General features: G+C 64.1%; 55 protein-coding genes and 2 tRNA genes (1 of these 57 cut by a window edge). 17 read left to right on the forward strand and 40 right to left on the reverse strand.

Translation table 11 applies throughout. The features are described from left to right. The first annotated feature begins 40 nt into the window (after positions 1–40). The 3 genes from FPV16_RS14785 to FPV16_RS14795 all read left to right on the forward strand — a co-directional run bounded on the left by FPV16_RS14785 (position 41) and on the right by FPV16_RS14795 (position 2,100). Complete coding sequence (locus FPV16_RS14785) at positions 41–538, forward strand: hypothetical protein (protein WP_227439158.1); 498 nt, start codon at positions 41–43, stop codon at positions 536–538. 77 nt (positions 539–615) lie between these two features. Next, on the forward strand, positions 616–1,119 hold the full coding sequence (locus tag FPV16_RS14790) for a hypothetical protein (RefSeq protein WP_227439159.1): 504 nt from the start codon (positions 616–618) through the stop codon (positions 1,117–1,119). Positions 1,120–1,458: 339 nt separating this feature from the next. Beyond that, positions 1,459–2,100, forward strand: a complete 642-nt coding sequence (locus tag FPV16_RS14795) for a hypothetical protein (RefSeq protein WP_227439160.1) — start codon at positions 1,459–1,461, stop codon at positions 2,098–2,100. Between the two features lie 208 nt (positions 2,101–2,308). On the opposite strand, the gene FPV16_RS14800 is transcribed toward FPV16_RS14795, so the two are convergent. Further along, positions 2,309–3,448, reverse strand: a complete 1,140-nt coding sequence (locus FPV16_RS14800) for an HPP family protein (RefSeq protein WP_227439161.1) — start codon at positions 3,446–3,448, stop codon at positions 2,309–2,311. 341 nt (positions 3,449–3,789) lie between these two features. Here FPV16_RS14800 and FPV16_RS14805 point away from each other — a divergent pair, with 341 nt between their 5' ends. From FPV16_RS14805 to FPV16_RS14830, 6 genes are all read left to right on the forward strand, one after another. After that, positions 3,790–4,365, forward strand: coding sequence for a hypothetical protein (locus tag FPV16_RS14805; protein WP_227439162.1), 576 nt, complete (start codon positions 3,790–3,792; stop codon positions 4,363–4,365). Beyond that, positions 4,329–5,483 (forward strand): XRE family transcriptional regulator, encoded by a 1,155-nt coding sequence (locus tag FPV16_RS14810; protein WP_227439163.1) that lies wholly within the window; start codon positions 4,329–4,331, stop codon positions 5,481–5,483. Before FPV16_RS14805 ends, FPV16_RS14810 begins: the two co-directional genes overlap by 37 nt. 181 nt (positions 5,484–5,664) lie before the next feature. Continuing rightward, entirely contained in the window at positions 5,665–5,973 is a 309-nt protein-coding gene (locus FPV16_RS26425) for a hypothetical protein (protein ID WP_227439164.1), read from the forward strand. Between the two features lie 260 nt (positions 5,974–6,233). Beyond that, complete coding sequence (locus FPV16_RS14820; protein ID WP_227439165.1) at positions 6,234–6,911, forward strand: HNH endonuclease; 678 nt, start codon at positions 6,234–6,236, stop codon at positions 6,909–6,911. Between the two features lie 239 nt (positions 6,912–7,150). Then, on the forward strand, positions 7,151–8,773 hold the full coding sequence (locus tag FPV16_RS14825) for a Na+/H+ antiporter (RefSeq protein ID WP_227439166.1): 1,623 nt from the start codon (positions 7,151–7,153) through the stop codon (positions 8,771–8,773). A gap of 153 nt (positions 8,774–8,926) precedes the next feature. Continuing rightward, the gene (locus FPV16_RS14830; RefSeq protein ID WP_227439167.1) at positions 8,927–9,193 is read left to right on the forward strand and encodes a hypothetical protein; all 267 of its coding nucleotides are present in this window, start codon (positions 8,927–8,929) and stop codon (positions 9,191–9,193) included. Positions 9,194–9,412: 219 nt separating this feature from the next. Here FPV16_RS14830 and FPV16_RS14835 read toward each other — a convergent pair whose 3' ends face one another. The 3 genes from FPV16_RS14835 to FPV16_RS14845 all read right to left on the reverse strand — a co-directional run bounded on the left by FPV16_RS14835 (position 9,413) and on the right by FPV16_RS14845 (position 12,454). Next, positions 9,413–11,434, reverse strand: a complete 2,022-nt coding sequence (locus tag FPV16_RS14835; RefSeq protein ID WP_227439239.1) for a PAS domain-containing sensor histidine kinase — start codon at positions 11,432–11,434, stop codon at positions 9,413–9,415. A 387-nt stretch (positions 11,435–11,821) separates the two neighbouring features. Next, entirely contained in the window at positions 11,822–12,232 is a 411-nt protein-coding gene (locus FPV16_RS14840) for a DUF1236 domain-containing protein (protein ID WP_056259030.1), read from the reverse strand. Positions 12,233–12,379: 147 nt separating this feature from the next. Next, positions 12,380–12,454, reverse strand: a tRNA-Thr gene (locus tag FPV16_RS14845). A 402-nt stretch (positions 12,455–12,856) separates the two neighbouring features. Between FPV16_RS14845 and FPV16_RS14850 the strand changes: the two genes are divergently transcribed. Next, the gene (locus tag FPV16_RS14850) at positions 12,857–13,504 is read left to right on the forward strand and encodes a hypothetical protein (RefSeq protein WP_227439168.1); all 648 of its coding nucleotides are present in this window, start codon (positions 12,857–12,859) and stop codon (positions 13,502–13,504) included. A gap of 45 nt (positions 13,505–13,549) precedes the next feature. Here the strand turns inward: FPV16_RS14850 and FPV16_RS14855 are convergent, their stop codons facing one another. The 10 genes from FPV16_RS14855 to FPV16_RS14900 all read right to left on the reverse strand — a co-directional run bounded on the left by FPV16_RS14855 (position 13,550) and on the right by FPV16_RS14900 (position 23,455). Next, entirely contained in the window at positions 13,550–13,909 is a 360-nt protein-coding gene (locus tag FPV16_RS14855; RefSeq protein ID WP_227439169.1) for a hypothetical protein, read from the reverse strand. Positions 13,910–13,998: 89 nt separating this feature from the next. Beyond that, positions 13,999–14,415 (reverse strand): 3TM-type holin, encoded by a 417-nt coding sequence (locus FPV16_RS14860; protein WP_227439170.1) that lies wholly within the window; start codon positions 14,413–14,415, stop codon positions 13,999–14,001. Between the two features lie 3 nt (positions 14,416–14,418). Continuing rightward, positions 14,419–15,291, reverse strand: a complete 873-nt coding sequence (locus FPV16_RS14865) for a glycoside hydrolase family 19 protein (RefSeq protein ID WP_227439171.1) — start codon at positions 15,289–15,291, stop codon at positions 14,419–14,421. A gap of 73 nt (positions 15,292–15,364) precedes the next feature. Next, positions 15,365–15,562: a hypothetical protein gene (locus FPV16_RS14870; protein WP_227439172.1), complete on the reverse strand. Its 198-nt coding sequence runs from the start codon at positions 15,560–15,562 to the stop codon at positions 15,365–15,367. 21 nt (positions 15,563–15,583) lie between these two features. Then, positions 15,584–16,051, reverse strand: a complete 468-nt coding sequence (locus FPV16_RS14875) for a hypothetical protein (protein ID WP_227439173.1) — start codon at positions 16,049–16,051, stop codon at positions 15,584–15,586. A gap of 113 nt (positions 16,052–16,164) precedes the next feature. Beyond that, a complete protein-coding gene (locus tag FPV16_RS14880; protein WP_227439174.1) occupies positions 16,165–17,754 on the reverse strand; it encodes an FAD-dependent oxidoreductase in 1,590 nt (529 codons plus the stop codon). Between the two features lie 3 nt (positions 17,755–17,757). Then, entirely contained in the window at positions 17,758–19,869 is a 2,112-nt protein-coding gene (locus tag FPV16_RS14885; RefSeq protein WP_227439175.1) for a hypothetical protein, read from the reverse strand. 72 nt (positions 19,870–19,941) lie between these two features. Then, positions 19,942–20,346: a hypothetical protein gene (locus tag FPV16_RS14890; protein WP_227439176.1), complete on the reverse strand. Its 405-nt coding sequence runs from the start codon at positions 20,344–20,346 to the stop codon at positions 19,942–19,944. A 10-nt stretch (positions 20,347–20,356) separates the two neighbouring features. Further along, positions 20,357–21,508 (reverse strand): hypothetical protein, encoded by a 1,152-nt coding sequence (locus tag FPV16_RS14895; protein WP_227439177.1) that lies wholly within the window; start codon positions 21,506–21,508, stop codon positions 20,357–20,359. Positions 21,509–21,766: 258 nt separating this feature from the next. Then, positions 21,767–23,455, reverse strand: coding sequence for a methyl-accepting chemotaxis protein (locus FPV16_RS14900; protein WP_227439178.1), 1,689 nt, complete (start codon positions 23,453–23,455; stop codon positions 21,767–21,769). A 370-nt stretch (positions 23,456–23,825) separates the two neighbouring features. Here FPV16_RS14900 and FPV16_RS14905 point away from each other — a divergent pair, with 370 nt between their 5' ends. The 3 genes from FPV16_RS14905 to FPV16_RS14915 all read left to right on the forward strand — a co-directional run bounded on the left by FPV16_RS14905 (position 23,826) and on the right by FPV16_RS14915 (position 25,388). After that, positions 23,826–24,083 (forward strand): hypothetical protein, encoded by a 258-nt coding sequence (locus FPV16_RS14905; RefSeq protein ID WP_413629306.1) that lies wholly within the window; start codon positions 23,826–23,828, stop codon positions 24,081–24,083. 163 nt (positions 24,084–24,246) lie between these two features. Next, the gene (locus FPV16_RS14910) at positions 24,247–25,041 is read left to right on the forward strand and encodes a hypothetical protein (protein ID WP_227439180.1); all 795 of its coding nucleotides are present in this window, start codon (positions 24,247–24,249) and stop codon (positions 25,039–25,041) included. Between the two features lie 2 nt (positions 25,042–25,043). Further along, a complete protein-coding gene (locus tag FPV16_RS14915; protein ID WP_227439181.1) occupies positions 25,044–25,388 on the forward strand; it encodes a hypothetical protein in 345 nt (114 codons plus the stop codon). A gap of 189 nt (positions 25,389–25,577) precedes the next feature. Here the strand turns inward: FPV16_RS14915 and FPV16_RS14920 are convergent, their stop codons facing one another. The 9 genes from FPV16_RS14920 to FPV16_RS14955 form a co-directional block, all read right to left on the reverse strand. Then, complete coding sequence (locus tag FPV16_RS14920) at positions 25,578–28,784, reverse strand: hypothetical protein (protein WP_227439182.1); 3,207 nt, start codon at positions 28,782–28,784, stop codon at positions 25,578–25,580. Next, the gene (locus FPV16_RS14925) at positions 28,784–31,045 is read right to left on the reverse strand and encodes a hypothetical protein (RefSeq protein WP_227439183.1); all 2,262 of its coding nucleotides are present in this window, start codon (positions 31,043–31,045) and stop codon (positions 28,784–28,786) included. Before FPV16_RS14925 ends, FPV16_RS14920 begins: the two co-directional genes overlap by 1 nt. A 1-nt stretch (position 31,046) precedes the next feature. Next, entirely contained in the window at positions 31,047–31,724 is a 678-nt protein-coding gene (locus tag FPV16_RS14930; protein ID WP_227439184.1) for a hypothetical protein, read from the reverse strand. 9 nt (positions 31,725–31,733) lie between these two features. Next, complete coding sequence (locus FPV16_RS26105; protein ID WP_264483868.1) at positions 31,734–31,862, reverse strand: hypothetical protein; 129 nt, start codon at positions 31,860–31,862, stop codon at positions 31,734–31,736. Next, complete coding sequence (locus FPV16_RS14935) at positions 31,859–33,280, reverse strand: hypothetical protein (protein WP_227439185.1); 1,422 nt, start codon at positions 33,278–33,280, stop codon at positions 31,859–31,861. Before FPV16_RS14935 ends, FPV16_RS26105 begins: the two co-directional genes overlap by 4 nt. Further along, complete coding sequence (locus FPV16_RS14940) at positions 33,280–35,961, reverse strand: hypothetical protein (protein WP_227439186.1); 2,682 nt, start codon at positions 35,959–35,961, stop codon at positions 33,280–33,282. The genes FPV16_RS14935 and FPV16_RS14940 overlap by 1 nt, the downstream gene beginning before the upstream one ends. 3 nt (positions 35,962–35,964) lie before the next feature. After that, entirely contained in the window at positions 35,965–36,495 is a 531-nt protein-coding gene (locus FPV16_RS14945) for a hypothetical protein (RefSeq protein ID WP_227439187.1), read from the reverse strand. 98 nt (positions 36,496–36,593) lie between these two features. Next, positions 36,594–37,838, reverse strand: coding sequence for a P22 phage major capsid protein family protein (locus tag FPV16_RS14950; RefSeq protein ID WP_227439188.1), 1,245 nt, complete (start codon positions 37,836–37,838; stop codon positions 36,594–36,596). A 14-nt stretch (positions 37,839–37,852) separates the two neighbouring features. After that, positions 37,853–38,713 (reverse strand): hypothetical protein, encoded by an 861-nt coding sequence (locus FPV16_RS14955; RefSeq protein WP_227439189.1) that lies wholly within the window; start codon positions 38,711–38,713, stop codon positions 37,853–37,855. A 905-nt stretch (positions 38,714–39,618) separates the two neighbouring features. On the opposite strand from FPV16_RS14955, the gene FPV16_RS14960 reads away from it, so the two are divergent. Continuing rightward, complete coding sequence (locus tag FPV16_RS14960) at positions 39,619–40,980, forward strand: radical SAM protein (protein WP_227439190.1); 1,362 nt, start codon at positions 39,619–39,621, stop codon at positions 40,978–40,980. A 282-nt stretch (positions 40,981–41,262) separates the two neighbouring features. On the opposite strand, the gene FPV16_RS14965 is transcribed toward FPV16_RS14960, so the two are convergent. The 11 genes from FPV16_RS14965 to FPV16_RS15010 all read right to left on the reverse strand — a co-directional run bounded on the left by FPV16_RS14965 (position 41,263) and on the right by FPV16_RS15010 (position 48,042). Further along, the gene (locus FPV16_RS14965) at positions 41,263–41,709 is read right to left on the reverse strand and encodes a hypothetical protein (protein WP_227439191.1); all 447 of its coding nucleotides are present in this window, start codon (positions 41,707–41,709) and stop codon (positions 41,263–41,265) included. Position 41,710: 1 nt separating this feature from the next. Then, positions 41,711–42,040 (reverse strand): hypothetical protein, encoded by a 330-nt coding sequence (locus tag FPV16_RS14970; protein ID WP_227439192.1) that lies wholly within the window; start codon positions 42,038–42,040, stop codon positions 41,711–41,713. After that, positions 42,040–44,364, reverse strand: a complete 2,325-nt coding sequence (locus FPV16_RS14975; protein WP_227439193.1) for a portal protein — start codon at positions 44,362–44,364, stop codon at positions 42,040–42,042. The genes FPV16_RS14970 and FPV16_RS14975 overlap by 1 nt, the downstream gene beginning before the upstream one ends. Further along, complete coding sequence (locus FPV16_RS14980) at positions 44,364–45,620, reverse strand: PBSX family phage terminase large subunit (protein ID WP_227439194.1); 1,257 nt, start codon at positions 45,618–45,620, stop codon at positions 44,364–44,366. Before FPV16_RS14980 ends, FPV16_RS14975 begins: the two co-directional genes overlap by 1 nt. After that, on the reverse strand, positions 45,613–45,891 hold the full coding sequence (locus FPV16_RS14985; RefSeq protein WP_227439195.1) for a DUF5681 domain-containing protein: 279 nt from the start codon (positions 45,889–45,891) through the stop codon (positions 45,613–45,615). The genes FPV16_RS14980 and FPV16_RS14985 overlap by 8 nt, the downstream gene beginning before the upstream one ends. 27 nt (positions 45,892–45,918) lie before the next feature. Then, positions 45,919–46,239 carry a hypothetical protein gene (locus FPV16_RS14990; RefSeq protein ID WP_227439196.1) on the reverse strand — a complete coding sequence of 107 codons (321 nt, stop codon included), beginning with the start codon at positions 46,237–46,239 and terminating at the stop codon, positions 45,919–45,921. 112 nt (positions 46,240–46,351) lie between these two features. Next, the gene (locus FPV16_RS26110) at positions 46,352–46,480 is read right to left on the reverse strand and encodes a hypothetical protein (RefSeq protein WP_264483869.1); all 129 of its coding nucleotides are present in this window, start codon (positions 46,478–46,480) and stop codon (positions 46,352–46,354) included. Next, positions 46,477–46,707, reverse strand: coding sequence for a hypothetical protein (locus FPV16_RS14995; protein ID WP_227439197.1), 231 nt, complete (start codon positions 46,705–46,707; stop codon positions 46,477–46,479). Before FPV16_RS14995 ends, FPV16_RS26110 begins: the two co-directional genes overlap by 4 nt. Beyond that, positions 46,704–46,904 (reverse strand): hypothetical protein, encoded by a 201-nt coding sequence (locus tag FPV16_RS15000; protein WP_227439198.1) that lies wholly within the window; start codon positions 46,902–46,904, stop codon positions 46,704–46,706. The genes FPV16_RS14995 and FPV16_RS15000 overlap by 4 nt, the downstream gene beginning before the upstream one ends. Next, positions 46,904–47,080, reverse strand: a complete 177-nt coding sequence (locus FPV16_RS15005; RefSeq protein WP_227439199.1) for a hypothetical protein — start codon at positions 47,078–47,080, stop codon at positions 46,904–46,906. Before FPV16_RS15005 ends, FPV16_RS15000 begins: the two co-directional genes overlap by 1 nt. After that, on the reverse strand, positions 47,080–48,042 hold the full coding sequence (locus FPV16_RS15010) for a site-specific integrase (RefSeq protein WP_227439200.1): 963 nt from the start codon (positions 48,040–48,042) through the stop codon (positions 47,080–47,082). The genes FPV16_RS15005 and FPV16_RS15010 overlap by 1 nt, the downstream gene beginning before the upstream one ends. A gap of 173 nt (positions 48,043–48,215) precedes the next feature. On the opposite strand from FPV16_RS15010, the gene FPV16_RS15015 reads away from it, so the two are divergent. Beyond that, positions 48,216–48,476: a hypothetical protein gene (locus tag FPV16_RS15015; protein WP_227439201.1), complete on the forward strand. Its 261-nt coding sequence runs from the start codon at positions 48,216–48,218 to the stop codon at positions 48,474–48,476. Here the strand turns inward: FPV16_RS15015 and FPV16_RS15020 are convergent, their stop codons facing one another. Both FPV16_RS15020 and FPV16_RS15025 read right to left on the reverse strand, forming a co-directional pair. Continuing rightward, complete coding sequence (locus FPV16_RS15020) at positions 48,477–48,764, reverse strand: hypothetical protein (RefSeq protein ID WP_227439202.1); 288 nt, start codon at positions 48,762–48,764, stop codon at positions 48,477–48,479. Between the two features lie 86 nt (positions 48,765–48,850). After that, positions 48,851–48,927 (reverse strand) — tRNA-Arg (locus FPV16_RS15025). Positions 48,928–49,089: 162 nt separating this feature from the next. Here FPV16_RS15025 and FPV16_RS15030 point away from each other — a divergent pair. Next, on the forward strand, positions 49,090–49,953 hold the full coding sequence (locus tag FPV16_RS15030) for a hypothetical protein (protein ID WP_227439203.1): 864 nt from the start codon (positions 49,090–49,092) through the stop codon (positions 49,951–49,953). 113 nt (positions 49,954–50,066) lie between these two features. Here the strand turns inward: FPV16_RS15030 and FPV16_RS15035 are convergent, their stop codons facing one another. Then, entirely contained in the window at positions 50,067–50,762 is a 696-nt protein-coding gene (locus FPV16_RS15035) for a hypothetical protein (RefSeq protein ID WP_227439204.1), read from the reverse strand. A 340-nt stretch (positions 50,763–51,102) separates the two neighbouring features. Between FPV16_RS15035 and FPV16_RS15040 the strand changes: the two genes are divergently transcribed. Then, entirely contained in the window at positions 51,103–52,224 is a 1,122-nt protein-coding gene (locus FPV16_RS15040) for a DUF262 domain-containing protein (RefSeq protein WP_227439205.1), read from the forward strand. Between the two features lie 605 nt (positions 52,225–52,829). Here FPV16_RS15040 and FPV16_RS15045 read toward each other — a convergent pair. The 3 genes in view from FPV16_RS15045 to FPV16_RS15055 are tightly spaced (at most 7 nt apart) and all read right to left on the reverse strand, a layout consistent with a single transcriptional unit that may run on beyond the window. Then, complete coding sequence (locus FPV16_RS15045; protein WP_227439206.1) at positions 52,830–53,156, reverse strand: hypothetical protein; 327 nt, start codon at positions 53,154–53,156, stop codon at positions 52,830–52,832. Between the two features lie 7 nt (positions 53,157–53,163). Beyond that, a complete protein-coding gene (locus FPV16_RS15050) occupies positions 53,164–54,186 on the reverse strand; it encodes a hypothetical protein (RefSeq protein WP_227439207.1) in 1,023 nt (340 codons plus the stop codon). 3 nt (positions 54,187–54,189) lie between these two features. Then, on the reverse strand, positions 54,190–55,195 hold the 3' portion of the coding sequence (locus FPV16_RS15055; RefSeq protein ID WP_227439208.1) for a replicative DNA helicase. It continues 500 nt past the right edge of the window; the window shows 1,006 of its 1,506 coding nt (coding positions 501–1,506); the start codon falls outside the window, past its right edge — the gene reads right to left on this strand; its stop codon occupies positions 54,190–54,192.

Here is a 55,195-nt window from a genome sequence, read left to right on the forward strand (position 1 = left end):
GTCCCACCCCCGACGCCAGAGCCACGTGAGGCCCGCACCCATGACCGCTCCCGCGAACAGCCCGGAACCCTTGCGCCTTCCTCCTCCCCGCCAGGGTTGGGGCAACATCCTCTGGACGCTGTTCGGCCTCGCGGCGCTCGCCGGCCTCCTGGGCGCCTGCCTCGTCTACACGGCGCCGCCGCTGCTCTCGGACTGGCAGGTCCGCGACACGGCCCATCCCGTCGCCGACGCGCGGGTGACCGACGGCAAGTGCAGCGCCAAGATCGTGATCCACATCTGCGACGCGACACTGAACCTGCGCACACCCACGGGCACCGTGGCGCGCCGGGTGAACTACGTGTTCACCGGCCTGCATGTGGGCGATTACAGCATCCGGGTGATGGCCGATGCGGGCCGTCCCGACCTCGTCACCACCGATCTCGGCCTCGACCGGTTGTGGAACCGCACCCTCACCTTCCTGGCGATCAACGGGGCGATGGCCGCCGTTATCGTGCTCGGCATCGCCGGGATGATCCGCAACCGGCAGGCGGCCTCCTGAAGGCTCCCCGCTCCGGCCATAGAACCGTTACCCCAGGCCCGTGATCCGGGGCCGCCGCACCACGAAGGAACCGCCGCATGATGTCACGCCGCCACCTTCTCGAAGCCACCGCCCTCGTCCTGCTCTCCGCATCGGCGGCCTGGGCCGAGCCGACCGTGGGCCTCGCCGAGCGCCGGGCGATCGCCGCCTACCGCCAGGACCGCTACCCCGCCTACGAGAAGGCAATCCAGGACGCGGCGGGCGTGCCCGTGCCGGTGGAGGTCGCCTGGGACCAGCTGACGATCCCCGGCGATGCCAAATATTATGCGGACGAGGGCTATTTCGGGAAGACGATTTTCGAACCCATTGCCGCCGGGCTGAAGGAGGTCGGCAAGGACAAGATGGGCCGGGACGCCCTCGCTCAGAAGCTCAAGGCGATCCGCATCCGGTTCGACGAGAAGACCGCGCCGGCCTCGAACTACCCCAACGGGCTGACTTTCGAGGGCGGCACCCTCGACGTGAACTGGCGGCCCTTCTCCAACGTCGCCGACTACAAGGACCGGGTCGATGCCGTGGTGAAGGTTCTCGAAAAGAACCTTTGACAACGGCAGGGACTGGTCGCGCGCGCCGGCATTTCGCTCGGACGCGACCCCGCTTCCCAGCGCCATGCGGCGGGCTTTCGGCGTGTGTCGTCGTGGCGACGGATGGCGCCACGCGCAAGGGTCGGCAGCGACCCGATCGCGTGGAAAAAGCGTGATCGGGCAAGCTCTTGAGCTATCTCGAGCGTGACGCGACCATGGCGGATCGGCGCGGCGTTGCGCCGATCACGGCAAACCGCGCCGCGTTCCGGTCACACAGGTGGGCGAGGCCCGGTCGAAAGCGGGCTGTGGGCAACGGACCTCACGCCCCCATCGCCCCCGCTTTCCGAACCGAGGTTCCGCATGGACCAAACCCTGCGCCGACGGTTCGACGGAGTCTGGACACGGGCGGTGGGAGGGTCCGGCGCGGAGGCGGCATGGCGGGCGCTCGATGCCGGCTACGGCGAGGCGGCGCGGCATTACCATGGCTGGCCCCATGTCAGGGCTCTGCTCGCGGGGCACGATGCCGTGCGCGGGCTGCCGGACATCTCGGGGCTCGACGGCGACGCCATCGATCTCGCCATCTCTTTCCACGACGCCGTCTACGATCCGGCCCGCTCCGACAACGAGGCGCGGAGCGCCGACCTGCTCGTCACCTGCTCGGGGTCCGGCCTCGGCCGGGATTGCATTCGCTCGGCCGTCGCGATGATCCGGGCGACCGCCGCTCACGGACCCGGCGAGGCCCCGGAAACGCGGTTGATGCTCGATCTCGACCTCGCGGTGCTCGGCGCTCCGCGAGCGACCTACGACGCCTATGCGGCGGCGATCCGGCGGGAATATGCGATGGTTCCCGACGCGGCATGGAGGATCGGTCGCGCGGGCGTGCTCGATCGGTTTCTCGATCGGCCCCGTCTCTACCAGACCGGGCATTTCCACGACCGCCTGGAGAGTGCCGCCCGTGCCAACCTCGCCGACGAGGCGGCGGCGCTTCAGGCCGGAGGGTGAGGGTTCGACCCCGTGCCGCCGACGCTCTCAGGCGCGGCCGAGGAGCCGGTGGACCTGCCACGTGATCATCATGCTCGACGCCATCAGGATCGCGTAGAGGAGGTGGAGAAGAATCGGCGTGTCGTGCATCGGCCCGAACCCGTGCTGGTACGGTGGGAGGAAACACCCTCTCCACGCAACAACCGGGCCATGCCTTCCGACAAGCCGCTCACGGCATCTGCGGGCCGGTGGGGTCCTGGGCCTTGGTGGAGACCAGGCGCATCAGGACCGCCAGCAGGTCGGTCTGGGTGACGATGCCGAGGATGCTGCGGTCCTCGGCCGTGACCACCACCGCATGCGTGCGCCCGTTGCTCAGCGGCTCCACCAGCGAGAGCACCGGCTCGTCCGCCATGGCGGTCCTGGCCGCGGACATGACCTGGGCGATGGCCCCGTCGCCGCGCAAAGCCAGTTCGCGCAGGCCCAGCGTGCCGGCGAGCCGCCCCGCGCCGTCGACCACGGGCAGGGTCCGGATGTTGTGCTTGAGCAGCAGATCGCGCGCCTTCGCGACGGACTCGTTCAGGCCGATCGTGACCACGTCCCGCGACATGACCGCGCCGCAGTCGAGCTCCCCATGGGCGCGGGCCATGGCCTGGCTCTCGACCTCACGGAGCAACCGATCCAGGTCGGTCCGGTCGATGTCGAGGGTTTCGTTCAAGGACTGGAGCGCCGCGTCCACGTCCCTGGCATTGAAGCCGACGCGGAGCGGAGGGGGCAGGTCGGCCGTCCCGTGGGGGTTGGCGGGAGAAGCGGCCGGGACGTGAGGATATGTGCGCCCGGACAGGCGATGGAAGGCGATGCCGAGGCCGACCAGGATGAGGGAGTTCAGGCAGACGGGGACGAAGGGAAACAGGAAGCCGGACGACGCGATGGCCGGCCCGCCGATGAGGGCCGTCAGGGCGGCGGCACCGCCCGGCGGATGCAGGCAACGCGTGAACGACATCGCCGCGATGGCGAGCGAGACGCCGACACCGATGGCCAGCACGGGGTTGGGGATGAAATAGGCCGCCGTTACCCCGATCAGAGCCGAGATCGTGTTGCCGCCGATGATCGGCCAGGGCTGGGCGAGCGGGCTCGCCGGCACGGCGAAGAGGAGCACCGCGGTCGCTCCCATCGGGGCGACGATCAGGGGAATGTGCGGCCCCTCTCCGACGATCCAGCCGCTGACGAGGCCGGTGAGCGCGATGCCGAGGAGAGCACCGAGGCAGGCGATGAGACGCTCGCGCAGGGTCGCACCCGCCAGGATCGGCCGAAACAGCCGAGATCCGAGCAGGTCGCCGAGACGACGTCCAGGACCGGCGATGTTGGACATCCTCTCGTTCTCCCCCGTGCGACCACCCGCCCAGCCGATCCCCGCCGCCATTACAGGCCTGCGGATCTGGTATACCAGATTGAGTTTTACAGGCCGGGTCGAGATTTGCAATCTCGATAGGCATTCTGCCTGCTGGTGAGGCAGATTGGGAGGCCGATGCGGAGCGCGGGCCGCTTTCTCCCTGGGGGTTCACGATTTCGAGTAGTGAACATAACGCCGGACCGACAGGCGAGATTGCGCTTGGTGTTGCCAAATAGCGTTGAGAGCACCACAACTAAAACGCACCGGAATATTTTTCGGAATATTTTTCTTGGTTTTTGTCGTGGTCGGGCGTAGGATCCATGGATGACCTTCATCCGCGGAGCACGATCTTGGAAACCGACATAGATACGATCATGGGTGCCCTGACGCCCTACCTCCCCCTGTTCGATGACATCCTCCGCCACGGGCACACTACCTACGAGACGTATCCGGCAAACCTCGTGGTCGATCACGATGCGAGCGCTCAGGCGCATTGCACGAACCGCCACGTTCTCGCCGAGGCGCACCGGTTGCTGGACGATCTGCCGGGCGTCAATCACAGGGAGGTCCGGGGGCAGAACCTCTGGCAGATCGACCCAGTCAACGTGATCGTGCGCTTCAAAAAGACTGACGAGGACGGCGTATCCTCGAATTACCAAACGCGCCAAGCGCGAGCGTTTGATCGCGGCGCTCAGATCCCCGGCATACCGGCCGAACCCACGAGGCTGACGGCTGGGTATCTGCTCGACGCTACCGGCATGGGCTATATGCGGTCGCAGATCTCCCTACCGACGAAACGCGGCGTTATCTGGTGCGCTGCCATCATACCAGAAGCGAACCGGGAAGCAGGCGAGACCGCGTGGCACGAAGTGCAGCGGCAGCGTCGGCTCTTTTGAAAATGAAGCAAGTCGAACAGTTCAACCGTTACATGATGATGCTTGCGCGAGACTCGCGCGGGCTGACACAGTCGGCGCTTGCCGACCAAATGAATGTTGCGCAAGGTACTATCTCGAAAGCCGAAGCCGGCATGAGCGAGCCACCTAGCGAGTTCGTCAGCGAACTTGCTAGCGTTCTCAAGTACACACCCGAGTTTTTCTATGAAACGGGTCGCCCGTATGGCATGCCACCGTTCCATTATCGGCGCAGGAAAAAGCTCGGTCAAAAGCCGTTAGACCGGATGATCGCGGAGATGAATATCAGACGCATTCACTTGCGTATACTGCTCCGCTCCTACGACGCACGAGCGAATGGGTTTATTCCAGAGATAGATAGGAATGAGTATCAGGGCTTTGTTGCCCGTCCTTTTAGTGTTGAGGACGCCGCCCGGCATCTGCGTGAACAATGGATGCTGCCGGATGGCCCGATCGATAACGTGACTGATCTACTTGAGGAGAATGGCGGCGTCGTTATTCCTTGCAACTTCGATAATGATCTCATTGATGCTGTGAGTCAGCGGATAGACGGAACGCCGGTTTTATTCTTCGTCAACATGAACGCGCCCGCAGATCGTATTAGACATACGCTTTGTCATGAACTAGCCCATATGGTGTTGCATACAACAACTTTACTCGAAGATGAAGTTATGGAAGACGAGGCAGATATATTTGCGGGATCCTTCTTGCTTCCAGCCAGAAATATCAGAGCTCAACTATCAAAATTTGATATTAGGCAGATAGCTAATTTAAAGAGACATTGGAAAGTTTCGATGTCATCAATAGCAATGAGGGCAGACCGACTGAATATGATCACACCGTATCAGAAAAAATCATTCTTTATAGAGATGAGTAAGCTTGGATATAGAAAGTCTGAGCCATATGAGCCCAAGAAAGAGTACCCAAAGAAGCTCTCCCGCTTAATCGATTATCATACAAACGTACTTGGCTACTCAAACGTCGAGCTTGCCAAGGCGCTGTTTATATCAACTTCCGAATTTGACCGGATGTACGGGAACGACATGCTTGGGCCGAAGGAGGAACGGGGGCAGAAGCGACCGACACTGCGGCTTATTCAATGAGCCTTTTGCTTGAAGCCAAGTATAAAAGTTCAGATAAGAGAGGCAAGAACAAGCTGCCTCTCGCAAAGCGCGTCCAAATCCTGAGCATGCTCTGCGAGGGCTCCTCCATGCGGTCGATCAGCAGCGTGGTGTACGTGTCGATCAACACGGCGCGGAAGCTGCTTGAGGATGCCGGTAAGGCGTGTGCGGCTTCCACGATCAGAGCGTACGTGGCGTCGCTGCCGAGCGCGTCCCGTGCGACGAGATTTGGTCCTACTGCTACGCTAAGGCGAAGAACGTCGCCACCGCCAAGGCCGCTCCTGAGGGCGCAGGCGACGTGTGGACATGGACGGCCCTCGACGCCGATTCCAAGCTAATCGTGTACTGCCTCGTCGGCGGACGTGACGTCGAGTACGCCGACGCCTTCATGAGCGATCTGGCGGGCCATCTGATGAAGCGCACATCTCCACGTCATGCGTGGAGCGTCAAAACCTCACGATGCGGATGCTAAGGAAATGTGGTTCACCCGCGTCTCAAACGATTCCTCCAAGAAATTCGCGAACTACGCTCACATGGCGGCGATCTACACGATCTGGCACAACTTCGTGAAGATGCACGAGAAGCACCTGATGAGCCCGGCTATAGTCGCTGGCGTGTCGGATCGGTTTGGAGCATGGAAGACTTGGCGGAGCTGGTCGAGGCCGCAGCGCCCTCGCCGCGGAACAAGCCTCGCTCTAACAATTCGCCAGATACCGCTGGCTTGGAGGAATGATGGCAAGCAAAAAGCCTCCTGCGGAAGCTAACGCTGAAATTGATGCCGTTATAGCTGGATTTGGAAGCGTCCCATTCTCATCAAAGGAATTCATTAAGGCATTCAGTGAAGAATACCCAGCCAAATGGGCCGAAATTGTTAAGCAGTATAAGATCGGCGGAAAGGGGTCTGGTAACAGATTTTCTGCTGCAGGCTTCATGGGAAGGCAGCTTGATTTTCGTTCGGACAAACAGAAAGTTCTGAAGCTACCTCGTCGGAAGGCTCCCGCTGGTTGGGGCAACAGATGGATATCTGTATGGCAGTCACCAAACTTACGAATGAAAGCGAATATATACCCGGATGAGCTTGATGGAGAGGCGGAAATTCACGAGGGGGCAAAGAAAAAGGTTCTTGTAAACAAATATGAGAGAGACAAATCGGCAAGATTAAAATGCATAAAACATTATGGCTGCAAATGTTTTGCCTGTAATTTCGAATTTACTAATAAATACGGAGAATATGGCGCCAACTTTATCCATGTTCATCACTTAAGGCCTTTGCACAAAATCGCGAAAGACTACATAGTTGATCCCATCGCCGACCTACGGCCGGTTTGTCCGAACTGTCATGCCATGATTCATTACCGCGGCGGCCTTCTTTCGATCGAGGAGCTACGAGCGATTATACGGCCCGACTAGTTGAAAAATTCAGACTGAGACCCCGCCCGATTTCGGCTTCTTTCCTCCCGGCGGACGTCGAAGACCGTCACATCGATCACTGTCATGCGATCGCCGATGCGGGTAATCCGAGGAGGTTGGCGCCGCTCCGCCCTACGGTGCCTCGCAGGTGATGATCGCCACGACGCGCCATCGCGCCCCTATGGCGCCACACCGCCGAGGCATCGACACCGCCGCCGACTCCACCATGAAAGAGGCGAATGGAAAGCGTTACCGTCGTACTGGCCCTGCTGCTGTCCGTCCTCGTCAGCGGCGCCCTCGGCCGCCTGCTTCCGTTGCCGTTGCCGCTGATCCAGATCGCCATCGGGGTGGCCCTCGCTCTCGGACCGCTGCCGAGCACGGCCCTCGACCCCGAGATCTTCTTCCTCGTCTTCCTGCCGCCGCTTCTGTTCCTCGATGGCTGGCGCATCCCGAAGCGCGACCTGTTCCGTGACGGCAAGACCGTGCTGGCCCTCGCGCTGGGCCTCGTGGTCCTGACGGTGCTCGGCATCGGCGCGCTGATCCACGGCATGATCCCGGGGATGCCGCTGGCGGTGGCCTTCGCCCTCGCGGCCGTCCTCTCACCCACGGACCCGATCGCGGTCTCGTCGGTAGCGGCGCAGGCCCCGGTCCCGCGGCGCCTCATGCACATCCTCGAAGGCGAAGCCCTCCTCAACGACGCCACCGGCCTCGTCTGCCTGCGCTTTGCCATCGCCGCCGCCCTCACGGGCACCTTCTCGCTGCCCCAGGCGGCGACCACCTTCGTGTGGCTCGCGCTCGGCGGAATCGGCATCGGCGCCGCGACGACCTTCCTCCTCATGGGCGCCCAGGATCTGCTGCGGCGGCGCACGGGCGAGGATCCCGGCCTGCAGATCCTGTTCAGCCTGCTCACGCCCTTCGGCGCCTATCTCGCCGCCGAGCACGTCCATGCCTCCGGCATCCTGGCCGCCGTCGCGGCCGGCATCGCCATGACCTATGTGGAGATCCAGGGGCGCAGCCTCGGGGCCACCCGCGTCCGGCGCACCGCCGTCTGGGACACGGTGGCCCTGGCCGCCAACGGCTCGATCTTCGTCCTGCTGGGCGAGCAGCTGCCGGAGGTGCTCGGACAGGCCGTCAAGCAGGCCGACGTCCAGGGGGCCGGCTGGCTCGTCGCCTGGATCCTCGCCATCACCGCCGGCTTGATGGCGATCCGCTTCGTCTGGGTCTGGATCTCGCTCCAGTTCGTTCTGATGAAGGCGCGCCGGAGTGGCGATCGGCGGGAGACGCCGACCCTGCGCCTCGTGGCCGCGACGACCCTGGCGGGCGTCAAGGGCGCCATCACCCTCGCGGGCATCCTGACCCTGCCGCTCGCCCTGAAGGACGGCACGCCGTTTCCCGCGCGCGACCTCTCGATCCTCCTCGCCATGGGGGTGATCCTGACCTCGCTCCTCCTCGCGAGCACGGTCTTGCCGCCGCTGCTGCGGGGCCTGCGGCTTCCCCCCGAGCCCAGCCACGATGCCGAGGAGGACGCCGCTCGCGCCGCCGCGCGCGACGACGCCGTGAAGGCCATCGAGGCCCTGCAGCATCGGCTCGTGGAGGAGCAGGAGGATGCCTCCATCGCGGTGGAAGCCAGCGCCCGCGCCATGGACCGCTACGAGGGCCTGGAAGCGGCGACCGCGGAGCCGCGAAAGGATGTCAGCCGCATCAAGCAGCTCGCCCTCACCGAGAAGCGCCTGCGCCTCGCCGGCATCGAGGCCGAGCGCCAGGCCCTCTATCGCCTGCGCCGCTCGGAGGCGATCGACGACGTGGTGCTGCGGCGGCTCGTCCGGGAGATCGATCTGGTGGAGGCGCGCCTCGTCGTCTGAGCGGGTCGGCCGGGATCTGGGCGCGCGTTATAATCCGCGACAGCGCGTGCGCGCGAGCACGCCAAGAATGGAGATGGCGCCCCATATTCATTTCCAACAGCAACAAGCAGACCTCATTCCGGATCTGCAGCTTATAGGAGCCACGTCACCCCCATGAAGACCCGTATTGCCGCCATCGCCACTGCCCTTGTTCTTGGTGTTTCTTCGATTTCTTCGGCGATGGCCTACGATCGTCCCTCCCGCTACACGGCGTTCTCGCCTTACGATGTCGAGACGACGGGTTCGTTCCAGTCTCGTGGTGATGTCTTCTCGCGCAACCCGGCCACCTGCCCGATGAGTTCGGCCGCCGAAGGCAACGCCAATCAGCAGAACTTCCCGGTCCAGCAATATGGCCAGACTTCCGGCGGGAACCGCTGCTGATCGGTCGACGAGGGTTCGCCGATGAAGCTGAAACCGTTCAATTACGCGATGATCGGCGTCTTCGCCGTCGGCCTCATCGCGACGATCGTCGGCTCGTTGAAAGTCGCCCTGGGGTTCTGAGAACCCCGTCGATCCGAGACGTCATGCCAGGCCTCGATGAGTTCGCCTCATCGGGGCCTTTTCGCGCGAGGTCACGACGATTGCGGCTTTCTCGTCCGATCAGCCGAGATAGGAGCCGGCCACGGCCGTCATCGCGCCGGGGGAGCCGCTGGCGTCGTCCGCCACCGGCCGGAACGCCAGGATCCGGCGTTCGGCCTGCAATCTCGTCCGGATGGCGCGGGACAGCTCCTCCTGCCCGAACGGCTTGGTCAGGCGCACGTCATCGGCGTGCTCGCCCTCCGTCGGGTCGGCGTAGCCGGTCGCGAGGATGGCCGGCAGTCCGGGATAGTCCCGGCCGATCGCCGCGATGAGCTGCGTGCCGTTCATGCCCGGCATCAACTGGTCCGTGATCACGAGATCGAACGGTTCGGCGCAGCGGAGGACGTGCAGGGCCTGCGAGCCCGACGCCGCCTCCTTCACCACGTGACCGAGATCTTCCAGCATGGCCGCCGTGTTCATGAGGACCAGCGGGTCGTCATCGACCACCAGCACCCTCAGCGGCCTCGTCGCGGACGGGGAAAGGACCGCTTCCGGCGTCGCCTTTGCCGCGTCCCCGGCCTCGGCCTCGGGCAGCCACAGCTCAGCCGTCGTGCCCTGGCCCGGAACGCTCCTGAGAAGCAGCCGGCCGCCCGACTGCTCGGCGAAGCCGTGGATCATGGAGAGGCCCAGCCCGGTGCCCTTGCCGACACCTTTGGTCGTGAAGAACGGCTCGGTCGCGCGGGCGAGGGTCTGCTCGTCCATGCCGTCCCCCGTATCGGTGACCGACAGGCAGACGTAGCGACCCGGGCCGAGACCGGGGACCTCGTCGGGGGCGACCACCGCGTCGCGCGCGGCGATGGTGATCCTGCCGCCCTCCGGCATGGCATCGCGGGCGTTGACGGCAAGATTGAGCAGGGCCAGTTCGAGCTGGTTGGCATCGACGTTGGCGAACGGCAGCTCCGGGGGGAACCGCGTGTCGACCGGGATGCCCGATCCGATGGAGCCCTTCAGCAGCTCGGCCATGCCCCGCACGAGGTCCGGCACGTCCACGGGGCCGGTCTCCAGCTTCTGCTGGCGTGCGAAGGCGAGCATGCGCTTGGTCAGCGTGGCGCCCCGCTCGGCCGCCTGAATCGAGTTCTCCACCAGCTGCAGCAGCTTGCGATCCGGCGGGAGGCGCTTGCGGGCGAGATGCAGATTGCCGAGCACGACGGCGAGGAGGTTGTTGAAATCATGGGCGACACCGCCGGTGAGCTGACCGATCGCTTCCATCTTCTGCGACTGGACGAAGCGCGCGCGGGTGTCTTCGAGGGCCCGTTCGGCGTTTCGCCGCTCCGTGACGTCCCGCGTGATCTTGGCGAAACCGATCAGCTCGCCATGCTCGCCCCGGATCGGATCGATGACGACATGGGCCCAGAAACAGGTCCTGTCCTTGCGGACGCGCCAGCCTTCGGCCTCGAAACGGCCTTCGGTGGCCGCGGTCCGGAGCGCCCGGGCGGGCAGGCCCGAGGCGCGATCCTCGTCGGTATAGAAGCGCGAAAAATGCTCGCCGATGATCTCGTCGTCCGTGTAACCCTTGAAGCGCTGGGCGCCGCGATTCCAGCTCGTGACCCTTCCCAGAGGGTCGAGCATGTAGATGGCGTAGTCCCGCACGCCCTGGACGAGCAGGCGGAAATGCTGCTCGCTCCGTTCGAGGGCGGCCAGGGCGGCCCGTCGCTCGGTGAGGTCGCGGGTGACCTTGGCGTAGCCGACGAGGGTACCGTCGTCGCGGCGGATCGGATCGATGAGCACGTGGGCCCACATCAGGCTGCCGTCCTTGCGGACGCGCCAGCCCTCCTGCTCGAACCGCCCCTCGGTCTCGGCGATCCGCAAAGCCCGGCCGGGCAGGCCGATGGCCCGGTCGTCGTCGGTGTAGAAGCGCGAGAAATGCTCGCCGATGATCTCCGCGTCGGTATAGCCCTTGAAGCGCTGGGCGCCGCGGTTCCAGCTCGCCACCCGTCCCTGCGGATCGAGCATGTAGATGGCGTAATCGACGATGCTGTCCACCAGCAGGCGGTACCGCTCGTCATCGACGACCAGGGCTTCGATCGCATCCGCCGCCGTCATGGCGTGACCGATGGTGGGTTCTCGGTTGGAGACGTCGTCAGCCATGGGTCCACCCTACTCGATACCGAACACGATGTCGGTTGCGTCGCCTTTCGGACGCTTCGCCGCTCACCCGGTGACTGGTGCCGCAACGGTCCATGACCACACCTCGACCAGAAGTCGGAGACAGTCTCACGCCTGCCGCAACAGCAGGACTGGATTTCTATTCCCGCTTCAATGCGGCGCGACTGTCAATTGATAATGTCCGCCGCATAAACGCCGTCGCACGGGGCCTCGGAGCCGGTCACCGGAGGCCCTGCGCCGCGACGGCGTTCGCCATCGGCGGCGATGGCGAAGCCGGTCGTCCTGGGAACGGAGGCGAAGGGCCGTGGCGGGCGCGCTCCGTCCTCAGTCGATCACCTCGACGATCCGGCGGGTGCCCGGCTCGACCAGCACCGGGATATCGTTCACGACGGTGTAATTGTAGCCTTTCAGGGCGAATTCGGGCGGCACGTCGTAATAGACGACACCACCCTCGGGCAGGACGGCGCCGACATGCACCTTGCCGCGGTAGGCGAAGGACGGGCGCCGCTCGCCGCGCGTGTAGATCCTGAACCGCTCCCGGCGATCGATCCCGAGGATCTCGTTGGCGGTCCCGACCGCCCCGCCGATCACGCTGCCGACGGCCGCGCCCAGGGGGCCGGCGATGTTGCCGCCGCGCTCGGCACCGTCCTCGGTGCCCCGGGCGTAACCTTGTGCATGAGCCGCCATCCCGACGCTCAACGCCGCGAGCACACCCGCCGCAACACCTATCCGCATGGGTTTTTGCCCTCGTTCCCGACGTGCCGACATGGCCGGACGACCTAAATCTTCCGACCGCCTCTTCATGGCGCGTTATCGTTAAGGAAATCCGCCTTCGGTCCGGCCCCGGGGATGCGCATCCGACAGGCTTCAGCGACGGGGGAATGGTGCCGGATGAGGGGATTGAACCCCCGACCTTCGGTTTACAAAACCGCTGCTCTACCGCTGAGCTAATCCGGCATTCGCTCTGAAACCATTGAAGAAATTCATGGTTTAGTCGCGTCAGGGGCGACTTTAAAGACGTTTGCTGGCGCTTCGTCAAGGCACAAGACTCGGCACATTCCGTTCCCCGCCCGTTCTCGATCCCCTTCGTAGGGGCTCGATCCGCCGATCCCCGCCGAAACCGGGGGTCGGCACATCAGGTCGGCACAGGAAGGAACACGGGAATGAGCCGCACGAACATCGCCCTGATCGCCCTCGGCCCTATCGCCTCCGCGGCTATCATCGTCGTGCCGTGGAACGCGGTCCGAGCCTCAAACGCGAAAAAGCCCGGCGCGCCCTGACGGCGGCCGGGCTGGACGGGATCCCCTGTAGCGTGCGCATCATGAGCTTTAACGCTGCGGACGCAGGGAGGGCAGACGGTTGGATTGGCTTCAGTTTATTTCGAGCTTGATAAGCTCTCTCACGACGATGGTCGGCTCACTGGCGTGGCCTGCGGTCGTTGCATTTCTAATTTACCAGCTCCGCGCGCAACTCGCTTCGTTGGCAAGGCGGATAAGCGAGTTCAGTTTCCCCGGGGGAGGGAAAGCTGTTTTCAGCGCGGAAGTTAACGATGCCGTATCTACAGCAGAAAATGTTGCGAACGCTGTCTCAACAACGCCACCTCTAGGAAGCGCTGAGCATCTCGAACTGATTACCGAAAAGCCTGAGATACCGACAAAGCCCTTAGCAGAAAGTCCAAAAGACATCATCGAACATGAATATTTGAGCATCGATGATTATATTAAAAACAAGATCGCCATCGTGCCACTAGAGAGACGAAAAAACCCATCGGATTTCATATATTATGAGTTAATGAAGATCGACCATGAAGAGGTATATAGGTTGTATAGAAAAATTGGCGATTTGTACATAATTGCTCGGAACTCAAATTCTGGCGACATAACGCAATACGACGCCGACCAATACAAGTATTTATGCGGAATTTTTCGTAATATATTTGAGACCGAGTTTAGCAGGTGGTTAGAGCAAGATTTTGCAGGAAAGACACACGTCGAAAGGCAGAGGTGACAAGTCCGCTGGTGTACACGTTGAGTGATGTGAACAACGGGCAAACTATCTTGGTGACCGTCCGTGGAGGACCGCTTCGAGCAGCTCGGAGCGCGTCGCGCGCATCTCCTCCCGAACCGAAGACACCATGCCGTCGATCCGCCCCTCGAGCCGGGTGATGACGTCGCCGGTTACGTATTTCTGCGCGACCTCAACCTTGAAGGCGTTCAGAGCGTCGCCCTGACGTTCAACGTTGAGCTTCACCGAGGCGAGGTCGAGCACCAGAGGGCTGACAGCCTCCTTCTCTCGCGTCTTGAGCTTACCGGCGATCCAGTCGACCGCCTTCAGCACCGCCACCAGGAACAGCGCGAACGCGATGAACCCGGCCCAGGTCATCGGCCCGGGCGAGAGGAATGAGGTGTCCATGATGCAAGCCCCCACGGGCGCGGTGGCACGCCGGTATTCCGGTCGCGCTGGAGCGACCCTCCCCCCTCATGAGGGGAGGGGTAGGGGAGCTACCGGGCGGGTTTCGGGGTAATCGCGGAGAGGCCTTTCTCGACGGTCCGGGCGAGCATGAAGCCGCCGATGCCGATCGAGATCAGGTTCCAGAGGTTGTCCGGCGTGGCGGCCAGCGCGGCGATGACCTCTTTCTGTAGGCCGAACATCGGCGAGATCACGCCGACGTAGGTCACCATGAACAGGCCCCAGACCACGACCATCGGCCGGGCGTTGCGCGAGAGCCAGCCCTCCGAGGCGGCGTCGGCCGTCATGACGCTGGCCATGGCTTGGTTCAGCGCGGTTTGGTTGTCGAGCACCGCTTTCTGAAACTCGGCCTGGACCTCGGCGCGCTTGCCGGCGTCGGGGATGACCTTTTCTAGGGCGGGGCCAAGGAACTGGAGCAGCATCGGGATGATCGTGATCAGGGCGCCCATGGGTCAGGCTCCTTTTGCCATGTTGGTGCGGAGGGATGCGAGGAGCCGGGCCCAGAAGCCGAGCGGGACGGGCTGGCCTACATTTGACGGGGAATTGATCGGCTGGGCCACGGGCGCAGCCGGGGCTTTATCCGGCAATGACTTAGCGGGCGCCGGAACCGGACTAGAACTTGATCCGGTTTTGATCGGGGCGCCAAGAGCGCCCGGCAGGCGGGCGGCGGCCAGCGGCATCCCGCCGGCGACGAGACCGGCCTCGAAGCGCACGGCATAGCCTGCAATCGTTGAGGCCTTGTCCATGCCGTTCACGGTGCGGCGGGCGCCGACGTAATCGCAGCGATCACCGGCGATGCAGTCTTCGAGCGCCTTGCCGGTGAAGTCGCCCTTGATCGACACACCGCGCGTCACGCCCTCGATGAGGATCCAGGCCGAGGTAGCGGGATCGAGGGCGAGGTCTGGATTCCCGGCAAGGTCGATCCCGAGCAGCTTGCCCATCGCAGCATAGTTCGCCTCGAAGGTGAGCTGCACGTCGCCGCGGCCGTAGAACGACAGGCCGCGCGAGTTCGGCAGGGCATAGTTTCGGCTGATCTTCCCCTTGGCATAGAGGCTCGCCACCGCCTTCCGAGCCGCAGCATCCGAGGACGCGAAGCCCTCGCGCACCGGCATCATGCGCTTGCCGGTCTCATGGAAGCTTGTCGCCAGGATATAGGCGAGGTGCCGGCGGTCGAGCAGCACGGCGTGCAGCAGGAACGCGTCGATCAGGCGGTTCAGCCCGTCGACCTGATCCTGCGTAAACGAGCCGAAGATGGACCGGATCGACGCGAAGAAGCGGTCGCGATCCAGGCGCGCGAAAGCGCCCGCGTCGATGGACGAGGTCATGCAGAGCTCCAGGATCAGGGCACAAAAAAGCCGCCCGGAGGCGGCGGAGGAGAGACGAAGCGGGAGGCCGGCCTCAGGGGGCCTTCAGCCCGTCGTTCTCGCTCCAGGTCCAACCGACGTCGCCGATGTCCGACGCTACGACGTGGAACCCGTCCGTCGCGCACAGCCGCTCGTAATTCGGAGACTCCGGGTCGGTCTCGAAGGTGATCTTGTCGACGACCACGTTCGGCGTCTTCGACGTGTCGATGATGAGATGACGGGTCTGGGCCATGGGTTGGGATCCTCGACGGAGCTAGAACACTTCGCTCTGGCGGAGCAGCCGCCGATAGACTGCGATGTTGATCCGCATATTCTCGACAACAGACGGCTTCCAGAGCAGGCGGGCGTACCGAGCAGCCAATTTCGGCTGACCGGGGGGGACGGTCGGGACGTCAAGGCAGAGATCCGGCGCAGTGAGTGCCGAGAAGTCCACGGTGGTCGGCACAAGCGTGACGCCACCCCGGTTCGTCATCGAGCACACGCTACCGCGCAGGACGGTCGGCGGCTTCGTCGCGCCCCAGAACGTCACCGTGTCGATGATGTAGGTATCCTGGCCCTCTTGCGTGGCCATACCGAGCTCGATGTCGTTCGTGGTCGAGCAGTCGACACCCTCGGCGGTCATCAGCACGCCGTCGGGCATGTTCCAGATGGTGAGCGGGCCATCGATGCCGTCGTTGTTCTCGATGCGAATGCCGCCGCGTCCGTGGATCGGCATGCCCATGAGCTGCGCTAGATCCTTGGCGCCGCCGACGTTGAAGACGACGCCTCGGCCAACGACCGAGACCGCAACAGAGCCGCCGGAGACGGCCCCTCCAAATCCAGGAAATGGACCGCTCATACCTTCAACCCCAGGCTATCGGTGAGTGCTTTGATCTTCGCGTAAGGCACCTCGGACACTGGGATGCCGTCGCGGACGGCGACGAAGAGGGCGACGGCCCCGGCCTCGCCGGTCGACATGTACGTCGGCTCCATCCGGAAGGAGCAGTTGACGATCTCGCTCACCGCCGTGCAGTGCAGCTCCAGCATGTTGCGAATGATGCCCGGCGGCGGCTTCAGCGCATCGAAGGGGATCGAGTAGTACGAGCGCCCATCCTGGACGTCGTCGTGCATGTCGCCGTCTTGGGTGTAGCCGCCCCCCGGCAGGGTCGAATGGCACTTGGCGTGGCTGTCGGCGTGATAGCCGCCCTGGCCCATTCGCTCGATGACCTTGCCGCGCGCGCTGCGTCCGATGTTCTCGAACGAGATCTTGCCCGAGCACAGCATGCGGCGATCGGTGCGGATGTAGAGGTGCGAGGGCCAGCCGCGCTGTCCGTAGAACTCGGTGACGTTATGGTTATGCGGCAGGCCCCACAGGGCCATGTTCGCCTTCAGTGCCGGGTTCACCCGGTCGGAGTTCTGAGCCAGCCAGAACCATCCGGCGGTGAAATAGTAGTGCCACGCCCAGTATAGCTGGCGCTCTGCCTTCGTCTTGCAGCGCAGATATTCCATCGGCGAGCCCCACTGGGAGCCGCCGTTGGTGGTCATGTGGTTCGCATCGACCCACTGCCCCGACGTGATATTCTCGATGTTGGTATATTTCGAGCCGCGCTCCCTGATCCAATCCTCGAAGTCGGCCTCGCGGAATGGCTGGCCATCCGGCCGGGTCGGCTTTTGGAACGGCAGTCGCTGGGGATGCTGCGACAGGCACATGCGCCAGTTGAAGGCCATATTGCGCAGGTCGCCCTTGCCCTCGGCGACAATCGTGTAGCCCTGGTTGCCCCGGACAATATTGCCCTTCGCGTCCAGCAAGGCCGCCGGCAGCGTGTTCCGGTTGTTGCTGTAGGCTCCGGCCAGATCCTCGTTGAAGGTCGCCCGGTTCTCGGAGCGACCGTAGGTGTAAGCTACACCAGCGGCTCGGCCGAGCTGTGCCTCGTAAGAAGCTGACGCGAACTGCTTGGCGCGGATCTGGCGGCCGTCGGTGAAGGTGACGACGCTGCCGAGCTTCGTGGTGGGATCGATCGCGATACCAGCGATTTCGATGTCCCAGAACTTTTCCACCCCGGCCAGCATGCGGTCTCGGGCGTAGCGGCCCCATTCCGGCAAGAAGCGGCGCGGGAGGTCCGAATACTGCCGGCCGTAGCCCCGCACCTCGGGCGTCGGAGGAGTGGTGGTGTTGTCCGCCGGCGATCCGACAACCGCACCATCGGCAATGCCGGCCGTTTCGCAATCAATAAAGAACTGCCGGCCGACGCCAGTCAGCGTGTCCGTAGTGGCGCCAACGCCGACATAGTCGGGCAGGCCGAGATGGATGAGCATGCCGCCCGGCGATGCCACTTCGTCGGCGGACGCGACGGTGAGGCCGAACTTGCGCAGCCGGGTGGCACAGGCGAGCCCCGCGCCACCCGTGCCCATGATGAAGACGTCGACGTCTGCAACGATCGCCATGGCTCAGCCCCCCACAGCGGTGCGGAAGGTCGCCAGGAGCGACGTGAGCTTGTCGACCATCGCGTCGGTCGGCACGGCGTCGTAGGTCTGCGCCTGGAACTCGAGCGTGCCGGTGTAGCCGAAGGTCAGGCCGCTCAGTGCATGCAGGCCGCCGATGTAGACCGTCGGGCTGCCGAGGGTCGCGTCATCGGCAACTTCGGCGATGTCCGACTTCAGCGTGCCATCCTTGTAGAAACGGATGCCGGCGTTGTTCGACCGGGTGTAGCCCTGGAGACCGCCGCGTCCGCCTGCAGTCACGAGGAGTGATCCACCGCCGGTGTAGAGCGTGGTGACGGTGCCGGTGCGGTTGGGGGCGACGCGGATGCCGCTGTTGCCCGTCGCGACCTTGGCGCTGCCGGCATCGGCCTGGTCCGCCGCGACGAACAGGCTGTGCTTGTTGACGGAGGTGGTCGTGGGCGTGACAAGCGTGTCGATCGCGTTGTTGCCATTGAACACTGTTCCGGCGAACGAGGTGTCCGGAGGCGTCGAGCTGTTGATGACCACCCGGCCGAAGGTCCGGTCGGGATGGGCCCAATCGATCAGCCCGTCGAAGTTGTTCGGCGCACGCCCGACCCAGATCGAGCCGCCCTTCGCGCACATATCGATCCAGCCGCTTTCGAGCAGCCCGAGGTAGAAGTCGCCGATCCCAGCGCGGCGTGCGTCGGACATGCCGCCGCCGTAGCGTGCCAGGTGCTTCGCGGCGCGGGCCGGCGAGTTCGGATCCTTGTTGATCGAGCGCCAAAAGCGCAGGGTCACGGGGACGGCATCGCCGTTCGTAACGACCGAGACCCGCCCGGAAGGCGGGGGATCGTAGGTATACCCGGCGCCGGGGGCATAGGTGTCGGAGCCGGAACCGAGATGCTCCGCATCCTTGCCGAAAGCGATCGTCGCGTAAGCCGTTTCGGACTGGTTCTTGAACGACAGGCGTCCGATGCCGGCGCCATCAAGCGGCTGGGCGACCGCGTCGACGGGCGCTTTCCCGAATTCGCCGGATGCGTTGAAGTCGAACGGGAAGCGGTCTGCCAAGGCGACCTCCTGAATCCATAGGATGCTGTCGGGATGGGTGAGGTCCGCGAGCTCGCCCGTGGTCAGGTTCTTCAGGACGAGCCCGAACTGATCGCTGATAGGGAGCGTCGTCGTGACGATCGACTTGCCGACCTCGATCGCGGCGGCGGTGGAGCCGGGGGGACCGATGCGGCGAATGGCGAGGGGATTGCCGAGGGCGGCGTAGACGCCGGGGTTCGGAACGGTGCCCGTTGCGGCGTCGTATCCGAACTCGCTGGCGATGCCCGCGTGTCGGCCCGTGTCGCCGACGAGCACTTCGTAGGTGGTCGTTGCGGAGGGGACGAGAGGTGCGATCTCGGCCCAGGTTGCTCGCGTGATGCGGTCCGAGCTCTGGGCGCGTTCGATGTTATCGACGCGGTCCTCGAGGGGATCGACGGCTGCCGCGATGTCGGCAAGCGATGCCTTCTCGGCGATCGACTTCACCAGGTCCGCGCGGGTCTTTGCGAGATCCGAGTTCATCGCCTTTTCGGCCAGCGCGTCCGAGATCGGGCCCGCCGCGACCATCTCCGCTTCGGATTTGTTGGCGACGTGGTCGAGCTCCATGAGGAGGCGCACCTCCTCGCCGGTCAGGTCGGCATTGCCATCGCCGGCATTGCCCTTGATCGTGCCTTCCGGCGCTTCGACGAGATCATCGTTCGCGATGAGGACCGGCGAGTCCGAACGGAACGCGTCAACGATCGGGTCGTAGACCACCCGGTAGAGGCGCCCTTTGATCACCTGGGCGAGGGGCTGGCCCTCGATGTCGAGCCAGGGCTTGGCGACGGCGTCGTCGACCTCGATCCGTGGCGCGCCGGTAAAGTCGTGGTTGGCCTGGGCAAGGAAGCCGAGACCACGCTTCAGGGCCGCATCACCGGGCTCCGTCGATACGGTGAAGAGCGAGCCCGATCCGCCGGTGACGATTGCGTGGTCGTCGATGTCGAACCGAAAGGTCGTGCCGTGGCGCGAGACGTCGATGCCTCGCCCGGACTCGGCGTCGATGGGAAAGACGGGCAGGCCAGATGAGCCGAGCATGCGGGTGCGCTCCGGGCATGGAAAAGCCCGCCGGGTGAGGGCGGGCGGAACGGGGTCAGACGGTCGGTCGGATCAGCGGATCTCGACGGGCTCGGCCATGATCTCGGCCGTCTCCGGACCGATCGTGAGGACAAGGCGGACGTCGTAGAGGCCAGGGCGGACCCGGCTCATGGCCGACGCGGGGAAGAGCGCCTCGACGAGGCCGCGGCTGACGATGACGAGCGAGCGGTCGGCGCTACTGGCGGTTAGGACGGGGGCAGGGCCGTCGCAACGGTCAACCGCCCCGTCCCAGCAGCCGCCGCGATCGAAGGGCGGGCGCGGCGTCACGGTCAGGACCACCAGCGACACGCGGCGGAAATCGATCAGCCCATTGTCGGACAGGTCGAGGCGACCGTCGGCATAGGCGGAGCGAAACACACGGCGAAACCGCCATTGCCCGCCGCGCGAGACCGTGCCGAGGCTGTTCAGGAAGGCCATCGGCTCGCCCTCACAGCTTCATGTAGAAGGTGCCGAGACGCATCGTCGGCAAATTCGAGAACGGCCGGCCGCCGTCCGGGTTGACGATCGTGACGCCGAGGGTGACGGGCGGGAGATTGGACGAGACATCGGCCTCCCCTGACCACATCGAATCCAACGGCGAGGCCGTACCCCCGTCTCCGTTCGCGATCCGATGCAGTGTGTCGTGCGTTTTATACGTCCGAGGCGGGTCGTCATAAGTGGTCGTCCCGCCCGGCATGGCGACGGGCAGGTTCCTATTATTGAGGTAGGAGAGCGAGTCGCCGCCGATCTCTCCGGGGCGTTCTGCGTTCATAACGGCGAAGCGGGCAGTGACGCTGCCTCCCGAGGCCGCCGCCGCCGAGAGAGTGACGGTATTCCCGATGATGTCGGTGACGAAGGTCCCGCCGGAGACCCCCGGAGCGTAGACGTACATTCCAGGGGCGACCCTGGAGATGTCGGGGACCGTCGCGGTGGCCGACCCCGTGGTGAGATTAATGGTCCGGACTGTCTGGATGCGGCCTGCCGCCGTTGAGCCCATAGTATCGAGGCCGCCGGCCAACGCCCCCTGCATGCTGGGAATGGCAATGGTCTTACCGAGGGCGAAATCGGCCGCTGCCCCCGAGGTGCCACGCCCTCCGCTGACCGAAACGATGTCATCGGCGAAGTTGTTGTACAGGTACGTGAAGAGGCTCAGCGTATCGGCATTGGCGCGCTCCGATGCCCCCGAGGAGGCGTTCCCGATGCGGTTGCCGTTCATCCGGACCCAGCCCGGTAGGATCGCGCCGTCGGGGCGCCATTTCGTGTCGCCGGTCTGAAAGAATGCGGTGGCATCCGGCTGCGGCGTCGGGTCGACCGGGTCTACGACCGGGGCCGGGACCCCAAGGCCGTCGTCGTACCAGAGCTCAACACCATTCGTGCCGAGGACCTGCTCGGCATAGAGCCCGTCCGGCAGGTAGACGCGAGGGAATCGCCCGTTCGCATCGGCCACGACGGGCTGTTGGTGCGCCTGCGTCAGTCCGGGGTTCGAGTAGGCGACGAGCGGCGTCGTGGTCCCGCCGGCGAAAAAGTTCGCCCTCAGGTCGAGGTACGGCCGGCCGGAGCCGTCGAGCACCTGAGTGCGGGAACGCGGCCAAGCCGGCATGCGGGGCTCCTGACATGCAAACGGCCGCCCTGGTTGAGCGGCCGGCGTCAAAGGTGCTGGAATGAAAAAGCCCCGCGGTAGGGCGGGGCCGTGGTCGGGCGGCGGAGTTCTCGCGCACGTCTCTCGACGGTGGCGGTTTCCGATGAATTGCCCGTCGGGTCAAGTGGTAAAAGATTGGTCTTCGTAGGCTGGGGCTGCGGCCCGCAGTAATCTGGTAAGATCCTGCTGTGGGCCGCAGCCGCTTATCTCATCCCTGCTTCACGCGGCACGTACGGTTGCCAGGAACCGCCCTACCTCGGCGTTGAGGTGCTCCGACTGCCGTGAAAGCTCCGATGCAGAGGATAAAACCTGCGTCGCGGCGGCGCCCGTCTCCTCAGCGGCATTGGCCACCCCAGAGATGTTCGATGTGACTTCCCCTGTACCCACGGCAGCTTGAGACACGTTGCGTACGATTTCCTGGGTCGCCGCGCCTTGCTCCTCCACGCCTGCCGCGATCATCGTCGCAACGGAGCTGATCTCCTGGATACGAGCCGTAATCCGACCAATGGCGGACACTGCATCGCCCGTCGAGCCCTGAATGTTAGCGATCTGAGCGGAGATGTCGCTGGTTGCCTTGGCCGTCTGATTAGCTAGTTCTTTCACCTCGGCAGCAACGACAGCAAACCCTCGTCCTGCCTCGCCGGCCCGGGCAGCTTCGATAGTTGCGTTAAGGGCAAGCAGATTCGTTTGCGAAGCGATGCTTGAAATCATCGTTACGACGTCACCAATCTTGGCAACGGTGGTGCTCAACTCCTGCACGAGAACTGCCGTCTGACCTGCCTCGCTGACAGCCTCCCTTGCAAGCATCGCTGAACTATCAACCTGTCGGCTGATCTCTTGGACGGACGATCCCAGTTCTTCGGCTGCGGCAGCAACGGTGTTGACGTTCGTGGATGCCTCTTCAGCGGCTGCGGCAACTGTGATGGACTGGTTGGCGGTTTCCGTCGCGGTTCCGGCCATGCTCTGCGCCGTTGCCTGCAACTCGGTGGCAGCGGCTGTAACGGTACCGATGATGCCGCTCACCGCCTGCTCAAAACCGTCGGCCATGTCGCGCATGCCCTTTTTGCGCTGCACTTCAGCACCGGCGCGGGCATTAACAGTTTCCTCTTCGAGAGCCTGCATCCGGATGAGGCTGTCTTTGAACACCTGCACCGCATCCGCGATCGTGCCGATCTCAGTCTTTGCGCCCTGATGCGGGATTCCTACGGTGAGATCGCCATTTGCGAGCGATTTCATCGGGCTGACGACGGAGGCGATACCCCGTGAGATGCTCCGTACGATCAGAACTGCCAACACAATAGCAAGGAGTACGGCTAGCAGACCGGCGCCGATGAGCACCATCTTGGTCTGAGCGTATGTCGCCTGACTGTCTGCCTGGGCTTGAGTTGCGCCATCCTGATTGAGCTTAATGATCTTATCGAGGGCTACCGAAGCACTGCGCCGTGGGGGAACCCCTTTTGCCTCGTAAATGGCCAGGGCCTGGGCCTTCTCTCCTTTGCGGGAAAGCGACAAGATCGGTTCTACCGATGCAGTGAACGCGTGCCAATCACGCGTGAAATTTTCAAATAGTGTCCGTTCCTCGGGTGAGCTGATCAGCGCCTCATAAGCCTTGGAAACTTGCTCGATCTTTTCGCCGCGTTCACTGAGATCCTTATCGACTCCCGAAAGTGTCTCCGGATCGTCAGTTAGGATATGCCGCATCAAGCTGGTGACATACCGACCCGTCAGGGCGTCAACCTGGCCTGCTGTCCGGACGCTAGGCATCCAGTTTGTCTGTACGTCGACAAGTAGACCATTGAGCCTGGATGAGCTGTAGAGACCCACCGCGCTTAGCGCGCCTAGAAACATCAAAAGAAACGTGAAAGCCAAAATCAGCTTTGCGCGGATAGATACGTCACGGATGGCCACAGCTCTCTCCACGACAGCGACAGGCCCAAACCGGACCATCGTTTTTGTTCCGCTGTCGGAGGAATTAATGCACTGGAATGCTTAATACACATTTTCGGTGTGCAATGAATTCCACCGAAGCAAGGACGCTCTCAGAAAGCCAGATCCGGCGCCAAGACGCTTTATCAGCGCTGTGCGGTATTGAGATACCCCACGAGTATGCCTGGCGCCTGCTATCGTCCCCGCATGCCCCGCTGGTTTCAGGTCATTCTCAGTCTGCGCTGAAGCCGACCGCAAATGCACAACCTCTTTCTGCAACGCTATCGACGGCGACTCGGCAGCCTGTCTACTCTTCTCCCAGGGCCGAATCAGAGCCCCCGGGGAAATGACCTTGAAGACCTTCAGCACAATCTCGGCTGCCGTCCTGATCGTGGCATCATCCTTCGGACCCGCCCTGGCTCGCGGAGGCAGCGGCGGCGGCCACAGCTACGGCGGAAGCCATTCTGTGTCCGGCTACAGCCGCTCCAACGGGACCTACGTCGCGCCCGCGCACGCGACCAACCCGAACGGCTCCAAGTCCGACAACTGGTCAACGCGCGGGAACACGAACCCCTATACGGGCGCGGCCGGGACTAAGTCGCCGTACTGATCATTGCTCGGAGGGCGCGGCGCATCACATTGCAGCCGCGTCTCAAGGTCCAGCTCTACGGCCCATGCAATTCGATCTGCATGCGTGGGTCCTTTCCCGAAACGCCGCCGAACTGCTATCGTCGGGTATGCCCCGCTGACGTGAAGGGGACGGAGACTGGACGATGCGCTGGGTTCTATACGGCACCCTTGCCTTCGCGCTTGCGACGGGAAGCGCAGCGGCAAAACCGTGGACCGAAATGACCCAGGCAGAAGGACTTGCCGCTCGCGCGCAGGTGCAACCTTTCGTTCTGGCAGCATACGACTGCATTGCAGGCGCAATACCAGGAAGCGCCAAGGCTTCCGAGTTTGCCCGCAGGAAAAAGTGGCTCGAAGCCTCAGCTGCAACTTCAGCGTCTTGCGAGCGGTCGGTGCAACAGATGCTCCGAGCAATCGATGTAACCTTCGAGCCGGGCGAAGGCATTCGGTATCTGCACGGGGCTTTCAGAAGTGAACTGCCGAAAAACTTAGCGCAGCGCGTGAGGCTTCCCGAAAGACCTGTCACTCGTGCTCAGCCGGTCCCTCCGCCGGCAGTTGCGGCAAGCAATCCCGAGGCCGAAGCTTCAAAGAGAAAACTTCTGGACGCAGCCTCTATCAAGCATTCGGCCTGCATCGAGCGGGAGATGATAGGGATTGTCCCATACAGCAGCGAAGGTGCCGAAACCCTAGCAAACGTCATCATGAGCCGATGCGCTCATTATGAAGCAGAGCAAGTTGACGTTGCAGTGGCGGCATACGGCTACAGCAAGAACACAGCACAGGCCGTGATTGCGCCCATCACAGCTGGCACGCGTGGGCGCCTTGTCGAGCGGATCGTGACCGCTCGAGCTGAAGCCGCAAAAGCAGCACACGCTTCACCCGCGGCTGATCCACCAGTCCGCCAGCGACCTGATGTACGACCAGCAGCCGAGAAATTGTAGCCATGCCACGATGGCTCCAAGTCGCCCTGACCCTCGCCGTCTTATCGATCCCGGCGCAGGCGATGGCCGAGCCTACCGCTGAGGCAATCCTTGCGAGCCCGGAAGGCTCAGAGGGCTGGACGTACCTGCGCGGGCTTGGGAACGGGATCGAGTGGACAATGGCGGGAGCGAAGTTCGGCGATGCCGGCCCTCCGTTCTGCGTCCCCGGCGACCTGACCGTCACCACCGGTCAGTACAAGGAGATCCTGCGCAGGCAGGTTGAGCTCGATCCGAAACAGGCGAGCGATTGGGCCGGCTACGTGCTATTCCGTGGCCTGGTTCGCACGTTTCCCTGCAAGAAGAACTGACCCTTGCCCCGCAGCCTCTTCCGCCCGCTCTGGATGATCGCACAAGCTTCCGCGATCGGCGGGCTCATGTGGATGAGCTTTTTCGGAGACGATATCGCAAGGCAGACGCCGAGAGGCCCTGTCGAGATCCTCGTCGCTCTCGCCATCTGGACCCTGCTCGTCGCCTTCGCCACCGCCGTGATCGTGAACCTATGGGATTGGGCGGCCCGGAAGGCGAAGGGACTCCGCCGTCCCGGACTGTCCCCCATGCGTCGCGAGGGTGACGATGCGGTTGAGCAGCGCGATAGTCGAGGCGCCCGGCTTGGCGTTGGCGAGCTGCGCCAGCCGCCGACCACCCTCCGGGGTCGTGAATAGCCGCGACAGCTCCTCGACGTTCTTTCCCGCCTGCCAGTTGTCGAACGCGTTCATGATGCGCGTCGGCAGCTTGAACCCGCCGGTGGCAGCCGCGCCGGCGAGCTCGCGCTTCAGCCCGCCATCCTTCAACTCCTCGCGCAGGGCGGTGTTGAACGTCGTCTTCGAGCCAATGCCCTGACGCTGGCCGGTCGCCTCCATGATGTCGAGAAACCGCGAGAAGCCCGAATTGAGGGTTTCGCCACCGGGGAGCGCCCGGAGCACTGCCGACAGGTTCTCGGCCTCAAGGGCATTGCCCCGGATCACGGCCGCGAACTTCGCGCCGCCGGCCTGGTTCGGGCCGGACTGGAGACGCTTCGTCGCCTTCGTGAACTCGGTGCCGAGATAGATCCGGACGAGCTCGCGAGCTGCTTTCTGATCGCTTCGTACCAGGCCCTGGACCGCTTTCGTGATGTCCTGCGCAGACCCTTCGAGTACCTCGTCGGGGAAGAGGACCTTGATCGCGGCCTTCGCGTCAGGGCGCTCGGCGATCTTGCCCAAGGGAGAGCGCTCGACGGCCTCGCGACCACGATACGCGGCAGCGAGCCGTTGGAGGCGCGAGCGGGCTTCCGGTAACTGCGCGAGGACGTCCTCGTTCTGGCGCATCGCGGCGGACAGACGAGAGGCGGAGGCGCCTCCCTCGCCGCCGGACACCTGATCCAGGATGCGGGTCACCTCCCGGTCCTGGAAAGCGCGCCGTGCCGCCGGGGTGGCATTCGCCAAGAACTCGCGGGCCGCAGTTGCGCCCTGGAGGTTGCTCGGCACCTGCTCGGCGGGCGTGGCCATGCGCTTCGTCAGCGGATCCTGCTGGACCACGCGGCCGAGAGGGGCGTTGCCCGTGAACGGCTCGATCGGCTTCGAGTTCGCAGCGAAGTTCGCGTCGGCCTTCGCCACCTCCGGCACCGCCTTCAGCTGGCCGTCGAGCGTCGAGCGAGCGATCATCAGGTCACGGACCTTCGTCGCGTCGCCGAGCTCCCGGGCCGACGAAATGGCCTGATCCAGGCGCTCGCGAGCGTGGAGCAGCCCCTCGACGCTGAGATCGGTCTCACCGCCGGGGCCGAACATATCCTTGCGGGTTTGGACGAGGGCGCCGCGCACGTCGCCCTTCGCCGTGCGCATCTGCGTGTCGATCGCGTCGAGCGCTGCCTGCGGGTTCACCTGGCCGTACCGCACATCGGGAATCGTCTCGGTGACGGTCGTCGACTTCACATACGGGTCGAGCGGGCCCTTCATGGCGCCGATCGTGCGCTCGTAGGCCTTCAGCGGGTCGGTCTCCTCACCCCGCATCAGCGCGCCGACGACACGCTCGCGGATGTCCGGGTGGATGCCCTTCGGGTCGACCTCTACGCGGGCGAGATCCTCGTCGAAGCGGCTCTCGGCCAGCGACCGGGCGTTCGCATAGTCGTCGGCAGCCTGACCGCCGGCGGCGCGGCCCTTCGGGCGACCGGCACTGTCGAGCGGGTAGGACGGCACACCGCGCTGCTCGTTCTGTAGCTTGCGCAGCAGCTCGGAGGAGATGTCACGCGCCATGCCGCCATCGGCATCGGGACGGAAGTAACCCTCCTCGATCAGCCGCTCGCGCCAGAAATTGTCGAGGCCCTTGCCGTCCGGACGCGCAACCTTGCCGACACCCGGCACCATGAAGCGGTGGAGATCCGTCGCTGCCGCATCGCCATCCAGGCGCAGACCGCCATTCTTGGCGATGAAACGGGCAAGGCTGACCCCGTTCGGATCGTCCGTGATTGCACCAGGTCGCTCGAACGCCTCGGCAGGGCGGGGCGCGCCGGACTCGAACTGTGGGCGTGAAAAGGCCGGCTGCGTGACGATCGGCTCGCCCGGGCGCTCCACCTCGATGGTGCGCTCGATGCCAACGTTTTCCGGGGCGTTACGAGCCGCGGTGTAATCGGTCGCGGCCTGTGTTGATCGGGCTGCCTCTCGCTGATCTGCGACGGACCGCATCTCGCGCTGAATGACCTGCCCGGCCTGATCCTGCGTCACACGAGGACCAGCGCCCTGGGTCGCGCGGATGACGGCCTGCCCCTCCGGCGTGCCGGCGACGGCCGACCTCGCGGCGGATTGAACCGCTTCGCCCACGCGCGCAGGAGAGGCGACGGCCGGCGCTACGGCATCGAGAGCCTCACCGCCGGCGGTCCTGATCTGCCCCGGCCGCTTGGCGAAGAAATCCGCCATGCCACCCTCACCCTCGACGACGCGCATCACGTCACCGAGCCGGTTCGGACCGACGACCTGTTGCACCGCCTCCGGCCATGACAGCGGCACACCGCGAGCAGAGGCATCCGACACCAGGGACTGGATCTGCGTGACCTCGTTGGGCTTCAGCGTGCCGGCAGCGCGGTCGAAGATGCGCTCTGCCGAACTGCGCCGTCCGACGGCGCCAGCGCCGAGGCCTGCAGCGAGCCCAGCGCCCCCACGAACCCACGGCTCCAGCGCAGTGCCCTTCGTTGCCTGTCCCGCCGTCTCGCTGGCAAGCGCAGGCGCGACGGCGAATTTCGCGATCTGCTTGCCGACCTCGGCGCCGCCCTTCGCGATCGCGGAGGGACCGAACGAGCCGGGGAGAAACTCGCCCACGGTCTGGGCGTATTCCTCGGCGGTGGTCTGAGGCTTGTAGACCTCTTTCCCCGCCTTCATCCCTGACAACACGGTTTCCTGAGTCGGGAATCCATCGGCGATCAAGGGTCGCGTGTCGCCGCCGGGCATCTCGCTCGTCGGGGTCCGGCCCGTTGCGCGGACAATGGCCCGCGCCGCGGGAGCCATGAGGTGATCAGCCAGCCCAAGCACGGCATTCGGCAGGCCGCCGAGACCCGCCACACCACGGTCGACACCTGTCTCGAGCGCACGGCCGAGGCCCTTCGCTGCGGTACCGACGCGGGCGAGCGTGCCCTCGGCCGGCTTGGCGTCCGGAAAATCGTCGAATAGCCCTTTCGGCGTGGTCGTGTTGCCGGTGTCCCTCGGCGCGTCCGGGAAATCGTCGAAAAGGCCAGGCATCACTGATCCAGTCGCTTGGGGTCGATACCGCGCGCCTTCAGCCACTCGGCGATGGCACCCTTATCCTTGCCGCTCGAGACCGCCTTCTTGGCCTCGAAGACGGCACGATCGGAGCTATAGCTTTTTGGGAGAGCCTCGCGAGCCTCGCCTTTGGGGAGCGAGCTTGAGTCCGCTTCGGATGGTGCGGCCTTCTGCGCGCCCTGATACTCCTTCAGCCGCTGGTACGGGCTCGGGAGCGTCTTGATCGCTTGGTCCGCTTCGGACTGGCTGATTTCGCCGCGAAGGGCCTTGCCCGCGAGATCGCCGACCTGCGCCTGATAGTCGGCCATCCCGCGGAAGGTGTCAGCAATGACGGCGTTACCCTCGGGGGTCCTCAGAAGCGACGGCAGCGAGTTCTTGAACGACGCCCCTTCACGATCCGAGGTGGCGCCCGAACCCGGGACGCGCATCTGAGGCGTCAGCTTGTCGACGAGTGAACCAAATGCCTCGATCTCGCCGAGCTTGCCGCCCACGAGACCGTCCGCGACAGAATCGAGCCCGGCCGCCTTGGCGTACTGTGCCAGGCCGGCCCGCGCCTCAGTGAATTTCCCGGTGCCGATCTGGGCGCCGAGGTTGGCCAACGTGTCGATGTCCGCCCGGAGCGGCACAGCGCGATCGGCAGCGTCCACCATCTCGCCGTAACGCTTGGCCTGGATCTCGTTCGCTTTCTCGGCGAACTTGCCCGCGCCCTTCGTGTCGATCTTCACCTCGGTCTTCGCGCCGCCGATGGTGAAAGGCTTGCCGTCCGCTCCCATGCCGACGGACGAGTCCTGCGGCACTCTCCAAGCCTGACGCTCATCGTCCGTGAACGGACGCGGCTGCTGGCCGGCGATGATGACCCGCGACTTGCTCGGGTCGCTCGGGTGCAGGGCCACCATGCCGACGCCGGGCATCGACTGGTACGTGAACTTGTCGTCCTTTTCCGGGGCCGAATAGATCGGCTGGCCGGTGGACAGGTCGATGACGCTGTTACCCACGGTCGCGGTCTGGCGCTTCGCCTGTCCGACGGGGACGATCGCCTGCGTCTGCTTGTTCACCCAGGCCGACTGACCGTTGACGTCCTGGAGGCTCCACGGGCTGTCCTTGCCCTGCAAGATCGACTGATAGACCGACGTCGCCATGGCGCGGGTGTTGGGGTTGCGCCACGCCTGTTTCAGGATCTCGGCCTGCTCGGGCGAGATGCGGGACGTGCCGCCGCCCATGCCTGCGAAGCCCTGCGCCACCGGGGCGGCAGCGGGTGCGGGCGTGGCGGCCGGCGCGGGCTGACCGGGGATCTGGAACTGTGCGGGCTGCGCGCCAGCGACCGGCATATCGGCTTCCGGGGAGGCCTGCGCGGACGCCACAGCGGTCGGCGCCGTAGGAAGCGCGTTCGGGTCGAAACCTCCCTGCGCCTGCGATCCGAGGAACGTCGGCACGCGGGCGCCGGTCGGCCGAGCGGGGGATACCGGCATCGTCGCCGGAGCGCCGGCCGACATCATGCTCGGGACGCCAGCGACCGCGCCGCCGGCGGGCAGGGTCGGGGTCGCCACCGGCTCGCGGTTCACGAAGCGACCGGTGCGCTCGGCATAGACTTCGCCGGCAGTCTTGGGCGAGCCATCGCGGTTAAAGAAGATCGTCCGGTTCGCGCGCGCCGCACCGGGGGTGACGAACGCCGTCGCCGGGGCGTCGGGGTTGTTGATCGCGCCGGGAATGAACTTCTGCGCGCCGCCCGCGCCGAGGAAGTGAGCGACGTACAGGTTCCCCGGGTCGATCGGGATGCCGGCTTTGGACAGCACGTTGGCGTTGTCGCTGGTGAAGGCGGCCATCGCTTTTTCCTGCTGGGCCGGATCGCTCCACCCGCCCGGCTGCAGGCCGAGTTCGGGGTGCGCCCTCGCCACGCTCTGCCACGTCGAGTTGGTGAACTGGTACCGGCCCTTCGCGGTGCTGTTCGGATTGGCAGCGAGATCATTGCCGCCAGATTCCTTCGCTCGCGTGGTCGCAAGGTAATCGCCCATCGCGCCGCCGGCGCCGGCGAAGGTCGGTACCTTCGGGCCGGCATCCTGGCCGAGCGTGCCCATGGTGATCGCCGGGGCGGCCGAGGCCGCGCTCTGCATGCCGATCATCTTGCCGAACAGATCGCCGGCGTCGCGGTCCTGCTTGGCCTTCAACCCGGCCTCGTAGGACTTGTCGAACGTGTCGCCGATGCCGGAGATCATGCCGTAGATGTTGAGGCCGCCGCTCATGTCAGGCTCCAGCGCCGAAGATCGAGAAGGCCTTGCCGGCGAGGTTCGAGATCAAGTTCGCGCCACCCATGAGCGCCTGGAAGCGGTTGCCCGCCGCCTGCTGACCGGCGAGCAGCCCGGCGGACTGCGCCTGGCCGATACCCTGCGCGGTCTGGGTCGCGATGCCGGCCTTGGCCTGGCCGACGCCGAGGGCGGCGCTGCCGAGTTGGCCGAACGTACCGGCCTCGCCCGTGGTCGCGCCGTAGCGCTTCGTGTCGAGGCCGCTGAGATTGGACAGCCAGTTGTTCCAGTCCTGCGAGGCGAGGCCCTGCGAGAACTTCATCGCGTCGGTATCGGCATTGCCCGATGCGAGGGTCCCGGAGGCGGCGCGCGTGCGCTGGAGCGCCTGCATGCCCTGGTCGAGGTTGAAGCTGTAGCCGGGGCTTGAGGTGAAGGCGGACTGCGCGGCGCCCGCGCCTTCCTTGCCGTTCACGCCCAACGCGTCCTGGTAGAGCTTGGAGCCGGCGCCGTAGCTGTCAGCGAGGCCACCGAAGATGTTTCCGGCCTGGCCGTAGGCGTTCGAGGCCTGACCGTAAGCGGTATCGAGCGCGTCGTTCGCCTGACCCTGGCCCTTCACGAGGGCGGCTTCCTGCGCGATCGCGGCGAGGCGTCCGGCGCGGCCTGAGAAGATCGATGCCATGACGGACTCCTATCGCGCTTCGAGCGCGGCGATGCGGGCTTCGAGCTCGGCGGCGTAAGCAAGGAGGCCAGCGAGGAAGCGGAACCACTCGGGTGCCAGCGCGAGCGTCGAGGCGTTCGGAAGGGTGGGCTTGCTCATTCGGTGCGGGTCTCCACCGCCATCGCGCCGCCGAGCAGCGCGACATAGACCGGGTCCGATACGTCGATGCGCCAGGTGCGGCCCTGGATGCCGGTGAGCCCCGTGCGCAGCAGGTTCACGCGGGCTCGGGTCTCACCCTGCCGGCCGAGCGAGCGCACGAGCGGGCTGGACCAGACCGCCCCGCCGTCATCCGACCACGACACCAGGACCTCCGGCGTCTCCACGGTGTCACCGCCGCCGGCGCGACCGCGTCCAACCACGAAATCGAAGTCGGCGCGGGGCACGGCGACACGCTGGGGGAAGGACGCTCCGGGCAGGGATTCGACCCGGAAGCGCAGCGGCGCGCCGTCTTCCTGGAACACGTCCTCTCGTACCTCGAGCAGGCCGGGCCCGAGGCGATCGCCAAGGAGCCAGCGCCCGAAGGCCTTCACCGACTGCGTCGCCCGCCAGCGGCTCTCCGCGTAGCTGGCCCGTTCGTGCCACTGCTCGGTGGTCAGGTCGTAGACCCACGTCCGGCCGGGCATGGAGATCGCCCAGAATGCGTGCCCGGCGACGAGATGGACCGAGGCCTCGATCGCGGTGGCATCGATCTTCGCCGCGGCGGCGAGATCGCGCTCGACGTCGTGGTTCGAGATCCGCTTCGGGGCGTACCCGGAGAGCTGATAGACGACGCCGTCATCACCGGCCCAGATCAGTTCGTTCGACCAGCCTTCCTCGTGCCCGGCGACCGCCCACGGCCCGATGAGGCCGCGCGGGATGCCGGTGACACGAGAGAGCGGGAAGCCGTTCTGATTGGCCGGACCGCCGTAGACGCCGATCTCCTGAGGACCGAACAGGAATAGCTCGGACCGGAACGCGATCGCGCGCATCAGGCCGCCCGGGCGGGCCTGTTCGGTCGTGTAATCGAGGGTGTTGAACGTCGTGTCGTTCAGGCCTGATGCGTAGCAGCGGCCATCGCCGCCGGTGAAGAAGAACCAGCCGAGCAGGAACTCGACGGAGTTCGGCGCCGGGAACGAGCCGGGAATCGCGAGCGGCGTCGGGATGCCGTTCGAGGTCAGGGTGTAGGTCCCATACTCCGTCACGCACACGGTCTGCGGGACCGGCGCCCGGTTGTTGCGGGCGATGGTGATCCGCCGCGTGCCCGGCAGGTCGCCGAGCGGCATGACCGATCCATCGGCGCGGATCTGGACCAGCTTGTCCCGGTAGGCAGCGAGGAGCGTGTCGCCGAGGGTCCGCATGCCGCGGGGACCGCGCAGGCCGGTATCGGCGAAGCGAGCGAGGCCCGGCACGCGGCGGATCGAGACCGGGCCGCGGCTGCCGTCACCGAGCTGCTCGACGAAGGCGTTGATGAGTCGGCCCGAACCCTCCTCGGCGGAGAGGCCGGGACGGGACGAGGTCGGGAACGCGATCGCGGCCATCAGACGGCGTACCCGCAGCGACGGCCCCAGAATGCTTCGGTGCGCAGCGCAGGACGGACGTCATAGACGAACGAGGCGTACCGGAGCCGCTGCTCGGCCGCCGGCACCATGGCCGCCAGCATCGCCACGCGCGCCGGCGCCATCTCAGAGAAGGACAGGGCGCAATCGGCAGCGAGGCATTGCGCGAAGGCGCTCTGCAGCTCGGGGGCGAGCAGCGAGATGTCCGGCACGCCGCAGATATCGCGGCTGTAGAGCTCGAGCAGCTTCGGCTGGACGCGGGCGGTGATGACGGCCCGATCCTTGTCGGTCGCGGTCTGCCCGGCCGCCACGATGCCGAGCATCTCCAACACGACCTGGACCGGATCGAACACGGATGAGGTCGCGGTGCCGACGTCGAGCTGACGAGCCAGCGCCTTGAGGGCGGCCTCGGCGCGCTTGGCCTCGCCGGCGAGCAGGGTGCGGGTCTCGACGCCGATCCCGAAGGCCTGCGAACAGGCCGACGTCAGGATGGTCGCGAGATGGATCAGGACGGCGTCGTCGGCCGTCGCGATCGAGGCAATGTTGACGATCTCACGCAAGCGAAGGTCCGCCAGGGTCGGAGCGATACGCGCCGACACGACCGCCCGATCCTTGGCCGAGCCGGTATAGCCGGCAACGACCACGCCCAGGCTTTCCAACACGGCCTGGACAACGTCGAAGGTGCCCGAGGTCGCGATACCGCCGTCGAACTGGCGCGACATGGTGCGGAGCGAGACCTCGGCGCGGCCGGCGGGCTCGCGGAACGGGTCGGCTGGCACGCCGAACGGCACGGCGCAGGCGAGCGCCAGGATCGCGGCCACGTGCAGCTGCGTCGCCGCGTCCGCCGACGCGATGGAGGGAATCGCAATGATCTCGCGCTGTTTCAGGTCGGCGAGGACAGGTGCGATGCGAGCCGAGACCACGGCGCGGTCATTCGTCGAGGCCGTCTGTCCGGCCTCGACGACCTGGAGCGTCTCCAGCACCGATTGCACGATGTCGAAGGTGCCGGACACGGCCGAGCCGGTATCGATCTGACGGGCGATCCGGCGAAGGGCAGTCTCGGCGTCCTGACGCTCGCCCTTCAGAGCCTGGACGACGGCATCGGGGGCGTCGAGCAGGGCGGCGCACTTGCCGGCCAGCAGGGTCGAAAGCGGGAGGAGGGTGCCCTCGTCCGCCACGTCGATCGAGGCGAGCGTGATGATCTCGCGGCGGCGCAGCTCGGCGAGCAGCACCGGGATCCGCGCCTCGACGACGGTGCGGTCCTGGTCGCTGCCGGTCTGGCCGCCGGTGACGACGCCGCACTGCTCAAGCACGTTCTGGACGAGGTCGAACTCGCCGGACGTCGCCGTGCCCGTGTCGAGCTGACGCGCCATGAGACGCAGGCTGGCTTCCGCGTCGGCGACCTCCGCCTTCAACCCCTGCAGCATGGCGTCGGGGATGCCGAACAGGCGGGCGCAACGGGCGGCGAGGAGTGCTGCGAGATGCAGCTTCGTCGAATCGTCCACCGTCGCGATCGACGGCAGGTCGATCAATTCCCGGTTGCGCAGATCCGCGAGGAGCACCGCGACACGGGCGGTGATGACGGAGCGGTCTTTCGCCGTGGCCGTCTGGCCGGCAGCGACCACGCCCAGCATTTCGAGGACGGTCTGCGCCAAGTCGAAGGTGCCGCTCGTGCCGGTGCTGGAATCGAGCTGGCGGGTCTGCCGCTGCAGTGCCGCCTCGGCGAGGAGCGCCTCCTCCTTCAGAGCCCTGCGCACGTCCGCCGGCAGGCCCCAGGCCATGGCGCAGGCCGAGGTCAGGATGACCGAGAGCTGCAGCAGGGTCGAAGCGTCGGCATCAGCGGCCGAGGCAATCGAGATCACCTCGCGGTTGCGCAGGTCGGCCAGCACGGCACCGACGCGGCCGGTGATGATGCTGCGATCCTTGTCCGAGGCGGTACGACCGACCGCGACGGCGCCGAGGTTCTCCAACGTGACCTGGACGAGGTCGAATGTCCCGTTGGTGGCGACGCCCGTGTCGAACTGCCGGGCCATCACGTTGAGCAGCCGCTCGGCGCCCTCGGCAACCGACGTGAACTGGTCCCGCGCAGCGCCGGTGATACCGAAGGCCGGGGCGCACACCGCTGTGAGGATGTTGGCGAGATGCCGCTTCTGAGCCACCTCGGCGTCGTCGACGTTGGTAAGCGTGGTGATCTCACGCGCGCGCAGATCTGCGAGCATGGACGCGATACGGGCGGAGACGACGCCGCGGTCCTGTGCGGATGGGTCCTGCCCAACCGTCACCACCCCGAGCGTTTCGAGGACGGTGCGGACGATATCGAACCCGTCAGCCGCTGCCGTGGTCGAGAACTGCCGCGCCATGCCCTTGAGCATCGCCTCGGCCTCGGCTGCGACCTGCGCGAGCTCGGTGCGCTTCGCCCCCGAGATCCCGAACGGCGTCGCACAGGCGAAGGTCAGGATATCCGCCACGTACAGGAACACGGCGTCGTCGAGGGAATCGGCGTTCAAGCCGACGAATACCTCGCGACGGCCGAGCTCGGACAGCTTGGGGTCGACGCGGGCGTTGACCGTCTGGCGGTCCTCCGCCGCAGCCGACTGGCCAGCCGCCAGCACGCCCAGGTTCTGGAGAACGAGCTCGATCAGATCCTGACGCGTGCGGGGCATGGCTTAGCGAGCCCCCTTCTTGGCGGCGGGCGGTGCGGTGGCGGCGTCGAGGTCGGCGCGGGCCTGCGTCAGGTTGGCGGTGACGGCATCGAGCTTGGCGAGGGCCTCGTCGCGCTCGGAGACAGCGAACCCGCCGTCTTCCTGTGCCTTGGTGAGAAGCCCCTTCAGTGAGACGATCTCGCCGGCGGCGGCTTCGAGACCGGCCTCGGCGTCCTCAATCTCACCGATCAGACGCTCGTTCTCTGCCATCCCGGTCGAGATGAGGGCCTGCAGGCGCTCGTTCTCGGCGACGGCGTTGGCCAGCTCGTCGAGGACACCAGAAGCCGGATCGGCGACGGCGGCAGCGAGCGCCGGCGGGACGTAGACGCGGCCCTCGGAGCGGGCGGTCAGCGCCTCGGCGGTCGCGAAGGCAGGATCGACGATGCAGGTCGGAGAGGCTTCCCAGCCCTCCGGCAGTCCCTCGCCCGGAGCGAGGTCGAAAATCTCGGCGGACCCGTCGGACTTGTAGCCCCAGGTCGGAATGGTCTGGTCCATCGTAGGCCCTTCGTCAGGAGCGGAAAGGGACGCGCGGCCCCAGAACGACGAAGGGCGCCACGAGGGCGCCCTTTCGTCTTAGCGGAGGTGAAACCCGATCAGCCGTTGATGCGGGTCGCGAGGCGGGGGTCGACGGCCTTCACGCCGTAGAGGATGTCCAGACGCCAGTTCGAGACGTCGTTGGTGCCGTCGTAGTACGGGATCAGGCGGACGGAGAGACCCTTGTAGGACTCGCGCTCGCAGGACACCGCACCGTCGGGCTTCACCAGCGGCACGCAGGTCAGAGCGAAGGCGCTCTTATGGGCCATGATGTTCTGGACGTACGGGGTGTTGGCCGCACCGACCCAGGAGACCACAGCACCGTTGGCCGGAACCGCAGAGACGGTGGCGAAGGCGCCAGTGGCGATGATCGCGGGTGCAATGTTGACGGCAGCGGCGCCCGAACCGTCGGCGACGGCCGCGTTCAGCACAGTGAACTGGCGCAGGTAGGGGAGAACCTGCTTGGTCACGTGGTTGACCGCGAACACGCCGGCGATGGTGAACACGTCACCCTTGGCCAGGGTGCCGGCAGCGCCGAGGCCGGCCATGTTCAGGATCTGGCCCCCGAAGTCCTTCACCGCCACGCCGTTGGCCAGGACCTGCGTGTAGGTCACGCCCTGGTTCGCGCCGGCGACGGTGCCGTTGGAGCGGGTGCCGGTCACGTGCACGGGCACGTTCTGGCTCATGTACGTGTCGACCTGCGCGATGCGACCGACGGCGCCGTCGCGGTAGGCGTCCGCGACGAGCTTGTCGTTGTAGAAGGTCGACTGCGCAGCGGCGAGGCCGGACTCGTCGTCGGGCGACAGCATGCAGAAGCGGCTATCCTTCGGGACCGAACCGTTGTTCAGACGGGTCGTGCCGCGCAGGAAGCCGGCATAGCTGCCCATGGTGGTGCCGGGGGTGCCGACCCAGCTCGGGACGGACGAGTAGAGGCTCATCACGTCCTGATCGACCTGGTTCGCCAGGGTGATCATCGCGGGCTTGATGACGCGCTCGGACAGCTCGCCGATCGACAGGGTGCGATCGGTCGAGGTGATCTTGAGATCGATGCCCTTCTTCTTGTCGACGGTGACGGAGGTCGTGCCCTCGGTGATGTCCTGCGGAGCGGCCACGTCGCCGTCGCGCACGACGAACTGCGGGGGCTTCTTGATGGTGACGGACGAGCCCTTCTCGTAGCCGTTCACGGTCGAGCCGAACTCGTTCTCGTAGCCGCGGAACACCTTCGAGGCGGCGACGAGTTCGTTGTCGAGGATCTTGACCGCAGCCTTGGCGATCACATTGGCGGTGAGAAACTGGTTTGCCATGACGATTCAGGTCCTTATCGAGCGGACCCGCGGGTGCCGTACGTCTTGGCGAGCCACGCATCGATCTCCGCATCGGGAGACGAGGGCGCAGCTCCACCGGTGACCGGCTTCGCGGGGGCGGGGGCGGAGGGGGTTCGGTTGGGTTTTGCCAGGGTCAGGCGATGTTCGAGCGCGCCCACGGCCTTGGCGGCCTGGATCGGGCTCATCCCGTTGAGCTTCGCCAGCTCGGCGGGGTTCTTGGCGAGGTAATAGGCGAGGAGGCCGCCTTTCTCGCTGTCGACGACGAGTTCGGAGACGTGGGGCTTCACCTCATGCTCTGCGGCCGCCTTCAGGACCTTGTCGGCGTCGGGAATCGCTTCCCGAACGTCGTCGAGCTTGTCGTTGAAGGCGTCCATCGCCTCGCGCTTGGCCTGCGCGGTCCGGGTCGAGGCCTGCGCCTCGCGATCGGCAATCCGCTGCTCGGCCAGAGCCTGACGCACGTCGTACTGACGCTGCGCCCGCTCATAGGCGAGGTAATCGTCGAAATCGGTTTCCTTCGGAGCAGCACCGATCTCGGCTTCGATGGCCTTGGCACGGTCGCCGCTGTCGCCCACGGGCGCACTGCGGGTTGCGAGCTCGGCTTCGAGGCGCGCGATCTTCTCCTGCATCCGGTGAATGCCGGACCGTTTCTTGGGCTTGTCCTCGCCGCCCTCTTCCTCGCCCTCGGGCTTCGGAGCGGGAGCGGCAGGTTCGGCCGGGTCTTTCCCTGGCGTCGCGGCAGGAGCGTCACCCTCGGCCGGCTGGCCGGGAATGGAAGCGTCCACCGCTTCCGAGGTCTCTGCGCCTGCAGCCTGCGCTTCCGCTGGCCCGCCAAGCACGATCAGGTCCTCGTCCATGTGTGTCGTCCATAGAAAAACCCGCCACGCGCGAGCGGGACGGGTTGGGGCATCATCGCGGCCTGCGCGGATCGCTGGCCTGCGTGAAGGGGAACGGACGCGCGTCTTCGGCCGCGGGAGGCGGCGGCGCGTCGGTCAAAAGATGGAAAGGGGTGCGGACGGAGCCTGTTGCGGCTCGCGCGTCTCGCGACGGATAGCTAATGCGCGGAGTTTGCCCGTCGGGTCAAGCTGGAAGTGCCGTTGTTACAAATCCGATAGCCGGCCTCGTGCGCTTCTTACCCCCAGCCGACCCTCGGAAGGTCGGCTTCCAGGCTATTGAGGCCAAGGCCGACGACCGGGATGGGTCGCAAACGGACGCTCACTTTTTGCTCCGAAGCGAACGCTCCGCCTTCGATCCAGCCTGGTTGTCGAGGCCGCAGCAAGCCCTTCCTGGAAGCGGCCATTAGTCGTTCGTCCGACAGCTTCGGCTGATGGTGAGGAGTTCAAGTTCACCACCGGTCTACAAGCAGACTTTCCGCTGCCCGCCCATTCTCGATTTAAAGGCGGCTCTCTTGTTAAATCTAAATAGTCCCGTCTACACCCTAATAGTCAACATGCCATCCGCAGTTGACAGCACCAGTTTCCCGTTGAAATATTCAGGAGCTTCCATGATTCGAAGGAAGCAGTAGGGAGCGTGCCATGACTGAAATAAATGCAAACTCGGATGGCAACGTACACATCGAAAAGAAGGGCGACAAAATAATCATAACTATTCCAGTTGATGATGTCCTTAAGGGAACGAAGGTTGAGGAGGGAAAACTTCTGGATTTTTGCAACTGTTCCAGTGTGCTCGGGGCCGTCGCCTCGTTTATCTAAGTAGCCAGCCACGGTCGAGAGACCGTGGCGTTTTTACTTTGGAGAGAAGCATGTGGCAGTTCCCGCACGAGAATTACATCTACGATGGCATGCGAGGAGACTTGATACGCGCTGACGCTGGCGTAATTTCATCATTGAGATCGCATATTGAGGCGAACCCAGATGCAGAACTAGAGATAAACGGAATAATTTATGGAAAGGCACGAAAAGAAAATATGAGGCCAGCTCTGAAGGGTGGGCAAACAGACCCTGTAACCATAAAAGTATCGATTACTGAACAGTGCAACCTAGTATGTGGCTATTGTCCTTACCCAGAAAATGATGCTCGTGGGCATTCGCCTTTTGGTTCGGGTCTTCCGCAGGAGCGCCTGGATAAGGCAACAGAGTTCGCAATCTCTCATTTGAGCAGCAGGACGGCACTTTGTTTCTATGGGGGCGAGCCGCTTTACCGGTTCAAAGACATTGCGGCGATTGTATCAAAAGTAGAGAAAGCTCGATCTGACTGGTCGGGGGTTATTGCTCTCACAACTAATATGACACTCTGCTCAGATAAGATTGCAAATTATCTTATCGATAGACGGGCTATAATTCTTGTAAGTTGCGACGGGCCCAAAGAAATCAATGATCGTCATCGGCCAACTCACAACGGCATGGGCACATTTGACAAAATTATGGCGAACATGGCTCGCTTTAAAGCGTTGGATGAGGCATATTACCGTGAATGTATAGGTATTAATTGCGTTGTGACGGGCTGCGACTTCGACGAGCTGGACAATTTCTTTGCAACAGAATTTGGGGAAATCAAGCACATTCGCTTCTCAATTGCGTCCAACTCCGGCGGCAGCATGCATGTCGATGGCAACACTATCCGCGACGAGCTGTTTGATTGGGCAGAGCGAGTTATACTGACCGATGAGGTTGAAAGTCTAAGACGACGTCCTCTATTGCGTGACTTCATCAAGAACTATCTTCACCCTGTCGTCGAGCGTAAAAGCGTTCAAAACGAACGGAAAGGGTTCACCTCGTGCTCTCCTGGGGAACGCCTATACATCAACACGGACGGTTCCGTCGGTGTATGCGAAAGAACGGAGGGTCTTCAGATTGGAGATATTTCTAAGCGCAGCGAGGTGGACACAGACGGGGTCGCAATCAGCTTCGCCGACATGCTTGAGAATAGATGCAAATCATGTTTCGCAGCACCCGCCTGCTCTGTATGTTACGCCGTGATCTGGGATGGAGCGATGCTATCTCATGATAGATTGAACAAATACTGTTCATCGTTCCGTGGAAACCTAATTCGCAGGCTATCTATCTACGCTAAAGCAAGGGAAAAGCATGGAGGGGCAGAGTTCGACGCATTAGTGAGAGAGGTTGCCGGAGACAATTCGCCGATTTTTGACGAGATCGAGTAATCAGACCTCAAGTTCCGATTCGGGGCCCAAATCAGCAAGACGCAGGCGGCAGGCGCCCTACGTGCCTGCGACATCGCCGGTCTGACAAACGGTCATAGCACCACTAGAGAGTCTTTCAAAGGCGGACACTACCTCCGGTCGCACGCCAGTAGAGTGTGTCACTACTTTAGACCTAGAAAGCTTGCTGCTTACGGGGTCCCTGACGCGAGGAGATGGGACCCTACTGTCGTTCATCCACCCATTGCAGACCTGGACAGGATATCAAGTATCAGGGTTGTAACGCTAGGCCGGGCCGATGCGAACACGCCCGGCCAGATCGAAACGGTGAACAGCGCCACTCACAAGTTGCGCGGGCATAACCAGCCCAGGCGTCCCTGCCGTCTTCAGCCCTGCGATATTGATGGCTGAGAGATCGGTGGTGATGCGTCCGACCAGGTATGTCCCAGCGCTCGGATAGGTGATGTTCGCCGTGTGGTTCGTGACATTGATGTCGGCCGCAGCCGAAGCAAACGGGATGGGATGGCCCAGGATACGCAGGGCCCCGGTCGCCGCCGTCGTGAAAGTCGGAGTAAAGGTCAACGTGATTTCGATATCGGCCATAAGGCCGTCGGTGATCATCACTCCGGTCTGCGTTGCGTAGGTTACCGCCCAATCACCAGGGGTGAGCGGGACGATCGACGGCAGGAACGGAAGGACCGATTGCAGAGCACCGCCAAGGGATTTGATCATCTCAAAGACCCTCGCCGATGGTGAACTCTACGTCTGGCGCGCCGCTGGCGACCAGGATCGCTACGTGGCGCTGATCCGACTGCAGGGACTGGACCTCGACGGCGCCGGGCGGGAGCGACTGAGCACCAGGCGCGCCGCCGGCGGGAGCGACAGGTAGCGGCATGTTGGCGTGGGCTCCGAACTCGACGGACACGGCTACGGAGCCGCGATTCCACATGCGGACCTGGACACCGCCGCCGGCCGGGAACCCGGCGAGCGTCGGCGCAGCGTTGAGCACGGTGTTGGCCTGGAGACGGATCGTCCCATTCGGGACTGCTCGGAAGGCTTTCATCACGACACCATCGTCGGAGCCGCGGGCTCGCCCAGCGCGCTCGGGTCAAAAGAAAGGGCGCCCTGAGGCGCGCCGGTCGGTTCAGCGGGCATCTCGCCCGGCTGCATCATGTCGGGCAGCGGCGGGCCGTCTTGACTCATCGGGTCGCCCATCCCATCGTCGGGCGGGCCGGCCTCCGGGGGCGTCATCTCTTCCATCAGCATCGTGACCATGTCGCCGAGCTGCTGGAGCGCGGAGGCCATGGCGTCGATGCGCGGATCCTCGACGGGAGCGGATGGCGCAGCGCCGGCGACGGGCTCGGACGGACGCACGGCCTCGGCCATGCGCGCCTGATGATCGAGCTGCGCCTTCTCCACTTCGGCCTGGATCTTCGCCATCTCGGCCTGGAGCTTCTGGTGCTCCACCTGGAGCTTGGCGCCGTCGAGCTCGTGCTGTGCCTCCGCAAGCTGCGCCTGGCGTTCCTGGGCCTGCATGGCGGCCTGTTCCTGCGGCGAGGGCGGCACGGCAGCGGGTGGCGGCTCGCCGGCTTCCTGTGCCTCCTTCGCCTGGATAGCCGGCGGCAGCATCGTGCGGATGCGCTCGGCGACCTTGTCGGCCATCGGCCAATCCTGCGCCTTCGCCATCAGGTCGATGACGAGGGGTGCGACGTCGGGGGCGGCCTGGACGAGCGAGATCATTCCATCGAGGGCGGCCTCGCGGCGGGTCGTGTAGGACGCGCCCATCTCCATCGCTACATCGTAGGCGCCGACAGTCACGTCGTTGCGGATCGCCTCGGGCTGATCGTCGAGGGACATGCCCTCGGGCTTGTTGATCTCGACGCGGTCGACCTTGCCGTCCTCACCCACGATCCGGAGCGTGCGGTTCGTGTCGTAGATGTGCGGGATTAGATCGCAGACGATCGCGCCCGTGTGGCGGATCGCGCGGCTGAAATTGACGATGTAGACGAACGAGCCGACGTCGCCTTCCTGCTGCCGAGCCCGGATCGCCTTGCCCGACGTCTCGTTCGAGCGGGCACCAAGGGAGGCGTCATAGACGCCGGTCACGGCCTTGATGTCCTCGGCAGCCTCGCGGGTCAGCTCGGCGAGGCCGGCGCTGGCCACAGGCGGCTGGACGCGCTGGGGGGCGTTCGGCGCGTGCGGGTCGGAGTTGTAGGGCAGGAACGGATGCGAGACCGTGTTCGCGGTTTCCCAGACGTTCTCGTAGCCCTTCAGCTGGGCGACGGTCGCGACGAAGGGGCTCTTGGGCTGCAGCGCCACCACTTCGGTCTGCGTCGAGCGCGAATAGTTATAGGCGCGCTGCGCATCCTTGGCCTTGCGGACGACACCGCGACGGACGCGGTTCTTGCCGATCGTCATCTCGATGCCGATCACCGGCACCACCGGGATGAACCGGCCGGGCCAGGGCGTCGGGCCTTCCAGCACGTCGGTGGCACTCAGGATGTAGCGTTCGACCTTGTGGCCATCCCGCTCCTCGATGCGCGCGCCGGCGGTCTCGGCCATCGACAGCTTCTCGGCATAGTCCTCGTCCGCCTTGTTGGTTAGGTCGAGGATCTCGCCGTCCGGCATCAGCGCCAGGCGCTTCTTCTGCGGGGTCTTCACCCAATACTCGGCAACGCGCACCGTGTCGGTGGTCGCCCATTCGGCGAGCCCGCGCGTGGTCAGGTCGGCGTCACCGATCTCGGCCGCCGGCTTGTCCGGATAGGTCTCCTCGTAGATGTCCCGGCTCATGTCGAGCGGCACGAAGCAGAAGCGGGCATCCTCGCGCGTCGGCAGCACCGCATCCGGGTCCCAGCGTACGCCAACGCCGTCGGGCACGGGCGCGATGCGGATTTCCTGCTCGAACGTGCTGTCGGAGCCGTATTCGGTCATCACCTTCCAATGGCCGATTCCGGCCGTTACCTGCTGATCTGCGGCCGAAAAGTACGCCGCAGGGGCATCGCTGCGGTTCTCTACGTAGCGCACCAGACCGGCAATCGTGTCGGCCGTTTTCGGGTCGCCGCGGCTATCCACCGGCACGACCTTGATGGCCGGGCGCATCTGACGGATGTCGCCCGTGATCTGCGCGATGGTGGTGCCCATACGGTCGAACTCGAGGCACGGTCGATCGCCGCGCATCGCCTTCGCCTCGGTCGTCCACTGCGCACCCGGGATCTCGACGAACTCCAGGTCCTCGTAGGCGAGCATCCGGTTGTCACGGTCGGCCTCGTCGGCACGCCGCCACCGCTTCATCGCGACGTCGACGATCGTGTCGAGGCCGCGCTCCTCCTTCGCCTCGGGCTTCTCCGAGGGCGAACGCGCGGGGCGCTTCGGTTGCTTCTGAGCCATCAGGAACCCATCCAACCGCCGCCACGCCGGGCGCCGATGTTGATTTTGAGAGGCTTGGTCGGCTCCTGGAGCGCGACAGCGAGATACCGGAAGGCGTCGGCGCCGTGGCTGGCCCAATCGTGCAGCGGGTTCTTCGAGAACTGCCCGGTATTGGCGTCGACATCGTACCGGTAGTTTCGCAGGCACTGCAGGCCATCGGCACAGGCCTCGGCATCGAACCAGCACCGCGAGAACAGCGTGCGGCCGGCGTTGATGCCCTCGGCGACGCCGATCTTCGGCGTGATCTTCACCGCGAAGCCCGTGTCTGCCATCTGCTGGGCGATCGTGCGCTCGGAGCTGAGCAGCTCGTTCGTGGCGTCGTGCGGCAGCCAGTGGTCGCCATAGACGTAGGGCTTCGTCTGAAGGTGCTTCAGGTAGTGCCCGAGCGCGTGGCCTCGGTTCTGGTAATAGTCGATGATCCGGAACTCGAAGCCGACGACCTGCGCGAACCAGATCGCGGTCATGTCAGCGCGGCCCAGATCCCAGAACGTGTGAACGGGCTTCGTGCCGTCGTAGGGTACGCGGGTGAAGCGGTTCGCCTCCGTCGCGGCCATGATCTCATTGGCGTAGATCGCGCCGTCGAGCACCACCTTGCAGTGGCCATCCCAGACCGTGAGGTAAGCGGCAGGATCGCGCGCCTTCAGGTCGAGCGCTTCCTGTCTCAGCGTGGCCGGGAACCACGGATTGTCCTGCCAGCCGATCTTGACCACCACCGCGCCCGTCGGCGGGCTCTTCACAAACCGCTTATAGGTCTCGTCCTCTTCGAGCTCCGGGTTGAAGCTGATCCAGATCTCCGAACCCTCTTTACGGATGGTCGGGATCAGGACGTCCCAGGACGACTTCGACACCGTGCGAGCCTCTTCGACCCAGCAGACGTCGATGCCTTCCGTCGACTTCACCGACGAGATGTTGTGCCGGAGGCCTTTGAAGATGAACTCAGTGCCGTTGGACCCGAGAATCCGCTTCCCCTGGACCTCGTAGAGGCCGGCCAGCCCGAGCAGGTCGATCTGTTGCGCAAGGAGGGCGTGCGCCGATTCCGCGATCGAGTTCTGAAACTCGCGAGCGCAGAGGACGCGAAGCTTGCGCTGAGCGCCGAGGATCAGCAGCGCCCGGGCGAACCCCCAGGACTTCGCGCCGCCGCGCCCACCGTAGGCGATCTTGTAGCGCGCCGGCTCGAACAGGCAGGCCAGCTTCTCCGGGAACTGGACGTCAGTCATCGGTCGGCCTGAGGAACGTGATGGTCAGGCCGGTCGGGATTGCTCCACCCTCGCCATCGCCGTCGATGGGCTGGGTCGGCTTGCCGTAGCCGCGATCGAGGATGGCGGATGCCGCAGCAACGCGGGCGGCAGCGGACGTGTCTTCGCCGCTCATGATCGAGACGAGGACACTGATCGCGGCCTCGGTGTGCTCGCGCGCGGCATCACGGACGCGTGCGGAGGCCTTCGGGCGACCGCTCGGGTTGCCGCTCTGACCGGGCTGGAAAGCCATTGTTCGCGCCTTGTTAGCAGTGGGGTGTCAGGCGCTGGGCATCCCGTAGATGGCGGTGCAGCGGGCTCGGATGACGAGCGGGTCACTCGGCAGGCCGAAGCGCTCGATATTGGCGGCCCGGCCCTGACAGGTGTAGAGCCCGCCCCAAACGCGCGGGGAGGCGGTGAGCGGGTGGCAGACCGTGCCGCGGCAGGCCTCGGCCTCGATGCGGTAGCCGATGGTCTCCGCCTTCGCCGGGTGGATGAACAGATGCACCCACAGCACGATGGCGCCGACGATCGCGAGGATGGCCGGGATGCGCCACAGATCGTTGACCGGCGGCGGCGAGGGCGCGGCGGTGTTGGTCATCAGTGCACCGTCAGCGAGATCGGATAGCCCCAGGCGGTCGGGGCGGGCGGCCGCGGGCGCATCGCGGAGAGGGCGACGCCGGCGAGGACGAGGAGAGCGCAGAGGCGGGGCATCAGGCGGCCTCACCACGGGTCAGCTCGCGGCCGAGACGGATGACCCGCATGGGCGGGAAGTCCGGCCGCTTGGCGGGACGGGGCACGGGCTTGCCGATCAGGCAGCGGAGCAGGGCGATGTACGTCACAGGCGGAACCTCTGCATGGCGGCACGGCGGTGCTCGTGTTGGTCGGAGCGGGTGCGGATCTCGTCCGCGATGACGGTGGCGATGCGCTCGCGGAGCGAGTTGCTCGCGATGCTAGCGAAGGCCTCGAAGTCGACGGCGGCGCGCTCGGCGGTGGCGACGGTCGGGCCGACCATGCTGGTGAGCAGCTCCTCGACCAGGTCGACGAGAGCGGCGGCGGTGAGCGTCATGCGTCGGTCCTCAGGGTGTACTCATCGGTGCGCACCGCGCCGCCGGGGATGAAGGTGATCTGCAGCCAGGTCTTCGCTTCGCGCTCGACGGTGGCGAGCATCGCCATGACCTCGACAGACTGCGCGGCGGTCGGGTGACCGTCCACGACCTCGAGGGCGAACCCGTCGAGCCAGAGCAGGAAGGCGCGGGGGCTCATCAGCGCACCTGAACGATGGGGAGGGACTGGGCGACGACGAAGTCCCAGGCCTGCGTGGAGGCGCCGAAGGTCAGGGCCTGGTCGCGCTCTGGCGTCCAGACGAGGCGGGTGCCGGCGAGCGCTGCGAACAGAGGAGCGGTGTCGACGCTCGATGCGAGTTCGATCCGGTAGCCCATCACAGGAAGCCCTTGCCGGCGTTCTCGCGGAACAGCTCCCCGTCCTCGATGTAGCCGAGGGTGGTTTCGAGCTTCGCGTGACGCATGTGCTTGGCGGTCAGCCGCAGGTCGGCGCCGTCATCACCGGCGGTGGTCGCGAATCCGCGCCTGGGCGAGTGACCGGAGAAGGCCTCCGGATCGAGACCGGCAGCGGCGCAGCGAGCCTTGAGGATGCGGGCGAACTGCCCGGCGGTGAGACGGTCGGCCGAGAGCCGGCCGCGATCGGCGCCACGGAAGACCGGGCCCGTGGTGATGCCGGAAGCGTCGAGCCACGCGGCGACGGCCGCCGGGATCTTCAGCCTGCCGTCGAGGATGGCGACGGTGCGGCCCTGCCCCTGCTGGTCCGTCTTGCTCTTCGCGATCCGGACGAGGAGGCCGCGGCGGTGGCGCTCCAGGTCGGCAACGTCGAGGGCGACGAGCTCGGACCGGCGGAGCGCCGCGCCGAAGCACACCAGGATCAGGGCGCGGTCGCGGACGCTGGCGAGATCGGTCCCGCGAATCCGCTTGAGCACCTTCGCCACCAGGTCGGCGGTGAGGGCCTGTTTCTTCGCCGGCCGGCGGCCCAGCGTGTTGCGGATGCCCGCCAGGATCGTGCGGACCTCCTCGAAGGCGGTCGGCGCAGTGTGCCCGGCGGCGCGGTGAACGGCGGCGATGGCGGCGGCACGGCGATCGATCGTCGAGACCGAGCGGCCGAGGCCGGCGAGATGGGTGACGTACCGGCCGACGGTCCGACCGGTGGCGGGTAGGGTGTCGACGCCCTGCTCGGCGCACCAGCTGGTGAAGTCACGCCAGTCACCGGCATAGGCCCGGCGGGTCGCGTCGGATTTCGAGGCGGCGGCGAACCCGGCGGCGGCCTCGTCCAGCGCGTCGGCCGGGGCGAGGGCGAGCGCCGTCGGGCGCACGATAATGGCGCCTCCCGACATGTCGAAATCCTTGGTTTGGATGCTTGAGAAGGGCAGTTACCGTGCATCCCGGCTCATCGTGGCCGGGAGCCGATCAGGCCCGAAAATCTTCGGCACATTTTTGCGCCGGGTAGGTTGGTCGATAGCCCTGCAGGAAAAGAGCGATCGGGGTCGTTTGGCCCCCAAGGATCACGATGTCTTCCAGCGATGAACGGAGCTCCGCCCACGCCCTCAACTTCATCCTGACGAGGTTCGTCTCGGGCCTCTGGCAGGGCCAAGATCAGTTCGCCGTTTCCGATGTGGAGCTGATCCGGGCCTACGGCAGCACAGACCCCGACCCACTGCTACAGGAACTTGGCGAGGGCTGGAGCGTCGCCCACCAGACTGCGCAGGGCGAAACGCTCTTCCTTCGCATCATCACGACGAGACAAGCCTTAGATCAGCTCGGCTTCTAATCAGGCGCTCGCCGCGACCCGCTTCGGCCGACCGCGAAACGCGACGACGGTGCGGGAGCCGGGAATCGATCCGGCCTGGAAAGAGCCGAGGACCGAACGGCGCGGCGCGGGTTCGCGCGGCACTTCGGTCCCGGTCAGGTCACGGTAAAGGCGGCGAAGGCCGGCGCGCAGCTCGTCGATCTGACAGAGCGACGTCTCGACGGTGTGCCGATGCCCCGGAACCCGGAGGCGGTCGGCATGGCGGAGAAGGTCGGCGACCCGCTCGGCTTGCTCGCGATCCGTCGTCATCGGGTTCCGATCATGGCAGATTTGTCCGCGCACGTCTTCGGCCTCAACGCCTAAGCTGTTGAGCCGGTTCGCGGACGGAGATGGGTTGGCGGGAACGGCAGGGGTCGAACCTGCGACCACCTGGTTCGAAGCCAGGTACTCTATCCAGCTGAGCTACGTTCCCAAGTCCGGAAACGAGAACGCCCGCGGGCCTTGCGGCTGCGGGCGTGCGTCTCGGGACAGTGGTTTTCTGCAACGGATTGCCCGTCGGGTCAAGAGTGCTCTGTATGGATTACGATGAATGCGTATAAGCGGCTGCGAGCATTCAGCAGATAGGGGTTCACGCATGTCCGAGAACGAGCACGGCAGCACCAAACCAATGTGCTTCGTAGTTGGGCCAATTGGGTCCAGTGGCTCGGAGATACGCAAACACTCAGACATGCTTTTGCATCTAATTATTCGGCATGTGCTACACGAGGAAAATTTTGGTTTTGAGGTAAGACGCGCAGATGACGACGCGCGACCGGGAATGATTGGCGATCGAATAATTCATGACTTGATTAATTCTCAGCTTGTAATCGCAGACCTAACCGAGCTTAATCCAAATGTCTTCTATGAGCTGGGAATACGCCACTCGACTGAAAAAGCGACGATCCATATTGCTAAGACGGGCACCAAGCTTCCGTTTGACAACCAAGGCCATGACACCATCTTTGTGGACGTAACCGATTGGCAGAGTATTGAATCATCAAGATCTCGCCTAAAATTAGCAGTCCTTGAAGTGCTCAAAAGCACATATAAAGTCAGCAACCCTATAACTCAAGCGCAAGCTACCTTCAAATTCTTATCCAGCTCCGACCCTAAAGAGAGATACATTGCTGAGTTATCTGAAAGAATTTCTCTCTTAGAAAGCCGCCCACAGGTTGTTAGCGAGTCTCATTCCACAACTATCGGAGAAGGCCACCCGATCCCGTTCATTCTAGAGAAGATAAACAATGAAATGGCACGCTTCATGAAATCAGAAGGGTCCAGTATGAGCGACTTCCATTTTATGAATGCTTCAAAGAAGGAAATTTTCCGTCTCGCGAATGCGTATAATGTCACAGTTACCGAACTCCATCTTACTGGTGAGATGATTAGATATCAAATAATGGGTTATGATGTAACAATGTACAATAATGGAATTTATATGATACAGGCGAATACGTAACATTAACTGCTTGTAGATGCGACGCATACGCGTCACATCTAAAGTAACTACGCGTATTTCTAGGGTCACTATCAGAAACGTTTTTCTGGCGCCTTATAAAAAACAATTACACGCTAGGAGCAAAAAAAATCGCTTAAGTAGTTCGCCCGCTCCGAATAGCGATCCTGCGGCACCACCGGCGCCGGCCCGTGTGCGGTTTGCTGCGCCTCGGTCAGCTCGTCGAGGAGCCAGCGGAACCGCTTGGCGATGTCAGAGGAGGCGCGCTCGCTGGTACCGCGTCCGCGGGCCTCGGCGTAGCTGGAGAAGCTGAAGCCCTCGGCCAGGATGGCGCGGAGGAATCGCATGCCACTATCACCGATCACGCGGGCCGCGCGGTCGTTCATGGCCTTCACCGCCTTGGCGGTCTCGATGCGGCCGAGCATCCGGATGTCTTCGATGGTGAGACCGTTGGCGGTGTTGAGCGACGCATAGCCGGGGCTGAAGATCGTGCTGTCCCAGCTGCTGCCGTGCCGGACGCCGAGCTGCTTCTCCCACATGGCTTGCATTGAGCGGCCGACGAGGAACTGCGCTTCCGTGATGCGGCCGGCGGAACGTTCAGCGGCGAGGACGTCGACGCGGCGGTTGACGGTGGTGGTGACGAAGGCGCTCGCGTCGTAGGGATCGCGGAACGTGCCGGTACCCTCGACGACCTCGACATCCCGAGCCGTGATCGGGGCGAGACGGATGTTCTTGTTACGCCGCATCGACGGCGCCACGCGGGTCGCGGTCTTACGGGTGGTGCTGGACGACTTTTTGGCCGACGCGGTCACGGTGGTGCCCCTGTACAGGTCCGATCCGTATCGCCGGGCCCATGTTGCTCCCTCAGATCGCTCTGGCACGAAAGTCAATCCATGGCTCACTGCTCAAATGGACATATCCGTCCCCCAAAGAACTGCCCTTACGCGCGTGGCTGCCACCATCCCATTCTTTCACATATGCACCATTCGCTTTTATCGGCATTTTTAGCGAATCGCTGTCTACAAAGCCTCTAGCTCGTGCAAGCGTACCGCCCTAGCATCACGAAAAAGCGGCGCTAGCTGCCTTGCGTCTTATCAGCCGGATGAGCGCGGGCTCCAGCAATCACCGCCTACATATCTTCGGAGGAAACGAATGACCGATCTCCCCGCCGAGCACGAGGCGATCGACGCTTCTACAGTGGAGCTGCCCCCCGAAGAAGCTTCAACATTCGAAGGCACTGATTCCAGTGAACCGGTGCCACCGGTTGATATCATTGCATATAATGAAGTTCGGTCCTGCGCCGATCTGTATCGTCTTTTCTCAAGTGGAAGAATGGAAATACAGCCCGATTTTCAGCGCGATGTTGTGTGGAAGCGAGAAGAAAGAACTCGTTTTATTGATTCATTAGTTAAACAGCTACCAATTCCCAGCATGTGTTTTAGCTTGGATCCAAAAACTCAGCGCTGGAAGGTCATCGACGGTCTTCAGCGCATGACATCAATTACAGATTTTCTTGGAAAAACGGAGTGGCAACTTTCATCTCTTGACGACATCCACCCAATTCTACGCGGAAACACAAATACCGCCTTGAAAATGGGCCCCGAGGATCATTCAATACTCTACTCTTCCGTCGAAAATGTAACGATACCAGTCACGGTGATACGTTGCGACTACACAAAACGCGAGCATATGCGTTACCTCTTTACAATATTCCATCGCCTTAACTCCGGTGGAGTACGACTAAATAATCAAGAAATAAGGAATTGCATTTACACAGGCGCATTCAATGACGCACTTAAGGATTTTGATAACAAGCACGCTGATTGGCAGGTAGTAAAAGCTCGGATTTGGGGCTCAGTAAATAGGTTCCGATCCGTTGAGATACTACTGCGTATTCTTGCATTTTCCGAGCGTCTTGAATCTTATGAAGGGAATTTGGCGGATTTCTTGAATCATTATATGCACGATCACGCGGAAGCATCCCCTGAAATAGTTGCAGAAAAAATAGCGAAACTTAAGAAAGCCGCAACGATAACCAGAACAACCTTGGAAGATCAGTCAGGCAAACTGTCCCTGGCAATAATTGAAGCTGTCCTTGTGGCATCAGTTGAGCATTCTCTAGCGCTTTCAACAATATCAAAAGAAACTTTGAACACTAAGTATTACGCTATGCTGAGCATGCCAGCTTTCGCGGAAGGCGCTAGATACGCGGTATCGAGCGTCGAAAACGTTCAGCGACGGTTGACCGAAGCCACTGAAGCGTTTGGGCGCTGACAAATGATATCGGCTACACTAGCGACGCTAGATACGTGGTATAATGAGCCAAGCGTGGGACCCGAGCGCCCAAAATTGTTGTCAAAGCTCGCCCTGTTAGAGTTATGCGGCTGGCTTGAGACGGAACAGGACAGAATAATTCTCGCCATTGACAGTAGGTGCCTCAATGATCACGTATGGATTCGAAGCGAAGTAGTAGGGAAGACGTTTGGTTTCGATTACGGTAGACACTTCAGGCCCATGCTGGTTCGTGTTCTTGGTGAACATCTCATGCGGAAACTGGAGAACCAGTTCGAGGGACAACACCCCGGCGAACTAGACCGATTACGCTCGTCGACAGGCGACCTTTGGACTAAAAGATGCAATTTTGCGCACGAAGATATGATTACAAATATTGCACGCCAGCAGCGGTTTGACGCGCCAAGCTGGAGCATAAATCAGCACAGAATTATTAGCAGAACACTTACCAGACTTGAAACACAAGCTGTTGCGTTAGCATCAGGCGTTTGATCATTCTTAAGACATCGCGTGTATTTCTGCAATTTATCGCAAACAAGACGATTGGATACGATCACCATAATTTCGCCGATTGCTTTTATAGGGGGCTACCTGCTTAGTTCGATCGAGATCAGATCGATGGCCATGTCGACACCCCGCATGGCACTGTCCCGGTTCCAGCCATTATTCCGGCAGGCCTCCCGGAAGCTCGGCTCGCGTCCGACCTGCGCATTGAGCCAGGCCTTCAGCTGCGCCTTCATCCGCCAGTCCGCCACGTAGATCTCTGGCCAGCGTTGAACCCGGACATCCCCGGGTTTCGGGCCGGCCTGTGCGTCCGCCTCGCTGTGGCCCGCCCAGGCGGCGACGAGCCAAAGGCGGACGAGGGTCGTGGGGTACTGCCGGGGCGGATCGGGGCCTTCGGGACGGCTGAGCATGGATCTCCTACTGGAACCGGGAAAACCGGTCCGGGGCAAAGCCCATTTCGCGGGCGATGTTGGGGTTGGGCAGCGACTCCATCTGCACGGCGATCCGGGCGTCCTCGATGACGTCGTCCGGCGTCGTGCAGTCGGGATGGCCCGGGCGGCAGTGGTTCGGCCAGGCGTCCGACCAGTGACCGCGGAAGTGCTCTGAGGCGAGGTGGACCTGTTGGGCCCGGATCATTTCCGGCGTCACGGTGGTGGGCTTCCGCTGGATGCCCGACACGGTGCGGACCTGCTTCGGCGCAGCCTCGAGGCGATCCTTCGCCGACCGACGAACCCAGCCCACGAGGGATTTCCAGCTACGGGGCCGGAATCCCGGATCCGCCATGGCTGCCGCGATCCCTGCCTCGACATCGTCGCGGGTCAGCCCCTCGTCGAGAAGCTCCTCGATCGGCTGGGTGCGCAGGTCCTGGACGACGGGTTCCGTCCCCACGAGGCTGCGCAGCCAGGGGCCGAGCTCGTCGGTGCCCTTCCGGACCGGCGAAGCCGAAGCCTGGACCGTGCCCGGGCTGCGCATCTGCGCATCCGTACCTCCTCCATCCTCCTCTCCTATTCCCCCTCCTCCTCCATCCTCCTCTCCGGGGGGTACTGGTTCCCCACCGGTACCGAACTCGTCCTCAACTATGGAGGAACCTGTTCCGTCACCACGCGCGTAACCGAGCAGTTTATCGGGAAAAACTCCGGACCGGTTCGGCTTTTTTGGTCGCTGGTACTTCTGGAAATTCCTGATCACGCCGAAGGTCTTACCCTTCGCCTCGAATGGCCGGATGAAATTGAGGCGCTTCAACTCTTCGAGCAGAGCGGCGACGTCGACGTTGTCCGCCGGCATCAGCCGGACCTTCAGCGTGAGGGGCTTCCACTCGAAAACCCCGTCGTCGTGCGCCTCGCACCAGAGGCCCATGATCAGGACACGAGCCTGCATCGACGCGGTCATGAAGGCCTCATCGGTGAAGATGCCCGGATGGATGCTGCGGATTCTCGGCATGACTCAGGCCCCAGACTGAAGGTTGCGGATCGCGTTCAGAGCCGGGTCGATCCAGGCGCGCACGATGTGGTTCGCGCGACCGATCCGGTTCTTGTCGATGATGATTTCGAGGAGGTGCCGGCAGCCCGCGTGCTCGGCGAGCGCTTCGGGGTTCTGCTCGCGATACTTGCCTGACCGCTCGATGTAGTAGGCAGGCCGGTAGAGGAACGCGACGGCGTCCGAGTTCTCCTCGAACGCACCGGCGCCGCGGATGTCCGCGAGGCTCGGGCGACGGTCCTCAACGGACTTCCCCTCGGTGTTCCGGTTGCACTGCGCGAGCAGCAGGACCGGCACGTCGAGGTGCTTGGCCAGGGAGAGCGCGCCGTCGGCGACCTCCTTCAGCCCCTCGTCCTCGCGATTGTAGGCGCGTGACGGCCGGACGATGTGCGCGTGGTCGATCACCACCATGCCGAGCGGCACACCCTTGCGGGCATACGAGTTCGCTAAGCGGTCGGAGGCGGCGGCGATGTCGCCGATGGTGCGCCCGCCACCGTCCTCGATGTGGAAGTGCTCGCCGCGCATCTCGTAGACCGCTTCGGCCACATGATCGGCCTCGCTTTGAGACAGCCCGCGCCGACGCATGATCTGCTCGTAGGCGAGCCGGGTCCCGCGATCGAAGAGCCAGCTCGACGTCCGACGGGCCTGGATCTGCTTCCGGGTCATTTCGAGCGAGTGGTAGATCGCGACGTGACCCTGACGGCCGATCGCGCTGGCCTGCTCCACCCCGAAGATGGATTTCCCCATGGCGGTGCGGGCTGCGACCGTGATCAGCGTCGAGGGTTGAGGGCCGCCGCCGATCTCCTTGTCGAAGGCCGCGACGCGAGTGTGAGGCACGACACGTCCATGGCCTTGCAGGTCGGCGGTGATGTCCGCGATCAGCTCGTCGCCGGCCTGGTCCGCCGTGACCGACATCACCTTGCGATCGACGAAGGACGCGCGGATCTGGTCGACACGTGCATAGACCCGTTCA

Origin of the sequence: Methylobacterium sp. W2, from assembly GCF_020662345.1 — a bacterium.
GTDB lineage: Bacteria > Pseudomonadota > Alphaproteobacteria > Rhizobiales > Beijerinckiaceae > Methylobacterium.

Excerpts from the sequence above, each read along its gene's own strand:
- FPV16_RS14990 (WP_227439196.1), bottom strand. The coding sequence starts at position 46,239 with ATGACCAACACCGCCGCGCCCTCGCCGCCGCCGGTCAACGATCTGTGG.
- FPV16_RS14835 (WP_227439239.1), bottom strand. The coding sequence starts at position 11,434 with ATGACGGCGGCGGATGCGATCGAAGCCCTGGTCGTCGATGACGAGCGG.
- FPV16_RS15015 (WP_227439201.1), top strand. The coding sequence starts at position 48,216 with ATGTCTTCCAGCGATGAACGGAGCTCCGCCCACGCCCTCAACTTCATC.
- FPV16_RS15005 (WP_227439199.1), bottom strand. The coding sequence starts at position 47,080 with ATGGGCTACCGGATCGAACTCGCATCGAGCGTCGACACCGCTCCTCTG.
- FPV16_RS14855 (WP_227439169.1), bottom strand. The coding sequence starts at position 13,909 with ATGGACACCTCATTCCTCTCGCCCGGGCCGATGACCTGGGCCGGGTTC.
- FPV16_RS14870 (WP_227439172.1), bottom strand. The coding sequence starts at position 15,562 with ATGGCCCAGACCCGTCATCTCATCATCGACACGTCGAAGACGCCGAAC.
- FPV16_RS14860 (WP_227439170.1), bottom strand. The coding sequence starts at position 14,415 with ATGGGCGCCCTGATCACGATCATCCCGATGCTGCTCCAGTTCCTTGGC.
- FPV16_RS14920 (WP_227439182.1), bottom strand. The coding sequence starts at position 28,784 with ATGCCTGGCCTTTTCGACGATTTCCCGGACGCGCCGAGGGACACCGGC.
- FPV16_RS15000 (WP_227439198.1), bottom strand. The coding sequence starts at position 46,904 with ATGAGCCCCCGCGCCTTCCTGCTCTGGCTCGACGGGTTCGCCCTCGAG.
- FPV16_RS14830 (WP_227439167.1), top strand. The coding sequence starts at position 8,927 with ATGAAGACCCGTATTGCCGCCATCGCCACTGCCCTTGTTCTTGGTGTT.
- FPV16_RS14890 (WP_227439176.1), bottom strand. The coding sequence starts at position 20,346 with ATGGCCTTCCTGAACAGCCTCGGCACGGTCTCGCGCGGCGGGCAATGG.
- FPV16_RS14880 (WP_227439174.1), bottom strand. The coding sequence starts at position 17,754 with ATGGCGATCGTTGCAGACGTCGACGTCTTCATCATGGGCACGGGTGGC.
- FPV16_RS14895 (WP_227439177.1), bottom strand. The coding sequence starts at position 21,508 with ATGCCGGCTTGGCCGCGTTCCCGCACTCAGGTGCTCGACGGCTCCGGC.
- FPV16_RS14925 (WP_227439183.1), bottom strand. The coding sequence starts at position 31,045 with ATGAGCGGCGGCCTCAACATCTACGGCATGATCTCCGGCATCGGCGAC.
- FPV16_RS14930 (WP_227439184.1), bottom strand. The coding sequence starts at position 31,724 with ATGGCATCGATCTTCTCAGGCCGCGCCGGACGCCTCGCCGCGATCGCG.
- FPV16_RS14965 (WP_227439191.1), bottom strand. The coding sequence starts at position 41,709 with ATGATCAAATCCCTTGGCGGTGCTCTGCAATCGGTCCTTCCGTTCCTG.
- FPV16_RS14950 (WP_227439188.1), bottom strand. The coding sequence starts at position 37,838 with ATGGCAAACCAGTTTCTCACCGCCAATGTGATCGCCAAGGCTGCGGTC.
- FPV16_RS14805 (WP_227439162.1), top strand. The coding sequence starts at position 3,790 with ATGGATGACCTTCATCCGCGGAGCACGATCTTGGAAACCGACATAGAT.
- FPV16_RS14865 (WP_227439171.1), bottom strand. The coding sequence starts at position 15,291 with ATGACCTCGTCCATCGACGCGGGCGCTTTCGCGCGCCTGGATCGCGAC.
- FPV16_RS14785 (WP_227439158.1), top strand. The coding sequence starts at position 41 with ATGACCGCTCCCGCGAACAGCCCGGAACCCTTGCGCCTTCCTCCTCCC.
- FPV16_RS15040 (WP_227439205.1), top strand. The coding sequence starts at position 51,103 with ATGACCGATCTCCCCGCCGAGCACGAGGCGATCGACGCTTCTACAGTG.
- FPV16_RS15045 (WP_227439206.1), bottom strand. The coding sequence starts at position 53,156 with ATGCTCAGCCGTCCCGAAGGCCCCGATCCGCCCCGGCAGTACCCCACG.
- FPV16_RS15030 (WP_227439203.1), top strand. The coding sequence starts at position 49,090 with ATGTCCGAGAACGAGCACGGCAGCACCAAACCAATGTGCTTCGTAGTT.
- FPV16_RS14960 (WP_227439190.1), top strand. The coding sequence starts at position 39,619 with ATGTGGCAGTTCCCGCACGAGAATTACATCTACGATGGCATGCGAGGA.
- FPV16_RS14885 (WP_227439175.1), bottom strand. The coding sequence starts at position 19,869 with ATGCTCGGCTCATCTGGCCTGCCCGTCTTTCCCATCGACGCCGAGTCC.
- FPV16_RS14955 (WP_227439189.1), bottom strand. The coding sequence starts at position 38,713 with ATGGACGAGGACCTGATCGTGCTTGGCGGGCCAGCGGAAGCGCAGGCT.
- FPV16_RS14800 (WP_227439161.1), bottom strand. The coding sequence starts at position 3,448 with ATGTCCAACATCGCCGGTCCTGGACGTCGTCTCGGCGACCTGCTCGGA.
- FPV16_RS14980 (WP_227439194.1), bottom strand. The coding sequence starts at position 45,620 with ATGACTGACGTCCAGTTCCCGGAGAAGCTGGCCTGCCTGTTCGAGCCG.
- FPV16_RS14825 (WP_227439166.1), top strand. The coding sequence starts at position 7,151 with ATGGAAAGCGTTACCGTCGTACTGGCCCTGCTGCTGTCCGTCCTCGTC.
- FPV16_RS14940 (WP_227439186.1), bottom strand. The coding sequence starts at position 35,961 with ATGCCCCGCACGCGTCAGGATCTGATCGAGCTCGTTCTCCAGAACCTG.
- FPV16_RS14975 (WP_227439193.1), bottom strand. The coding sequence starts at position 44,364 with ATGGCTCAGAAGCAACCGAAGCGCCCCGCGCGTTCGCCCTCGGAGAAG.
- FPV16_RS14970 (WP_227439192.1), bottom strand. The coding sequence starts at position 42,040 with ATGAAAGCCTTCCGAGCAGTCCCGAATGGGACGATCCGTCTCCAGGCC.
- FPV16_RS26105 (WP_264483868.1), bottom strand. The coding sequence starts at position 31,862 with ATGAGCAAGCCCACCCTTCCGAACGCCTCGACGCTCGCGCTGGCACCC.
- FPV16_RS15050 (WP_227439207.1), bottom strand. The coding sequence starts at position 54,186 with ATGCCGAGAATCCGCAGCATCCATCCGGGCATCTTCACCGATGAGGCC.
- FPV16_RS14790 (WP_227439159.1), top strand. The coding sequence starts at position 616 with ATGATGTCACGCCGCCACCTTCTCGAAGCCACCGCCCTCGTCCTGCTC.
- FPV16_RS14935 (WP_227439185.1), bottom strand. The coding sequence starts at position 33,280 with ATGGCCGCGATCGCGTTCCCGACCTCGTCCCGTCCCGGCCTCTCCGCC.
- FPV16_RS14995 (WP_227439197.1), bottom strand. The coding sequence starts at position 46,707 with ATGACGCTCACCGCCGCCGCTCTCGTCGACCTGGTCGAGGAGCTGCTC.
- FPV16_RS15010 (WP_227439200.1), bottom strand. The coding sequence starts at position 48,042 with ATGTCGGGAGGCGCCATTATCGTGCGCCCGACGGCGCTCGCCCTCGCC.
- FPV16_RS14820 (WP_227439165.1), top strand. The coding sequence starts at position 6,234 with ATGGCAAGCAAAAAGCCTCCTGCGGAAGCTAACGCTGAAATTGATGCC.
- FPV16_RS14795 (WP_227439160.1), top strand. The coding sequence starts at position 1,459 with ATGGACCAAACCCTGCGCCGACGGTTCGACGGAGTCTGGACACGGGCG.
- FPV16_RS15020 (WP_227439202.1), bottom strand. The coding sequence starts at position 48,764 with ATGACGACGGATCGCGAGCAAGCCGAGCGGGTCGCCGACCTTCTCCGC.
- FPV16_RS14985 (WP_227439195.1), bottom strand. The coding sequence starts at position 45,891 with ATGGCTTTCCAGCCCGGTCAGAGCGGCAACCCGAGCGGTCGCCCGAAG.
- FPV16_RS14875 (WP_227439173.1), bottom strand. The coding sequence starts at position 16,051 with ATGGGCATGCCGATCCACGGACGCGGCGGCATTCGCATCGAGAACAAC.
- FPV16_RS14915 (WP_227439181.1), top strand. The coding sequence starts at position 25,044 with ATGCCACGATGGCTCCAAGTCGCCCTGACCCTCGCCGTCTTATCGATC.
- FPV16_RS14945 (WP_227439187.1), bottom strand. The coding sequence starts at position 36,495 with ATGGACCAGACCATTCCGACCTGGGGCTACAAGTCCGACGGGTCCGCC.
- FPV16_RS14840 (WP_056259030.1), bottom strand. The coding sequence starts at position 12,232 with ATGCGGATAGGTGTTGCGGCGGGTGTGCTCGCGGCGTTGAGCGTCGGG.
- FPV16_RS14910 (WP_227439180.1), top strand. The coding sequence starts at position 24,247 with ATGCGCTGGGTTCTATACGGCACCCTTGCCTTCGCGCTTGCGACGGGA.